General features: G+C 38.5%; 49 protein-coding genes and 2 pseudogenes (2 of these 51 cut by a window edge). 4 read left to right on the forward strand and 47 right to left on the reverse strand.

Annotated elements, in window-relative coordinates; all coding sequences use genetic code 11:
- Both LDX58_RS15620 and uxaC read right to left on the reverse strand, forming a co-directional pair.
- A protein-coding gene (locus LDX58_RS15620; protein ID WP_227937752.1) for a nickel pincer cofactor-dependent isomerase, group 22 crosses the window boundary here: on the reverse strand, nt 1-874 show its 5' portion. 395 nt of this gene lie to the left of the window's left edge; 874 of the gene's 1269 nt are visible here — the first part of the coding sequence; it begins with the start codon at nt 872-874; its stop codon lies beyond the left edge, outside the window.
- A gap of 20 nt (nt 875-894) precedes the next feature.
- Nucleotides 895-2298 carry a glucuronate isomerase gene (gene uxaC / locus LDX58_RS15625; protein WP_227937753.1) on the reverse strand — a complete coding sequence of 468 codons (1404 nt, stop codon included), beginning with the start codon at nt 2296-2298 and terminating at the stop codon, nt 895-897.
- Between the two features lie 436 nt (nt 2299-2734).
- On the opposite strand from uxaC, the gene LDX58_RS15630 reads away from it, so the two are divergent.
- Nucleotides 2735-3940: an ROK family protein gene (locus LDX58_RS15630; protein ID WP_227937754.1), complete on the forward strand. Its 1206-nt coding sequence runs from the start codon at nt 2735-2737 to the stop codon at nt 3938-3940.
- Between the two features lie 604 nt (nt 3941-4544).
- Nucleotides 4545-4665, forward strand: a pseudogene (locus tag LDX58_RS26985) (methyl-accepting chemotaxis protein); the annotation flags it as partial.
- 626 nt (nt 4666-5291) lie between these two features.
- Here LDX58_RS26985 and LDX58_RS15640 read toward each other — a convergent pair.
- Together LDX58_RS15640 and LDX58_RS15645 are read right to left on the reverse strand one after the other, a co-directional pair.
- A complete protein-coding gene (locus LDX58_RS15640; RefSeq protein WP_227937755.1) occupies nt 5292-5636 on the reverse strand; it encodes a hypothetical protein in 345 nt (114 codons plus the stop codon).
- A 795-nt stretch (nt 5637-6431) separates the two neighbouring features.
- The gene (locus LDX58_RS15645; protein ID WP_227937756.1) at nt 6432-7250 is read right to left on the reverse strand and encodes a histidinol-phosphatase; all 819 of its coding nucleotides are present in this window, start codon (nt 7248-7250) and stop codon (nt 6432-6434) included.
- A gap of 326 nt (nt 7251-7576) precedes the next feature.
- Here LDX58_RS15645 and LDX58_RS15650 point away from each other — a divergent pair, with 326 nt between their 5' ends.
- The gene (locus tag LDX58_RS15650) at nt 7577-8095 is read left to right on the forward strand and encodes an acyl-CoA thioesterase (RefSeq protein ID WP_227937757.1); all 519 of its coding nucleotides are present in this window, start codon (nt 7577-7579) and stop codon (nt 8093-8095) included.
- 219 nt (nt 8096-8314) lie between these two features.
- On the opposite strand, the gene LDX58_RS15655 is transcribed toward LDX58_RS15650, so the two are convergent.
- On the reverse strand, nt 8315-9511 hold the full coding sequence (locus LDX58_RS15655) for a S1C family serine protease (RefSeq protein ID WP_227937758.1): 1197 nt from the start codon (nt 9509-9511) through the stop codon (nt 8315-8317).
- A gap of 176 nt (nt 9512-9687) precedes the next feature.
- Here LDX58_RS15655 and LDX58_RS15660 point away from each other — a divergent pair, with 176 nt between their 5' ends.
- Nucleotides 9688-11085, forward strand: a complete 1398-nt coding sequence (locus LDX58_RS15660; protein WP_227937817.1) for a protoporphyrinogen oxidase — start codon at nt 9688-9690, stop codon at nt 11083-11085.
- Between the two features lie 359 nt (nt 11086-11444).
- Here LDX58_RS15660 and LDX58_RS15665 read toward each other — a convergent pair whose 3' ends face one another.
- The 42 genes and pseudogenes from LDX58_RS15665 to LDX58_RS15875 all read right to left on the reverse strand — a co-directional run.
- Nucleotides 11445-11792, reverse strand: coding sequence for a hypothetical protein (locus tag LDX58_RS15665; protein WP_227937759.1), 348 nt, complete (start codon nt 11790-11792; stop codon nt 11445-11447).
- Nucleotides 11737-12408 (reverse strand): annotated as a pseudogene (locus LDX58_RS15670) ((Fe-S)-binding protein); the annotation flags it as partial. The gene LDX58_RS15665 and the pseudogene LDX58_RS15670, both read right to left, overlap by 56 nt.
- 29 nt (nt 12409-12437) lie before the next feature.
- Nucleotides 12438-13409 (reverse strand): electron transfer flavoprotein subunit alpha/FixB family protein, encoded by a 972-nt coding sequence (locus LDX58_RS15675; RefSeq protein WP_227937760.1) that lies wholly within the window; start codon nt 13407-13409, stop codon nt 12438-12440.
- 14 nt (nt 13410-13423) lie between these two features.
- Nucleotides 13424-14194, reverse strand: coding sequence for an electron transfer flavoprotein subunit beta/FixA family protein (locus LDX58_RS15680; RefSeq protein WP_227937761.1), 771 nt, complete (start codon nt 14192-14194; stop codon nt 13424-13426).
- Between the two features lie 227 nt (nt 14195-14421).
- Nucleotides 14422-15150 (reverse strand): SDR family NAD(P)-dependent oxidoreductase, encoded by a 729-nt coding sequence (locus LDX58_RS15685; RefSeq protein WP_227937762.1) that lies wholly within the window; start codon nt 15148-15150, stop codon nt 14422-14424.
- 159 nt (nt 15151-15309) lie between these two features.
- On the reverse strand, nt 15310-16731 hold the full coding sequence (locus LDX58_RS15690) for an FAD-binding protein (protein ID WP_227937763.1): 1422 nt from the start codon (nt 16729-16731) through the stop codon (nt 15310-15312).
- A gap of 60 nt (nt 16732-16791) precedes the next feature.
- Nucleotides 16792-17799 (reverse strand): electron transfer flavoprotein subunit alpha/FixB family protein, encoded by a 1008-nt coding sequence (locus LDX58_RS15695; RefSeq protein ID WP_227937764.1) that lies wholly within the window; start codon nt 17797-17799, stop codon nt 16792-16794.
- Between the two features lie 13 nt (nt 17800-17812).
- Nucleotides 17813-18610: an electron transfer flavoprotein subunit beta/FixA family protein gene (locus LDX58_RS15700; RefSeq protein WP_227937765.1), complete on the reverse strand. Its 798-nt coding sequence runs from the start codon at nt 18608-18610 to the stop codon at nt 17813-17815.
- Between the two features lie 67 nt (nt 18611-18677).
- On the reverse strand, nt 18678-19538 hold the full coding sequence (locus LDX58_RS15705; protein ID WP_227937766.1) for an aspartate/glutamate racemase family protein: 861 nt from the start codon (nt 19536-19538) through the stop codon (nt 18678-18680).
- A gap of 79 nt (nt 19539-19617) precedes the next feature.
- Nucleotides 19618-21000 carry an FAD-dependent oxidoreductase gene (locus LDX58_RS15710; protein ID WP_227937767.1) on the reverse strand — a complete coding sequence of 461 codons (1383 nt, stop codon included), beginning with the start codon at nt 20998-21000 and terminating at the stop codon, nt 19618-19620.
- Between the two features lie 14 nt (nt 21001-21014).
- Nucleotides 21015-21443 (reverse strand): GlcG/HbpS family heme-binding protein, encoded by a 429-nt coding sequence (locus tag LDX58_RS15715; protein WP_227937768.1) that lies wholly within the window; start codon nt 21441-21443, stop codon nt 21015-21017.
- 18 nt (nt 21444-21461) lie between these two features.
- Nucleotides 21462-22343, reverse strand: a complete 882-nt coding sequence (locus LDX58_RS15720) for an isocitrate lyase/PEP mutase family protein (protein WP_227937769.1) — start codon at nt 22341-22343, stop codon at nt 21462-21464.
- 34 nt (nt 22344-22377) lie between these two features.
- Complete coding sequence (locus LDX58_RS15725) at nt 22378-23247, reverse strand: FAD synthetase family protein (RefSeq protein WP_227937770.1); 870 nt, start codon at nt 23245-23247, stop codon at nt 22378-22380.
- 52 nt (nt 23248-23299) lie between these two features.
- Nucleotides 23300-24256, reverse strand: coding sequence for a VOC family protein (locus LDX58_RS15730; RefSeq protein ID WP_227937771.1), 957 nt, complete (start codon nt 24254-24256; stop codon nt 23300-23302).
- A 51-nt stretch (nt 24257-24307) separates the two neighbouring features.
- Nucleotides 24308-25504, reverse strand: coding sequence for an acyl-CoA dehydrogenase family protein (locus LDX58_RS15735; protein ID WP_227937772.1), 1197 nt, complete (start codon nt 25502-25504; stop codon nt 24308-24310).
- Between the two features lie 196 nt (nt 25505-25700).
- Nucleotides 25701-26894, reverse strand: coding sequence for an acyl-CoA dehydrogenase family protein (locus tag LDX58_RS15740; RefSeq protein ID WP_227937773.1), 1194 nt, complete (start codon nt 26892-26894; stop codon nt 25701-25703).
- A gap of 359 nt (nt 26895-27253) precedes the next feature.
- A complete protein-coding gene (locus tag LDX58_RS15745) occupies nt 27254-28528 on the reverse strand; it encodes a TRAP transporter large permease (protein WP_227937774.1) in 1275 nt (424 codons plus the stop codon).
- A gap of 19 nt (nt 28529-28547) precedes the next feature.
- The gene (locus LDX58_RS15750) at nt 28548-29018 is read right to left on the reverse strand and encodes a TRAP transporter small permease (protein WP_227937775.1); all 471 of its coding nucleotides are present in this window, start codon (nt 29016-29018) and stop codon (nt 28548-28550) included.
- Between the two features lie 148 nt (nt 29019-29166).
- A complete protein-coding gene (locus LDX58_RS15755) occupies nt 29167-30045 on the reverse strand; it encodes a fumarylacetoacetate hydrolase family protein (protein ID WP_227937776.1) in 879 nt (292 codons plus the stop codon).
- Nucleotides 30046-30074: 29 nt separating this feature from the next.
- Nucleotides 30075-31082, reverse strand: coding sequence for a TRAP transporter substrate-binding protein (locus tag LDX58_RS15760; protein WP_227937777.1), 1008 nt, complete (start codon nt 31080-31082; stop codon nt 30075-30077).
- Between the two features lie 22 nt (nt 31083-31104).
- Nucleotides 31105-32625: an FAD-dependent tricarballylate dehydrogenase TcuA gene (gene tcuA, locus LDX58_RS15765; protein WP_227937778.1), complete on the reverse strand. Its 1521-nt coding sequence runs from the start codon at nt 32623-32625 to the stop codon at nt 31105-31107.
- A 386-nt stretch (nt 32626-33011) separates the two neighbouring features.
- A complete protein-coding gene (locus LDX58_RS15770; protein WP_227937779.1) occupies nt 33012-33965 on the reverse strand; it encodes a VOC family protein in 954 nt (317 codons plus the stop codon).
- A gap of 24 nt (nt 33966-33989) precedes the next feature.
- Nucleotides 33990-34829: an alpha/beta fold hydrolase gene (locus LDX58_RS15775; protein WP_227937780.1), complete on the reverse strand. Its 840-nt coding sequence runs from the start codon at nt 34827-34829 to the stop codon at nt 33990-33992.
- Nucleotides 34830-35168: 339 nt separating this feature from the next.
- On the reverse strand, nt 35169-36404 hold the full coding sequence (locus LDX58_RS15780; RefSeq protein WP_227937781.1) for a multidrug effflux MFS transporter: 1236 nt from the start codon (nt 36402-36404) through the stop codon (nt 35169-35171).
- A 48-nt stretch (nt 36405-36452) separates the two neighbouring features.
- Entirely contained in the window at nt 36453-38309 is a 1857-nt protein-coding gene (locus tag LDX58_RS15785) for a V4R domain-containing protein (RefSeq protein WP_227937782.1), read from the reverse strand.
- Nucleotides 38310-38390: 81 nt separating this feature from the next.
- On the reverse strand, nt 38391-39410 hold the full coding sequence (gene dmpG / locus LDX58_RS15790; RefSeq protein WP_227937783.1) for a 4-hydroxy-2-oxovalerate aldolase: 1020 nt from the start codon (nt 39408-39410) through the stop codon (nt 38391-38393).
- A 13-nt stretch (nt 39411-39423) separates the two neighbouring features.
- A complete protein-coding gene (locus LDX58_RS15795) occupies nt 39424-40305 on the reverse strand; it encodes an acetaldehyde dehydrogenase (acetylating) (RefSeq protein WP_227937784.1) in 882 nt (293 codons plus the stop codon).
- A 1-nt stretch (nt 40306) separates the two neighbouring features.
- A complete protein-coding gene (locus LDX58_RS15800) occupies nt 40307-41092 on the reverse strand; it encodes a 2-keto-4-pentenoate hydratase (RefSeq protein ID WP_227937785.1) in 786 nt (261 codons plus the stop codon).
- A gap of 45 nt (nt 41093-41137) precedes the next feature.
- A complete protein-coding gene (locus LDX58_RS15805) occupies nt 41138-41626 on the reverse strand; it encodes a flavin reductase family protein (protein WP_227937786.1) in 489 nt (162 codons plus the stop codon).
- 63 nt (nt 41627-41689) lie between these two features.
- Nucleotides 41690-42643, reverse strand: coding sequence for a VOC family protein (locus LDX58_RS15810; RefSeq protein WP_227937787.1), 954 nt, complete (start codon nt 42641-42643; stop codon nt 41690-41692).
- Between the two features lie 129 nt (nt 42644-42772).
- On the reverse strand, nt 42773-43966 hold the full coding sequence (locus LDX58_RS15815) for an acyl-CoA dehydrogenase family protein (protein WP_227937788.1): 1194 nt from the start codon (nt 43964-43966) through the stop codon (nt 42773-42775).
- Nucleotides 43967-44040: 74 nt separating this feature from the next.
- On the reverse strand, nt 44041-44676 hold the full coding sequence (locus LDX58_RS15820) for a GntR family transcriptional regulator (RefSeq protein WP_227937789.1): 636 nt from the start codon (nt 44674-44676) through the stop codon (nt 44041-44043).
- A gap of 118 nt (nt 44677-44794) precedes the next feature.
- Nucleotides 44795-45640 carry an alpha/beta fold hydrolase gene (locus tag LDX58_RS15825; RefSeq protein ID WP_227937790.1) on the reverse strand — a complete coding sequence of 282 codons (846 nt, stop codon included), beginning with the start codon at nt 45638-45640 and terminating at the stop codon, nt 44795-44797.
- A 537-nt stretch (nt 45641-46177) separates the two neighbouring features.
- Nucleotides 46178-48355: an arylsulfatase gene (locus LDX58_RS15830; RefSeq protein WP_227937791.1), complete on the reverse strand. Its 2178-nt coding sequence runs from the start codon at nt 48353-48355 to the stop codon at nt 46178-46180.
- A gap of 96 nt (nt 48356-48451) precedes the next feature.
- A complete protein-coding gene (locus tag LDX58_RS15835) occupies nt 48452-49696 on the reverse strand; it encodes an MFS transporter (RefSeq protein WP_227937792.1) in 1245 nt (414 codons plus the stop codon).
- Between the two features lie 184 nt (nt 49697-49880).
- Nucleotides 49881-50165, reverse strand: a complete 285-nt coding sequence (locus tag LDX58_RS26765) for an SDR family oxidoreductase (protein ID WP_372459214.1) — start codon at nt 50163-50165, stop codon at nt 49881-49883.
- 330 nt (nt 50166-50495) lie between these two features.
- Nucleotides 50496-52103 carry an ABC transporter substrate-binding protein gene (locus LDX58_RS15845; RefSeq protein ID WP_227937793.1) on the reverse strand — a complete coding sequence of 536 codons (1608 nt, stop codon included), beginning with the start codon at nt 52101-52103 and terminating at the stop codon, nt 50496-50498.
- A 136-nt stretch (nt 52104-52239) separates the two neighbouring features.
- Nucleotides 52240-52974 carry an SDR family NAD(P)-dependent oxidoreductase gene (locus LDX58_RS15850; protein ID WP_227937794.1) on the reverse strand — a complete coding sequence of 245 codons (735 nt, stop codon included), beginning with the start codon at nt 52972-52974 and terminating at the stop codon, nt 52240-52242.
- A 107-nt stretch (nt 52975-53081) separates the two neighbouring features.
- A complete protein-coding gene (locus LDX58_RS26285; protein WP_289623510.1) occupies nt 53082-55115 on the reverse strand; it encodes an ABC transporter ATP-binding protein in 2034 nt (677 codons plus the stop codon).
- Between the two features lie 59 nt (nt 55116-55174).
- Nucleotides 55175-56068, reverse strand: coding sequence for an ABC transporter permease (locus LDX58_RS15865; protein ID WP_227937795.1), 894 nt, complete (start codon nt 56066-56068; stop codon nt 55175-55177).
- Nucleotides 56069-56087: 19 nt separating this feature from the next.
- Entirely contained in the window at nt 56088-57032 is a 945-nt protein-coding gene (locus LDX58_RS15870) for an ABC transporter permease (protein ID WP_227937796.1), read from the reverse strand.
- Between the two features lie 219 nt (nt 57033-57251).
- Nucleotides 57252-57671, reverse strand: the final stretch of a protein-coding gene (locus LDX58_RS15875) for an SMP-30/gluconolactonase/LRE family protein (protein WP_227937797.1). The gene runs 531 nt beyond the window's last position; the window shows 420 of its 951 coding nt (coding positions 532-951); the start codon falls outside the window, past its right edge; its stop codon occupies nt 57252-57254.

Raw genomic sequence — 57671 nt, forward strand, 5'->3', positions numbered from 1 at the left:
CACCATGAGCGTAAGGTGTCGGGTAACGTCCTGTTATATTAGGATCCATTCCATCTCCACTGATATTTTTCCCAATTTCATTAATTACTAGTACATCCAATTGTTCAAAGAATAACTTAGGCAGGAATTCCTTCGCTAACGCTTGCAATTCCGGTTCTTTTTCTTCTATTTCTTCTGCTGCAAGCACTTCAATTCTAGCTACTTTATCAAATGCATTTTCTAAAGTAGCTACACCGAACAGAATAGGTGTCTTTTCCATCATCATATTTGCCATCGCCGGTACATTTTCCGCCATATACTTAAACCCTAATTGATGACAGGCTTCAGCACCTTTTTGCTTTCCTAGGCCAATGCTGATCATCTTCATAATTCCACTTTCTACTGGACCGCGAAAAGCAGTATGAGGTTTAATCCGATTAATCACAACAATTCCATCTGCTTGTGATGCATATTTGTCAATATATACGGGGAGACCGTTTGGTAATTCTCCAAGCTTTAATACTTCCATAGAAGAGCGAATCTCTGCTTTCACACTTTCTTCGGTTACTCCGAGGTGTGCTAGTACTTCACGCTGCCCTTCAGCCGTAGCACCGCCGTGGCTTCCCATACTCGGTACGATAAAAGGTTTGGCCCCTAATTCTTTTAAATTTTGTACGGTTAATGCTGTAATCTCTACAAGACGATCCATTCCCCGACTTCCTACTGCAATCGCAATTTCCATGCCAGGCTTTATTTTCTGAGCTATCTCTTGTCGTTGTAACTTTTCGTTTAAAACCTCATCAATGTTTTCAATTTTACGATCATCAAAATGCTGTTTCACTTTTGCCATCTTAGGCAAAGGAATATCTTTTAATAAATCTTGAAGAATACCCATGGAATTCTCTCACTCCTCTTCTAACGATTTTTAAAAAATCTTTCCGCATTATCATAGCCAATATTACGAATCATCTTTTCAAGAAGCACCTGATCATTTGGTGCTTTTCCGTCTTCGACCCACTCACCTACTAGGTTGCATAATATTCTTCGGAAATAATCATGACGTACAAAAGAAAGCAGGCTTCTAGAATCTGTTAGCATCCCAATAAAATGACTTAAAAGTCCCAGGTTGCCCAAATCCTTCAATTGTTTAACCATACCATCGATATGATCATTAAACCACCATGCAGAACCGAATTGCACTTTTGCTGGGATTCCTGCCTCATAGAAGTTTCCAGTCATTGTGGCTAACACATAATTATCACGCGGGTTTAAGTTGTATAGCACTGTTTTCGGTAGAGCGTTCTTCTGATCTAATGCATCTAAGAATTGAGCTAACCCTTCAGCTATGCTAGCATCTCCAATTGAATCAAACCCTGCATCAGCACCTAAAAGATTAAACATCTTCGTGTTATTATTTCTAGTAGCTCCAATATGCATTTGCATGACCCATTTTTTCTCTGCATACATTTTCCCTAATTCAAAAAGAAGAAATGATTGATAACTGATGATCTCATCACTTGTAAGAGTTTCATTTTGATAACGCTTATTAAAAATCTGTCCTGCTTCATCTTGCGTAACATTTTTGAAGACCATTTGAGTTAGACCATGATCTGAAGCACGACAACCTACTTCATTAAAGTAATCCACTCTTTGTCGCATTGCCACAAGCAAATCGCTGATAGAAGTTACCGCTTGATCCGATACGTTTTCAAGTTTCTTTAGCCAGTCATGGAAAGTTGGCTTTTCAAGAAAAAGTGCACCATCTGGTCTGAATGTCGGGGCTATCTCCGCCGTGAATGTTTCATCACCTTTTAATAAACTATGATATTCAAGCATTGAAGTTGGATCATCTGTTGTACCTATAAATTGTACATTTGATCTTTCTATAAACTTACGTGGTTTGAATTCTGGTTGTTGCAACTTATCATTACACTCTTCCCAAATTTCACGAGCTGTCTCAGGACTTAACCTTTTTTCGATATTAAAGAATGTTTTAAGCTCCATATGAGTCCAATGATATAAAGGATTTCCAATTAAATTAGGAACGGTTTCAGCCCATGCTTTAAATTTTTCCCAATCTTCGGAATCTCCTGTAATCAACTCTTCTTTAACACCATTCAAACGCATAGCTCTCCACTTATAATGATCCCCTGCTAACCAAACTTGGGTCATATTTTCAAATGATTTATTTTCCCAAATTTCTTGTGGGTCTAAGTGACAGTGAAAATCATGTATCGGTAATGTTTTAGCAATGTTAGTATAAAGTTGTTGAGCTGTTTTGTTACTTAAAAGAAAATCGTCACCTAAAAATTCCTTCATAAATCTTACCTCCAAGTAGTTTTCATTTGTTTTATTGATGCTTTCAATTAATTATTAAACTTCTTCATTTCGATAAGTAGCTCGTTCTAAGGAGTAAATTATTTAAATGGTCATATTATTATGAGACTGATTTACAATTATTATTAACATTTCTCTCATAGTGCAATTAATTTGTTGACCAAACAAATTATTAACTGTAGAATATCATTAAAGGGGTTTTTATGTCAATCTTTATTTCGATTTTCTCTATATTAAATGAAAAACGTTTTTATAAAACTAATTTAGCTGATATTATCTATCAAAAAAATGTATAATGGTATAATAATGAATTCCAAATAAGTATATCAAATGAATGAAGCAATTTCTAACAGTCTCCTTTTAACGAAGGAATTGTTCAACTTTGATACAGCTATTTTTATTTATAAGGAGGAGCTATATGATTACTGGTGATGCTGCCTATATTAAAAAAATTAATAGAAGCTTTTTATTAAGTAAAATTATTGAACATGGATTGATATCGCGGGCAGAATTATCAAAAACTATAGGTTTAAATAAAGCTACTGTTTCTGTCCAAGTAGCTGATCTATTAAATGAAGAATTAATTGTGGAAACTCAACAAGAACACACTTCTCTCGGGAGAAGGCCTATCATGCTTTCTCTTAATAGCAAAGCGGGATACGCATTAGGAATTGACTTAGACTACAAACAAATTACATTTACTTTGTCTGATTTATTAGGCTCTCCCCTATCTTCAGACACAATTGAACTGAATACCTCTGATTATGAGAGTGTACTTCGTATATTAATCGAAAATATAAAAAGATATCAAAACAAATACTCTAAGAGTCATTATGGAATTGTCGGAATCGTAATAGGAATTCACGGTATTGTTACAGAAGAACAAATCATTAATTTTGTCCCTCAACATAAGTGGCATAATAAAGATTTGAAAACAGACTTAGAAAAGGAGATTAGAGCTTCTCTCTATATTGAAAATAACGCTAACTTGTGTTCATTTGCTGAACAAGTCTATAAACATCATCAAAGTGTTAATTTATTATGTGTTAGCTTGTACTCAGGTATTGGACTTGGAATCATGATTAATGGCGAACTCTATAAAGGTCATCATGGTTACGCAGGTGAAATGGGACATATGATTGTTGTTCCCGATGGAAAGCCTTGTAATTGTGGAAATAAAGGTTGCTGGGAACAATATGCATCTGAATCTAGCTTTTTTAAAGATCTTTTTGAAAAACAAAATACACAAGACATAACTTATCTGGATGTTCAAAAATGGATACATGATCAAGAGTCGATCACTTGTAAACAAATGAATCAATTTATTTATTATTTATCTATTGGTCTTAATAACATCATAAATCTTTATAATCCCGAAACGATTGTGCTTAATAGTGAATTATTGAAAATGCATCCAGATGCAATAAATGAAATTAAGGCTAGTTTAAAGTCTTCAGTAAGTCATTATCAAGAACTACTTATTTCAGAATTTGGAAAAGAAGCTTGTGTAATGGGGGCATGTGCTCTAGCCATTAAAAACTTTTTAGAAATTCCTGAGTTAAGCTTTAATATCGATGAGGGAACGATTCCTAGATTTAGTGGTGAAGTACCGATTTCGAGATAATACTTTGTAGAGACATTTGTATTACTGCTAATAAAAAGAATTTGTAACCGTTTAAAGTGGAAAATAACTACCTATTTACTTAGCTTGATTTTGTTTTGTGATATTTAGAATATACTATCCTTTCCATTACTGCCCTCATACATTAAGAGCAACGCAAGAAGCATTCGGGCTTCTCACGTTGCTCCTTTTAATGAAATTGACCTGCTAAAAGCTCATTTAATACTTGACTACATGTGCTTTTATTTTACTAACTTTTACCATTTATTAATAATCCCTTTTGTAAAGTTTTCCTTTTTAGAGGTTACATATGTTCACTTTTATACAGAACAAAACCTCGCCAAACACATCCAGACTTAATCGATGCTAATTTTTTCATTTTACGTACACTAAGCATCGCATTAAGATAAACAATCGCTTCCTTTTATTCCTCAGTCATTTCTACATAACTAATATCAATGTTCCTACTTTTTTCAATAGCCCCCCTCTAAAATGAGCCTCTAAACAATTGAACCTTTAAAAGCCCTATCAAAATAAAAAAACGGTTTGAGCTTCACAAACCTGAATCAACAGAGATGTTTGGAGAAGTGTTGAGTAATAAAATACTGAAGAGAATAAACTTGCTTTGAATGCATCAATATCAATAGAAGATGCACGCGCAGGTAGTCACGGGGCCGGGTTCGCGGTTGTTGCTCAAGAAGTTCGAAAACTAGCCGAAGAATCTGGTAGAGCAACGACTGAAATTGCTTCACTCATTAGCCAAATTAAAAGTGAAACCCATGCACCCGTTTCCTAACAGAACAAGGTAGTAAATCAGTAAAAGAAGGACTGTTACTAGTAAACAATGCCAGCAACTCTTTTAAAGAAATATCCGGTTCTATTTTTGGTATTACAAGTGATATTAGCGAAGTCGACCAACTATCAAACGAAATCAATCGAAACATTCAAGAAATCGCTGCTTCAATAGATGACATAAAAACAATCTCCATTCAAAACTCTGAAAATGTTCAGCAAGTAGCAGCGTCAACAGAAACTCAATCCGGTACAATGCAGGAAATCGTCGCATCGATTAATGATCTAGTTCATACAGCTAAAAATTTACAATCGGAAGTAAGCCGATTTAAAACAAACTAAAAACAAGGAAGTGATTTTTACTTTTACGTAAAAATCCCTTCCTTTAACCTTAGTCAATTATTTTATCCCATAATCATTATTTAACCCTACCTACGTATGACAACGTCAAACATTTCCCTCTATGTAGTTTAACGGAATGGGCGAGACGTTTTTCTACGAACACTTTTTTAATACGCACAACCCACTCCTCCCTTACTTTTCCAATCACAATATCTAAACACTAATCCTTCTTTTTAATAAACGATATCGTATTTCGTTTCCTTTTTAATTTCCAACTATTTTCAATAAACCATTGTTTGTCTCTAGTGGAGAGTGATAAATCAATTAAATTAAAAAGCTCCCCTTCACTCCAATCAGATATAATCGGTTGCTTTTCTAATTCATTTTCATCTAGTTTGATGATCCTTCCTATAAGCTTTTTATTGTCACTTACTATTACCTTTACTTGCATGAGTGTATTAAAAGTTTCAATATGTTCTACATAACCGCGTAACAATTCCCCATTTCGCGTCTTACCTTTAACCCAATCTCCAACTTTTAAACTATTTTTATTATTTGTAACCATTAGATTCACCAACCTTCGTGATCCCATGTTTTATTCGCAATTCTTGATCGAAACTGGCTATTTGTGAAAAACCATCAAGCTTTTTAAAAGAGGATTCTCTTTTTTGAAAAAATACATTTTAAGTTATTAGCAGTATATTCATTTCCTTTATCCTATTCTTGGGCTTATTGGTAGTTAAAAATGTCAATCTCGGATTTAAACAGGTCAACTCCTCCAACTTAGGGAAGGTCATATCTGTAGGCAAATTAAAAACTTGTTATAAATCTTCTTTCCAAAAAACCAACATATTCAGTTGTGTTTATTTGGTGGTCATCTTTACCAAGTTATCCAAACAAAGTAAAAAAACTGTCAAGAATCGTCTCAACAGTTTCTCTCCATACTTTCTTTACTTTTTCCTATCCAAAACGTTACTGCTCTATCTCTATTCATTAAATCCCGTGCACCAACTAAACAAGAAGTAAACTGAATTAGTTTCAACCTGGTTCTTTACCTGTTAAGAATACGCCAATCAAATCATAAACATCCTTGTATTCATCTAACTCGGTAAAGCGACGTAAAAAGCCATGATTTGTTCGATTGCATCGTTAGTTTAATAGTTTAACAGCTGAAGCCGTTAAACTAATATTTTATCTAATACTAGCTAAAAGCCGATAAATTCCTTAAACAACAAAAAACTGTCAAGAATCGTCTCAACAGTTTCCCATTGCATTAAACCAATTTATTAATGCTAAATTACTGATTAATCCCCATCTTCTTTTACTTCAAATTTATGAGCCCTCAAAAACATTCCCCCACCTAAATAAGAATAGAGCGTTTCTGTTTGTTAGAGAAGTAATTTAATTCTTTAAAACCTATTTCTTTCAGCCTCTTCTGCACTTCATCAAATTCGTCGCCTACACGATCAGGGGTATGGGCATCTGAACCAAAGGTGACTCCGACATTGTGAAACAAAGCTCTTTCCAATATATCATCTGCCGGATACCAGCCACCAGAATCCTTTGTCTTTCCAGATGTGTTAATTTCAATGACTAATTCATGTTCTCCAATTACCCGCAGCGTATGATCGATTGCGTCTACTTGTATAGAAGAAAACTCCGGATAAAAGCCCTTCATTGCATCAATATGTCCAAGAATTTGAAACATACCACAACGTGCAGATTGTTCAATGAGCCTATAGTAGCTTTCTTTTGTTTTTACTTTCTCAGCAGTCGTTAATCCTTCCCAACGACCTTTTTTAAAAATACTAATATTGTCAACAAAATGGACAGAACCAATCACATAATCAAAAGGTTGCTCATCTAAAAATCGTTTGTACACTTCACAATTCTCTGGAAAAAAATCACTTTCAATCCCAAGAAGAACCTCAATTCGATCCGCATAGCGCTCTTTCAAACGTAAAACCTCTTCGATATATTGGGAAAACCCCGATTTTGCCATTGTAATCCGTGGGAAGGGATGATCCTCATCACTATGAAAATACGGCGCATGATCGGAAATTCCAATAAACTCCAACCCATTTTCTAAAGCCGCTTTAACATAATCCTCAATCGTACCAATGGCGTGCCCACACATTTCATTATGCGTATGTAAATCAAATTTTATAGGTTTCGTCATAGATGTCTCCTTTCAAATGAATGGTCTAGATTTTTACACTATCTTTAAAGTATAAACAGAGAAACCGTCACTTACAACAAGGATTGGAAAAATAAGTAGTTAATCCTTATAATTGTAAGAATGGCTATGATCATATTTAGTTTTAACATAGTAGTTCAAAACAAAACAGAAGATCGTTCAGTTAGCCTTTTGAATTGTTTAAAATAAGCAGACTACTTAATCTATGGATAGATTATTACTTATACTACTTGGCACACTAAGGAATACAACCTCTTGAATATTATCAGTGAAATACCTTAAAAATCTATTATGAACGGAGTATACAAATGGAAACAAAATTTGTGAGTGAATCAAAAGTAGTCAGAACAAGTAGGGTTTTTCCTAACGATGTCAATAATCACAACACTTTGTTTGGTGGTAAACTAATGAGTGATGTTGATATGATTGCGTCAATTTCAGCTACTAGGCACTCTAGAAAAGAATGCGTTACAGCTTCAACAGATTCAGTCGATTTCCTTTCTCCTATCACACCAGAAGACTCTGTAAACTTCATATCATTTGTCACGTATACAGGCACGAGTTCTATGGAGATATTTGTTAAAATCATCGCAGAAAACTTGTTAACAGGTAAACGAAAAATTGCAGCAACCGCTTTTCTAACATTTGTTGCTCTTGATCAGAATGGGAAACCGACAAAAATCCCTCAAGTAATCCCTCAAACCGACGAAGAATTAAAGTTGTACGAAACCGGAAAGGAAAGAGCGGTCAAACGCAAAGAACACCGAGCCCGAAGTAAAGAATTAGCGGCTTTCATTACAACGAGTAAACCGTGGAATGAATCTTAGTATAGTTAGCAGAAAGCTCATCAAAAAACAGGAACAGTCCGAAGAGTGTTCCTGTTTCCTCAACTATAACTTAAGTTAATCGTTAGCTATGAGAGATGAAGTCAGCAAGTGTTTTAATCTCTTCTTTATACACATATTACTATCATGTTCTTTCGAAGAGGAGGCTACACTTTGCTTTTCCAGCGTTTCATTTAAGGAGTTCAATAACCCTCCTCATTATTAATTTAATAACTGATTGCTAGTTAGCGAAAGATCCACCGATTTCAGTTCACCCTGTCGATAAAATTCTATTTTCACTTTGTCTCCAATTGAATATTTGGTATACAAATATTTTCGTAGATCAATAGAACGATTGATCGCTTCTCCCTCAATCGATACGAGAATGTCCTCCACTTGTAATCCCACTTCTGCTGCCGCTGAGTTAGGATCGACCGAAGTCACAATCGCTCCTTGCGTTACCAAGCTAGGGAGTTGCTGTAAATAAAATGGTGGAATCTCTTCAAGACTTGCTAACCCAACACCGACATATGGCCTAGCAACCTGACCACTTTTAATAAGTTCATTGATTATTGGCAGCACTTCATTACTTGGAATTGCAAATCCTAGCCCTTCAATGCCATTTTCTGAGATTTTCAAACTATTAATTCCAATGACTTGTCCGGCCGTATTAATAAGTGCCCCCCCACTATTACCAGGGTTAATCGCTGCATCCGTTTGAATAACATTTAGATCCCACTCCCCCGCTGAAGTTGTGAGCGCAATCGTCCGCTCGACGCCACTCACGATCCCTTGAGTCACCGTTCTTGATAAATCAAGACCAAGAGGATTTCCAATAGCTAGCACTTGGTCACCTGTACGAAGTATAGAAGAATCTCCGAACTCTAGAATAGGAGCATCTACATTTTCATGTATTTTTAAAACGGCGATGTCCGTTAATGGATCCGTGCCAATTATTTCAGCTGATACTTTTTTACCATTATGAAGAGATACCTCGATCTCATTAGCCCCTTCAATCACATGATTGTTGGTCACAATGTACGTTTCCTCATCCGCTTTCTTGAAAATCACCCCAGACCCTGTTCCGTTTTCCACCGCTTCACTACCTTGTCTAAACTGATTCTGCTGTTGCTGAAGGTTAACAATCCCTACTATCGCTTGAGAGGCATATTCGATCGTATCTGCTAGTGAAGTCGTTGTCGACATTTGTGCAACTGGCAATACCTCCCCCTCACTACTCTTTACTTCAGTATCCTGATAAAGAGCGGAAGTTTCTTGGTTAAAATAGTCTAAATGCGGCGTAACCGTTAATGTTAAAGCCGATCCAATCACCCCAGCTGACAGTGTCATTAAAAAACCTTTAAGCTTTGATTTACCTTTTTCTTGTTTCATTTCAAACCGACTCTCTTGTTCATTCATTACTTATCCCTCTTTCTAATTTATTCATTTTTTACCTTTAGCTTTAAACTGATTTGTTACAAGACATACTTTAATCGTTGAATGTGTCAGGATGATGTCAAAAGAGTTGAAAAAGAAAATTTATGACTACCATAGGTTATAATAAGATCTAAACTAGATATTTAGGAGTGAGAACGCTGAAAACCGTTGTCGTTATAGGTGGTGGAATCACAGGCCTATCCACCATGCACTATTTACACAAATTAAAAAAAGAGCTGAATATAGAGGTTGAGTTGATTCTTGTTGAACGAAATCACTATTTAGGTGGGAAGATCAATACAGTTCAAAGTGAAGAGTTCATAATGGAAACAGGGGCTGATTCGATCGTTGCAAGACATGAAAGTGTAACGCCTTTAATAAAAGATTTACAGTTACAAGAAGAGGTGGTTTATAATTCTACAGGGATTTCCTATATTTTCTCTAATAATGAGTTACATCCAATCCCTGCTGACACTGTATTTGGAATCCCAACAAGTGTCGAGTCCTTGTTCAAAAGTACATTGGTTTCGGAAAAGGGAAAACAAGAAGCACTAAAAGATTTAGAAACTAAAAACGAACACTTCACCCAAGACAGTTCAATCGGAGCCTTTCTCGAGCACTTCTTAGGAAAAGAACTGGTCGAAAAACAAATTGCACCGGTGTTATCGGGGGTGTATTCAGGAAAACTTGACAAGCTTAGCATTGCATCTACACTCCCGTACTTACTTGATTATAAAAATCACTACGGAAGCATCATCAAAGGATTAGCAGAAAACCAAAAAAAATTTAGCTCTAAATCAGATAGAAAATTCATCTCTTTTAAAAACGGACTTTCTACGCTGATTCACCGACTCGAGGAAGAATTAAAAGAATCTCAAATTTTAAAAGGGGTTCACACGACAAAAATCATAAATAATAATGAACAATATCAAATTACTTTTTCCAATTACGAAACGATACAAGCTGACTATGTTATTTTAACGACACCACATAACGTCGCCCAAACGATATTAGATCACTATGAATTAAACGATGAATTTGCTAAATTAACAAATTCGTCTCTAAAAAGTATCTACTTCGGTTTTGATATTTCAGATGATCAGCTGCCTGCTGATGGTACTGGATTTATTGTTTCAGATAAAAACGATGTACATTGTGATGCTTGTACGTGGACAAGTCGGAAATGGAAGCATACATCTGACAAGCATAACTTATTAGTTAGACTATTCTATAAAAGTTCAAACCCTACCTATCCATCTTTGCAACAGATGGGAAATCACGACCTTATTCTTACTGCTTTATCAGATGTTGAAAAGAGTATTGGGATTAAAGGGCAACCAAAAGCGATCGAAGTGACTAACTGGGATCATTTAATGCCTAACTACGATTTGAACCATAGCGAGGCGGTTCGTGCACTGAGTGAGAAAATGGCTTCTGTATTTCCTAATGTCATTCTTGCGGGTTGCTCCTACTATGGAGTGGGAATAGGAGCCTGTATAAAAAATGGGCAAATAACAGCCGAGCAAATTTCAGATTCACTTTCAAAAAATAAATAACTAATCTTATGCGGTTTAATCTTAGCTATAAATAATCGATAGATCAGCCCGAGTGGTAAGTGAAATCCGCTTGGGCCCCTTTCCAAATGACATCTATTGCACTATATTGGTCGAGAAAGAAACCGTAAAAAGCAAAGTGTGAATGATCGCACTTTTTTCTTATCTTTCTTTTGTCCATTACATTAATTAAAACGCTTGAATTTTGTATCATGTTGTTAAACTTACTTACCTTCTCATCGGCTATTCTCCAATAGGTATAATGTGTTCAATGTATTCATAATCAACGCCATATTTTTCAATCATTTTCACCTTATATTCTTCAAAGGACAAATGGAAGTTTTCTGGAGGATTCCCTAATACTATATAAAAGTCTCAGCTTCATATGTAACTAGATAGCTTTTCTCCTGATCAACATCCTTCTCTAGGAATGTTTTTTTATACTTATCAATATCATTATTAGTCAAATGATAATTCAACATCCTCATCTCTCGCTTTCCATCTTTTTTAACTAATGAAAATACGCCATGTCCTTCTTGTCTATCTTCCTCATATTCGAAAAGGTTATTAATCCCCTCTTTCATTGTTTTGGAATAGTTAAATCCGCACCGAAGACAGCTAATATATTTTTCATCGCTTTTGTAGTAATCATCTTCAAATGCAGAACGACCGCAGTAAGGGCATTTTATAGCAGAATAAATAGAAGCCATTGGATTGCGCTTCTACTTCTTTCGCTTTTGTACCATCACTTAACATCGTTAAATAATACGGACAGCCACTTCAAATTACACTCGGATTTACTTCAAGCACTTGTTCAGTACGAGCGACGTGAATACGCTCTCCTGAATTCTCTTCCATCCACATCATACCCCAGCAGCTCCACAGCACATGCCTTTTTCACGGTTATGTTCCATTTCGACAACCTTAACACCTGGAATCGCCTCTAAAATATCACGAGGTGGACTGTAGACCTCATTGTAACGTCCTAAATAAAAAGAATCATGGTAAACAACCGTTTCATCACTTCATATTTCGGTATAACTTTTCCTTCTTTTAATAACTGTGCGAGAAGTTCGGTATGTTGATATATTTCAACGCCTTCGAGTCCAAAGTCGGGGTACTCATTTTTAAATGTATTGTACGCATGAGGATCAATCGTAACGATTTTCTTACTTCATGCTTTTGGAATGTTTCAATGTTCGCTGTTGCGAGTTCTTGGAATAAAAACTCGTTACCAATACGACGTGGTGTATCGCCGCTGTTCTTTTCTTTGCTTCCAATTATCGCAAATTTGACGCCTGCTTTATTTAAGATTTTCGCAAACGATTGTACATGGGGAAAGTTGGAAACTTATTTTACTGATTTACAACTACTTTCAACTCTTCTGTTAAGATCGGTAATACTTCAAATAAATCACCAACAATACCGTAATCAGCTACCTCAAAAATAGGCGCTTCGGGGTCTTTGTTAATTGCAACAATGACTTTCGAGTTAGACATTCCAGCTAAATGCTGAATTGCTCCCGAAATCCCCACGGCAAAGTAAAGATCTGGGGTAACGACTTTCCCGGTTTGTCCAATTTGAAGGGCGTAGTCGCAGTATTCCGCGTCACATGCACCACGAGATGCACCAACTGCCCCCCCTAAAACCTCAGCAAGTTTTTCTAACGGTTTGAAGCCTTCTTTATTTTTTACGCCACGACCACCTGCAACGATCACATTGGCTTCTGTTAAATCGACTTTCCCTGTCGCCTTACGAACAATATCTTTAACCTTTGTACGAAGGTCTTTAATCTCAGCTCTTATAATGCCAATGTCTCCTGCATTTGACTCATTTTTTTCAAGTGGTGGGATATTATTTGAACGTATTGTCACGAAAATCATACCTGCCATTTTTTTCTTTTCAAACGCTTTACCCGAATGAATCGGACGGGTAAACAGAACGTCACCACTGTCGTCTGCTTCAATTTTTACAACGTCAGAGATTAGTCCTATACTTAGTTTTGCTGCAATTCGCGGCGATAAATCTTTCCCTAATGCAGTGTGTCCCATTACAACACCATTTGGTTGCTCCACATCCATTACTTGAAGTAACACTTGTTGGTACGCATCTGTTGTATATTCTGTCAAATCTCGATTTTCCACTTTCACAACTCGATCGGCTCCGTAATCAATTAATGCATTTGCTGCCTCTCCAACATTTTCACCAAAAACGGCTGCGACCACTTCCCCAGCCGTAATTAATTTTGCTGCTGCAATGGCCTCAAATGACACATTACGAAGTTCGCCATCACGTATTTCAGCTAATACCAATACTTTTTTTTCCATGTTGAACCCTCCAATTATATGACTTTCGCTTCCGACTTTAATAATGAAACAAGCTCTGTCACTTGTGTATTCACATCACCTTCAAGGATTTTACCCGCTTGCTTTTGTGGGGGTAGGAATATTTCTACCGTTTCTGTCTTCGCTACAACATGCTCTTCTTCTAAATCAAGATCATCTAATTCAAGGGTTTCTAATGGTTTTTTCTTCGCTTTCATAATCCCGGGTAGAGAAGGGTAACGCGGTTCATTCAAACCTTGTTGTGCCGTTACAAGAACAGGAAGAGATACCTCAATTGTTTCTTCGTCCCCTTCGACATCACGAACGATTGTCGCCATGTTGCCATTTATCGTCAGTTTTGTAATCGTAGTTACTTGTGGCATACCAAGTAATTCAGCAATACGAGGTCCAACTTGTCCTGACCCACCGTCAACAGCCACATTACCACTCAGGATAATATCAGCTTTTTGATCTTTTAAGTAGGTTGATATGATCGTAGCTGTAGAGAATTGGTCCATTTGCTCGACATCTTCACAATCAATAAGTACGGCTTTATCTGCACCCATTGCAAGAGCTGTCCGAAGTTCTTTTTCTGAATCTTGGGTCCCCGCTGTGACCACTGTTATCTCCCCACCATGCTCATCGCGAATAACGATTGCTTCTTCAATCGCATACTCATCATAAGGATTTATGATAAATTCTGCTCCGCTGTTATCGATTTGACCACCTTTGATTGAAATTTTTTCCTCTGTATCAAAAGTTCGCTTCATAATAACGAATATGTTCATATAACTCACTCCTTAAAGATCTTCATCTAGCAAACCCCATTTTAAATATCAATATCCCCCTATTTTGAAGCCTCTCAACACCTTAAGACACTGTTATTAAGGATTGATAATTATCATCTTAAGAAGCGAAGAACGGCTGTTAAGGTAAATAATTTGACAAGGGAGGAAGGGGGATATGTCTTTAATTTAATTAGAGTTATTGCGGCAGTAGCTTTATCAATTTAATTTTACTGATTAACTGGACGGCCATTGCCAAATGCTTCTATAGCAGTAGCAGTAACAGCAACTGATTTAGGCAAGCATAGATCAACAATGACATTTGCGATGTCTATAGGGTGTAACCAATTATCTTTGTTTACATCAGGGGCAAGGTCCTCCATCATTTTCGTATCAACAGGACCCGGGCATACTGCATTTACCCGAACTTTATATGGTTTCATCTCTTCACCTAATGCTTTTGTAAAACCAATAACTGCATATTTTGAGGTGGTATAGGCACTTCTATCTGGACCACCTTTTGTTCCCCAAATTGAAGAAAGATTGATGATTACACCATTTCTTTTCTCTATCATTTTCGGCACTACAGCTTGTGTACATAAATACACACCTCGAACATTGACATCCTGAATAAAGTCCCATTCCTTCACATCTGTTTCAACGAACGGTTTTAAACTCATAACACCAGCATTATTTACTAAAATATCAATAGACCCGAACTTTTCTTGCAATTCTTGGACTGCATTATTAACTTCCTCTTCTGAACGAACATCTCCATTTAGAGAGATCGCTTCACCACCAATTTCTTCTTGAATATATTTAGCAGTATCCTGACTTTCTGACGGGTTGTTCGAAAAAATCCCTACTTTGGCGCCTTGTTTCGCTAATAGAATACAAGTCTCTCTACCTATCCCTCTTCCACCTCCAGTTACCAATGCTACTTTGTCTTTTAATTCCAAAACGATCATCCTCTCAATAAAAATTATATTGGCTGATTCCAAATCAAAACAACTAGGAGGAACGTCGATATGAATTCATTCGTCCCCCAATTAAGCTGTGGGCACTGAGCGGAACCATTGTAGCTTCCCCGAGTATGCTTAAAGGACTTTTTCAGTGGCTTATACTTGCAGTTTTTCTAGATTGCTTACATAAGAAACGGCATGTTTACCTGCTCGGCGACCGTAAACTAGGCCACGCAAAACGGACGTTCCTCCTGGATATTTACCATAGTAAAGACCAGCTGTTTCACCAGCTGCGTACATACCTGGAATGGGATAATCATCTTGAGAAAGAACACGTCCGTTTGTATCCGTGGCTATGCCGCCATTTGTAAATACATTTGAACAGACAATTGGGTATGCGATAAATGGACCCTGGTCAATTGGAATTGCCCAGTTTGACTTTGGAGGTGTAATCCCAATAGCCTGTTTACCGTCTTTCTTATCAAAATGGAATTCACCAGGCTGGCAAGCAGCGTTGAACGATTCGACCGTTGCTACTAACTGATCAGCCGGTACCTCAATTTTAGCGGCTAATTCTTCAAGTGTATTAGCTTCAATTGCAGGCTTATCAGTTTCCAAGGCCTGCTCATAATTAGGGATATCAAACATTTTTTGATCACTTATCATATATGCAATATGGTCTGGAAGATCGTAAAAGATTTTACGTGCGACTGCTTCATACTGTTCATCGATTGTCGTTATTCCCTCATCTACAAAACGCTTACCATTTTTATCAACTAAAATGGCGTATGGATAGGTCATGACTGCAGCTTCTTCGCGCTTACTCCTAGGATCAACTGGTTCCGCATGGAAGGAATCAAACTGCCCGGCTCCTTTTGCCCCTATGTCCATTGCCAGTCGAATCGCCTCACCCTTATTAAATAATCCACCCTCGCATACCGTCCGGATTTTATGAGCGTCTCTGCCAATGTATTTTGACATCATTTCTTGATTTCCTTGGAATCCACCGGCAGCTATGATGACAGAACCCACATTTAGATGTAATGAAGATCCACCTTTCACTCGTACACTAATTCCATTCACCGCTCCATCTTCATCAAGCTTCATATCCCACACGGTAGCTTCATAAATAATTTCAACACCAAGAGCACTTGCCCGACGAGATAAAGTGTCAATGATGGCACGGCCACCACCAACAGGCAGCAAACGCGGCTTGGATGAGGTTAAGAACATGGTCGGCAAATAATCGAAATCGACCCCTTTTTCCTGTACCCACCTTAGCGTCTTACCTGCATTTGCTGCAAGTGTTTCAATGTATTTTTGGTCTGAATAGTTGTCAGAGAAAACCATCATATCTCGAACAAAATTATCTGCAACTTCATCAATATTCTTCATTCGCATGTAAGATGCTGTCCAACGTGAATTACCGCCCCTATGGTCAAAATCAGCACGCTCTAATAAGGCGATTTGAAGGTCTTTCCCTTCTTCTTTTGCTGTTTCCGCTGCAGACAATGCTGCAGCAGTCCCAGCAACACCACAACCAATTACGACAATGTCATAATCCAATTCTCTTTCCATTTTCATGTCCTCCTCGTAATCTAGTTTGATTAGACAAAAGTACAGTTAAGATGTAAGGAATCAACTGCAAGTATGACTTCTTTGGTCAGTTCCAAGTTTCTTTTTCAGCTCTTCTGTAAGGGTTGGAATGATCGTCTTATAATCTGCAACAACCCCGATATTTGCCCTTTTGAAAATAGGAGCTTCAGAATCATTATTGATTGCAATAACCGTTTTTGCATTTGTAATCCCAGAAAGATGCTGACTAGCACCAGAAATACCAACAGCAATGTATAAGTCTGGGGCTACGACTGCACCCGTCTGACCAACTTGTAAATTGGTTGGAACCCAACCTGCGTCACACGCAGCACGGGAGGCACCTACTACTCCGCCTAATACATCTGCTAAAGCCTGGAGGTCATTAAAGGCTTCTCGACCATCTATCCCTTTTCCGCCCGAAACAATGATTCTAGCATCCTCAAGTCGCATGCCCGAAAGACTTGATTCAATACTTTCTACTAGTTTTGTAACGATATTCTCTTCTGAAACTTTGTAATTGACTGGTATAATGCTACCCGTTCTTGTTTCATCAGGAACGGCTTGCTCAAAGCTCTTTGGTCTTATGCCAACAACCACCTTTCCTCGAGTAGCTGTATACTCTCCAAAAGCCTTGTTACCATAAATTGGGCGAATCCACCTCACCTGACCATCTTCATTCTTGGTATCAGTCACTTCTGTAATAGCAGAAGCATTAAGGCGTGTAGCCAGTCGACCAACAAGATCCTTGCCTTTTCTATCAAATGGAAGCATGAGAATATTGGCATCAAATTGTTGAAATGCAGCACATAAGGCATCTAAATACAATTCAACCTGATAGTCTACTAATAATGAATTTTCTATTGTATAAACTTTGCTCGCTCCACAGGCGATTGCTTCACGGGCACCCTGCTCCACTTCAGAACCAACTAGTACTGCTCCAACTTCTCCGCCGGTAGCCCTGACAAGACGACGGCTTAATGTTAATGCTTCACGAGCATTTGAACTAAGATTTCCTCCTAGCTGATTTGCATATACAAGTACATTGCTCATGTATATCTACCTCCTACAAAACCTTTAGTTCTACTAGTTTACCTGCCAAATCCCCCGCGAGCTCCGGTCCATCTTTCCCGGGCAGAACCTCACAAGCAACATCTCTACTAGAGACGAAGACCCTTTCCAGTTTTAGAGTAGGCTGACACCGCTCTACATCTAAATCGTCAATATCCTCAGTTTCCAATTCCCTTATTGGTTTACTCCTAGCAAGTCTTACATCCTTCACTTTAGGTAAGCGCGGAACATTTTTTTCAGAACTGATAATGGTAAAGACAGCAGGAGTTGGCACTTCCACTACTGCGTATCCATTTTCCGCCTCACATGAAGCCTTGATGTTTTTCCTCTCTGCCACCAATTCAGATACAAGAGTTACACTAGGAATTCCGAGTTCTTCGGCTATGACCGTTCCCACTAATCCTTCCTCAATATCGCTTGCTTGATATCCCGTTAAGACCAAATCTGCGCCACCAATCGATTTAATCGTTTGCGCTAAAATATATCCCACCGCCTGACCATCAAGATTTTCCCATTCTGCATCCCATACACGAACAGCATTATCGGCTGTAAAAGCAAGAGCTCGACGAAGAACATCCTCTGATTCCTCATCACCAAGGCAAAGCGCTGTCACCTTTGCACCTTCTATCTTGTCTCTTAGTTGAATAGCTGTTTCAAGTGCATTTTCTGCATAGGAATCCATCACCATATCAGAGCCATCCTTATCTGGTCGGTTCGTTTCGGGATCAATTTTAAAATATCGTGGTGGAATCTCTGGGTCCAAAACCTGTTTCAAACACACGACGATATGCATTTATCGCTCACCTCATAACTACACGTTTTTTATTATATTTTAAATTTTCAAAAAACTAATACTAGATTTAAGACACTGGTGAAGAGTTTTTTCTACCTCTAACAGGGAGTCCATTGTCATTTTCAGGATCTGGAACTGCCTCTAAATTATACAGTTCGCGAAGCCTTGCCACTGCTTCAGCTGGTGGTTTGGCATTGTAATATCCACGGCGGGTTATATAGACACCAGAGTTTTGACGTAGATCCACTAATGACTCACACATTTTAATTCCAGCTGCGAAAGAGTCAACCACAGGAACATCACCTATCCGGGAAATACCATGAGTAGCTAGAAAGACATTCATTGGACCTTCTCCTGGAACAATCACATCTGCACCTTCAGCAATCGCTTTTTCAGCGGCCTTCTTAAAAGAGGAAATGACAGGTTCAGGATCATTAAAGCCAGCCAGTACAGCGTCGAAGCCTACTTCCGTTTGGATGATAGGCCCTAACTTGCCTCCAAGACCATATCGCTCTGCATTTTGACGAAGTTCATCAGCTAGTGGAGCTAAGAAGTTGACTACACCGATACGATCTCCAAGCATGGAAGCCATGTGGAATGAAGCTTGACCGTATCCAACAACTGGAATATCCACAAGTGTCCTTGCCTCTAAAAGCCCCACATCCGGAATGGTTCCAATGAACATAGCGTCATATCCCGCAGCCTCAGCTATTAAAGCGCCACGGATAAATTGCTCCCTATGCAGGTTTTGTAAATAGGAATAGGTTATAAAATGTCCTGGATAATTGGTTGGATAGGTATCTTTTGACATCCCATGTAAAACAACTTCTACACCCGGGCGAGCCACACGGTCAACATGATTCATAACTGCATCCCTGTATGGTATAACCGATTCAATACTGGTCAAACTTTGATGCCAGATCTTCATATTTTTACCTCCTTTGGCCGATAACAATTGTTATTACTTACCATCTATTTAAAGGTCTCTAATCCCTCTTTTATTTATATTATTTCGCTGCTTCCGTTTCTGTCTTCAAAGCACCAAGAGCCGCTAACCGTCCAAAGACGGCACACTTGCCTAGTGAGGTTCCAGTCATATATCCCGCACCATGAAAACCACCAGTAATCTCACCAGCTGCGTATAGTCCAGGAATTGGTTCGCTATATGGATTAAGCACCTGTCCCCCTGAATTTACGGCCACACCAGCATAAGTCGCAAGCATCGCAACCGTGGACTCAAATGCATAAAATGGCGCTTTCTCAATCGGAGTTGGTTCGCCATAATTGTGTGTAAGCGACTTGCGACCAAATTCAACCTCTTCCCCATTTTGAATTCCTTTGTTATATCTAGAAATGGTTTCAGTCAACACTTCAATAGGTACGTCAATGCAGTCGGCTAGTTCATCCAATGTATCCACCTCATACAACAAACGACGACGCTTAAGTAATTCAAAATCATAAAGCGGATCATCATGGACCGCTTTTTCCATTACGGTTTGATCCCAGACCTGATAGGAAATTCCTTCAGGCTGCTCTAAAGAGGCATTCCCAAGTAACTTATAAGAGAGAGATTCATTGACAAAACGCTTTCCTAGCAGATTGACCATGATTGCTCCTTTATAAAAAGCCAACCCTTGCGATTTAACTGCACTATTTGCTGAAGGGTGAAAACCATATGTCCCACTTAAGTAAGGAAGATCAAGTACCCACGCCCCATGCTCCCATGCCATTTTTAAAGCATCACCTTGATTTCCTTCACTACCAATTCTTAGTGATCCATCAAGCTTGGGGGCAAACAGCTTAAGAAGCTCCTCGCTTTTAGCAAAACCCCCGGATGCTAGTAAAATCCCTTTTGTTGCAAGAACCGTATGACTTTCTCCGTCCGCCTCGTAGACAACACGATCGATTCGTCCTTCTTCGTTCTTTAGCAATCTCGACGCCCTGGCATTAAAAAAAATTTCTACATTTGAAAATTCCTTCACCCTTTTATACAGTGCCTGAATGCCTTGATGTGGGTCAATGGTATGGCCCCGGGGAACACTATGACCACTGACGGCTTGCAGGGTTCGAAATTCGACCCCAAGATTAATGAGCCAGTTATAGGTTTCTAATTGATGTTGACCATAGGTTTCAATTAAAGTTTTATCATTCATTCTTGCACCGACTTCAATCATGTCCTCCATAAGAGACTGAGTAGAGTCCGTAATGCCGGCCTCTACTTGCATATCCGTACCAGCAAAAGCCATATACCCTGAACTAAGTACGGTACTGCCTCCTAGTTCATCTTGTTTTTCAAGGAGCAGGACGTCAGCGCCCTGCTCACCTGCCTCAACGGCAGCACACATACCAGCTAGTCCTCCACCCAAAATAACCAAATCATAGGATTTCATCTAATAACACATCCTTACTCTAGGTTTTCTAACACTTTAAGACCAGCTTCACACACCTGCATGTCATGAGTATAATGGCCTCCACTGACTCCAATTCCACCAACAAGTTCCCCATTCACTTTGATAGGATAGCCCCCGCCAAAAATAACAAGTCTAGGCGTATGAACAATTCCATGCAACAATGGTGGATCATCCTTTAATCTGTCATACCATTCATGCGTTGCTCTGTTATAAGCGGCTGCAGAAAAGGCTTTATTTTGAGCAATATCTAGACTTAAGATAGGTGCACCATCCATCGCTTGAAAAGACTTTAAATTTCCTGGTTTATCAACGATCGCAATGCTAAATGGCATGCCAAGTTCTTTTGCCTTTACATGAGCTGCTTCTAAAATTTTGTTGGCCAGTTCTAAGCTAATATTTTTGGATTCTACATAGTTTTTCATTATAATTACCACCTTTTTTTATTTTAAATTTATGTTATATAAATACTCTTTTTCCCATTGTTTCACTTGATCTAGTTTAAAAAGTGACTGTCTTTCTTCCCATGTACAAATTAAATCCATTACATTTTCTTGGGAACCCTCTTCTTTAAGAACTTTTAACGATTCAGTAATTCCCTTAATAGCAGATCGTAGTGCTGTATTAGCGCAAAGCATAATCTTAAAGCCAATTTCTTCTGCCTCTAGTAAAGACATCAAAGGAGTTCTTCCCCCTTCTACGAGATTGATAATTTGGGGAATTCCTTTTAACGAATTTGTTATTTCCTTTAATTGGTCAATGGTCGTTGGCGCTTCAACAAAAATGATGTCAGCCCCCGCTTCTCTGTACGTATGTGCTCTTTCGATCGCATCTCCCATTCCATTTACTGCTAGGGCATCCGTACGTGCAATGACAGCCAATTTGTCATCTTGCCTTGTATCTAGTACTGCTTTGATTTTATTGACCATTTCTTCCTTTGAAATGACTTCTTTACCGCTAAAATGGCCGCATTTCTTTGGTGAAACTTGGTCTTCCATTTGAATGGCAGCCGCTCCAGCTCTTTCAAACTCGCGGACAGTTCGGATCACATTAATGGCGTTTCCAAATCCGGTATCCGCATCAACAACGATCGGTACAGACGTAACATCCGCCATTCTTGCAACAATATCAACGACTTCTTTTAAAGAAGTTAAACCGACGTCAGCCCACCCTATTTGTGCATTCGATATTCCTGCGCCAGTTGCATAAATCGCTTTGAAACCAGTTTCCTCTATTAATCTAGCTGACATTGCATCATAGGCTCCTGGTAAGATAAAGGAACCTGGTTCACGAAGTAACTCATGAAATTTCTCTGTTTTCGTCATCCTTGTAATCACCTTTTCTTTCTATATCAATCTTTTATCCGCTATGAACGGAGCGAACTAAATTCGCATAATTCCACCTATTTTCATAAAAGGGAGCAGCGTTTTTCTTACTTATCTGCCTATGCCAAGTAATCGTGAATCTCGCATTGTTATCAAGGTTTAGTTCTGATAATGGCCTAAGTGTAATAACCTCCTTCTTTTCTGAAATAATCACCTCTAAATCTTGCGATGGACATTCACCAGACATAGTAACCGCATACCTACCTGGGGCTGGCAACGTGTAATAAGGTCTTAAATTTAATGTCTCTCCATCATAAGAACATTCCACTTCATACGGTCGTCCTAGAAGATCATGTAGGTCATTTATATGCCCTTTTAACAATTTTTCACGAATACAGGTTGAACTAATTTTTTCTCCTAGGTGCTCGACTTTTGAAACCTTTGTTACTTCAAGAAGTCCCTTTGAATCACATTTGATGCGATCCATATTTCCTTCTCCTTTGAAGCCGTAAGTGTAATCAAACCCAGCTACTGCATGAACGACACCAAGATCGAGCAAATACTTTGAAACGAACTGTTCGGGGGACAGCCCTGAAAACTCTTTATCGAACTCTACAATAAAAAATGTGTCAACCCCAAGTGTTCGAAGCACCTTTTCTTTTTCAGAAAGCGGCATTAAGTAATTCACTTGCTTTTTCCCATTGGATAAAACGGTCTTCGGATGTGGAAAGAAACTCATGACCGATAGGGATAAATTCTGTTTCTTCCCAATCTCATAAGCGGTATCAATCACTTTTTGATGCCCCTTATGAAGACCATCAAAAAATCCCAATGCCATAATGCTCGGTTTTGCTTTATGCTGCCAGTAAGCCAGATTATCAGGGTTTAAATAAATCGTTTCCATGTAAATCCCCCATGTTCTAAACGTATTTTTACTCAAACTAAACGGTACTGGATTATTTTGCTTCTATTGTAATGTTATTTTGCGGCTTATCTTGGACAGAATCTCCCCAGTAGGTGTTCCCTAGAGCTCTTTCCTCCATCGTCCACTCGATTGGCTCCCAATCGGGTTCAAAGATTAAATAGCCACCACTAAATAATTCAACACGGCATCCACTACCTGGGTCCATCACGTACAAATACATGGCTTGCGAAATTCCATGTTTACCAGGACCGATAAAGTCAATTCCATTTTCTTTTAATATATCAGCTGCCCGCAGAATATCTTGCATATTATCAGACCAATAAGCAATGTGATGAAGTCTAGCCGGTGATGGTGCTTGTGGTTTTGCAAGAACTGCGACATCATGGACTAAGGCAGTAACACTCATCCAGCCAGCAACTGTGTTATCGTCATCATCTTTAAGAAATTCTCTCATTTTGAATCCCAATTGCTTCTCTAAAAACTCATAGGTTAATGATGCATCCGTTGATGTATGAATATTAACGTGGTCAAATCTTCTTGGTGAAACACCACGGTTCCATGATTTATAAGTTTGATTTTTCAATACGGACCGCCGTTTTTCTTCAACATGAGGTTTCTCAACATCATAGTAGATTTCAAAGGTATGCTGACTTGGAAGTTTAAAGCGAATAGCTCTTCCCTGTCCTGTTTCTGTACCAGCTTCTATCCACTTTACATTTGTTCCAACTTTTTCAAGCAATTGAGCAAATCCTTCGACATCTTCTCGGCGTTTTGTTCGGAGGCCAATATGATCAACATATCCACTTTCTCCAGCAGTTATAGAAAGACTATGGTGCTCAAAATCCCCCCATGCTCGTAAATAAATCGTATCTTGAACCTGCTCTGTTACTTCTAAACCAATTACATCGCGGAAAAACCAAAGCGATTTTTCAAGATCTGGAGTTACTAATGCTACATGCCCTAATTTAGCGATTTCAGGTAAAACCATTTTCATTTCCCCCACATAATTAATATTTGATTATGTTTCTAACGGTGTATGTTATATATTTTTTGTATTAGAATCCAAGCCACAAAGTGTCCGACCATAATTTTCCTTAGATGTAATTGGTGAAATGGTTCTGTGTGTATACAAAGCCATAAAGTCACGGGAAATTCGTTGAAGGGGATTTCCCTCCGCCACAATCACCGATCCGCTAGCAAGAATGACGATATCAATCGCTTCCTTACATGCTTGAACCGCATATCCAATGTTTGCTAATGCTTTTACTCTCTCTGATTTCTCCATATATTCTCCGCGTTCTGCCCATGAATCGAGGTTGTCAGCGACTTGATAAAAGTGCATGGCAGCGGTTTCAATTTGAAGTGATGCATCTGCTAGCTGATGATGTGTACTTGTTGCATCGCTTAAATCTTCAACTCCTAAATTGGCTGCTTTTCTGTAAGGTAATTTTTCTTGGAATATTTCTAACGCAGCTTGTGCCATTCCTAGTGCCGGAACACCGAGTGACATCGCAAGAGCTGGAAAGAGCGCTGTATTATACAATGGAATATTTCGTAAGTGATCGGATTGAAACTTTCCGTTAATAGCATCTGTAAACGATACAGCTCGGTGATTTGGAACAAAAACGTCTTTCATATATATGCTGTTACTTCCTGTTCCTCGTAGTCCCACTACATGCCAATCATCTGCAATCTCAACTTGATTCATTGGTACTGTAATTAAGCCTTGATCAATGACATTTCCATCTTGATCAACAAGCGGTATGCCAAAGTAACCCCAGCTTGCATGAAGAGACCCAGAACAGAATGGCCAAAAGCCCTCTTTAATCATGTAACCGCCTTCAACTTGTTGCACTTTAATTTTTCTTGGTTCGAATACACCTGCAAAAACAGCGTCTTCCTCCGAACTATAAATTTCTAGATGTGTTTTCTCCGAAAAAGATTCGGATATCATTAATTCCCTAATACAACAAAGTGCGTATACCCAACCAGTTGATCCACACCCTCGGGAAATTTCTGTCACACATTCCGTATAGGTTCTCATATTCGATTGAAAACCTCCAAATTGTTTAGAACGGAGAATGTGAAATAGCCCAGCATCTTTTAACTCCGTCATCGTTGCTTCAGGAATTTTCCGTAATTCTTCTGTTTCTTTTGCTCGTTCACGTAATTTCGGAACAAATGAGCAGGCTTTTTGAACAAGTTCCTTGTTCACGTCTGCGACGATACTTGTCATGATTACATCCCCACGCTTTCCTCAAGTGAACTTTTTTGTTTATCTCGAGCTCTATACTAATTTTAGAAAATTCCCTATTTTCTTTCTAGAGTAAAAACAATTCAAGTTTCAAAACCTTTTCACTACTTTTTATCGGTTTTTGTAATAGAAAGGACTAATTATCTTTTTTATTCAGATAAAACCTATTAAAAAAGCTTTAATACCTAACTGCATTAGATTCTAATCCAGATAAAACGCGTCCATAATTTTCTTTCGTAATCGTAGGAGAAAGCGATCTGTGGGAATACAACGTCATAAAATCACGGAAAATTCTTTGAAGGGGATGACCTTCATACACATATCCTGAACCACTGCCAAGCAACAAAAGGTCAAGTGCCTCTTTACACATCTGATTAGCATATCCTATATCCGCTAGTGCTTTTACCCTTGCCTTACGATCCATGTATTGCCCGCTTTCCGCCCAGTGATCAAGCTGCTCAGCAACGCGGTAATAATGCATGGAAGCGCTATCAATTTTTAATGAAGCATCAGCAATTAATGCATGGGTACTAGCCGCATCCTGAATGTATTCGACCCCAATATGAGCTGCTTTTCTATTTGGGAGTACTTCTTGAAAAAATTCAAGTGCGTGTTTCACCAATCCCAAACCAGGCAATCCTAGTGACAAAATTAGGGCTGGAAAAAGAGCGGTATTGTATAAAGGAATATCGCGAAGGTGCTTAGATTGAAAGTTCCCGTCCAATGCTTCCACAAACGACGTGCACCGATGATCTGGAATAAACACATTATTCATTTTAACACTGTTACTTCCTGTTCCCTTTAGTCCCATCGTATGCCAATCATCCATAATTTCCATCTCTTGAAATGGCAATGTCAGCAAGATTTGATCGACAAGCTTTCCTTCTTCATTAACTATTGGCAATCCAAAATAACCCCATGTTGCGTGCAGAGACCCCGAGCAAAACATCCAAAATCCTTCTTCAACGAGATATCCACCATCCACTTTACGAGCGATACATTTTCTTGGCTCATAAACTCCTGCAAAAAGAACATCCTCCTCATTTTCTCCAAAGATCTCTAAATGTGTTTTTTCTGAGAAGGATTCAGCCACCATTAGTTCACGGATCGCACAAAGAGCCAAAATCCACCCCGTTGAGCCACACCCCTTCGATATTTCAACAATTACATCTGTATACACTCTCATATTTATTTCAAGACCGCCGTACCTTTTTGGACGAAGCATTTTAAAAAGTTCTGTTTCTTTTAATTCCTTAATAGTCGCATCAGGAATTCGGCGAATTTCTTCTGTTTTTTTTGCCCTTTCACGTAACCTCGGAACAAGAGCTTTTGCTCTCTCAACAAATAAATCCATTTCTGCCACTTTTGTCATAAATACCTCTCCTCCTATAAATTAAAATGATTAACCTTATCTAAATATTAGAAAATTTGAAAACTAAATGTAAGGGTAAAAAAATCTCAATTTCTTAGAATTTTTAAACATTATTTATTAGTTTTTTTAAATACTCAAAAACAAGCACAGCTGATCCTTTTCGAATAAAGACTAAAAGAGCTTGTTTAAAAAGAAAAGACCGCCCTTTTTGAACCTTTAGTATCCTCTCTCCTAATGCGGCGTTGCAATGGCTTCACTCATTGCTTCGAGCTTGTTCAAAAAGAAACCCTATGAGATTTACCTAAGGTTTCCTTTGATTGGGTTCGTTTGTTAAAATTAAATCACACTATTAACCATCTTTATTTAAGCAAGTTTGCTATCCCAACGCTTAATTGAGGAACTAACAAAATGATAATAACGTCAACTATCAGTATAAAGATAAAAGGAAGAGTAGGTTTAATTAAAGACTCATACCTAATCTCACCAACTTTAGCAGCAACAAATAAATTTAAACCAACTGGAGGTGTGATTAGCCCAATAGACAGCGTAACGATCATTACTATACCAAAGTGAACAGGATCAATACCTAAAGTCGTCGTAACTGGAAGGAGAATTGGTGTTAAAATAATAATGGCTGACATCGGTTCCATAAACGTTCCTATAATAAGTAAGATAATAATAACAAGTGTCATAATCATAAATGGAGATAAACTTGTACCGTTGATATACTCCCCTAATGTGTGTGGAATTCTTTCTAGTGTTAGCCATAATCCAAAGAATGACGCTGAAGCAATAATGAGAGAAAGAACGGAAACTGTGATTACTGTACTAAGTAGAATTTCCTTCAATACGGAAAAGGTAATCTTTTTATAGATGAATTTTCCAACAACTAAACCATAAACAACGGCAATAACAGAGGCTTCAGTCGGGGTAAAGATCCCTCCATAAATCCCGCCAAGGATAATAACAGGCATAAGTAGTGCTAAAAGTGAATCTATTAAGCTTTGACCTACTTCTGATCCATTTGATTTTGCTGTTGTCTTATAGCCTTTAATGGAAGAATAAACATATGCAACTAACATCAAAGAAACCCCTACAAGGAGACCTGGGATAATCCCTCCTAAAAAGAGATCCCCTACAGAAACCCCACCAGTGACTGCAAATAAAACCATAGGAACGCTGGGAGGAATGATGATACCAGTCGTCCCCCCCGCCGCTTGGACAGCTGTTGCAAAATTTCGATCATAACCTGCTTTAACCATCGCTGGGATTAATAATCCTCCCACAGCTGCTGTTGTGGCTACTGATGATCCCGACAAGGCAGCAAAGAACATACAGGCAACAATCGAAACATGAGCGAGGCCACCTTTCATATGGCCAACTAAACTATTTGCAAACTTTACTAGCTTCTCAGATATCCCCCCATGCTCCATTATTTTCCCCGCTAAAATGAAAAATGGAGCCGCTAAAAGCGGAAAAGAATCCAAAGCATTAAACATCCTATTTGGCAATGTGGCGACTTCAAAACTCCCCGATAAAGAAACGACTAAAAACGTACCAAGGCCTAGTGCAACGGCAATTGGTACATTCAACAAAAATAATACAGCTAAAGTTAAAATAAGTGTGATAACCATGATCTCATCTCCATTGATTTCATTCTACCGTCTTGAAATAATTAAGGTTTAGATCAATGACATTAATAATTTGAAGTAGCCCACTAATTGGAATTGCTAGATATACTAAACCCATTGGAATCTTTAGACCTGGCGACGTTTGTGTCATAGATGAAGTGGCAAATTCAATTCCTGTTACAATAAGAATCACAAAAAAGAATATGCAAATACTGGTAACTATTAATTGGGTAACTTTTTTCGTTTTTTTCGAAAATGTGTCGACTAGCGCTTCGATACCAATATGCGCACCATATTGAAATGCAATTCCCCCACCTAAAAATACGACCCAAACCATCATGTAACGTGCCAATTCATTGGTCCATGAAAATGACGTGCTAAACAGGGCGCGAGAACATACTTGAAAGAACACTAAAAGAACCATTGCTAATAAAAGCGACATAGTAAAGGCTTCTGTCCATTTATTTAACGTACGTATAGCTTTACTCCACATAGTTAACCTCCATTTCGATAGCAAAGTCTCCTAGTAAATTATTATCTGTATGGTACGACCTCAATGATAAACTAGCCCCCCCCATCTCTTATTAGCTAGGAACTCCTAAATTAATGGGGGGAGTAGTGAGATGAGCTCTATATACGTATCATTCAAGATGGTTAATTAATTGCCCCAATCCATCTATCTCAATGGTTACCACGTCTCCGCTCTTTAACCAGATTTGCTTATCTTCAGGAAAACCGAGGACGACTCCCTCTGGTGTACCCGTCATGATAATATCACCTGGTTCAAGGGTCATATGTTTAGACAAATCCTCAATCAACGTTTCGCATGAAAAAATCATAGTTTCAGTATTGGAATCTTGGCGTTTTTCCCCATTTACAAACGTTCGAATATTAAGCGAATTGGGGTTCTCTATTTCATCAGTTGTTACTAAATAAGGACCAACAGGAGCGAACTGATCGCAATTCTTCCCAAGTAACCATTGGTGAGAACGGAATTGCAAGTCTCGTGCAGATACATCATTACCAATACAATAGCCAAATACATAATCAAGTGCTTGCTCTTTCATAACGTCTTTCGTCTGTTTTCCGATAACGATACATAGCTCCGCTTCATAATCTACTTTTTCCGAGTTACTTGGTATCTGGATTGTTTCACGATGTCCAGTAAGCGTATTCGCATATTTTCCAAAGACAATCGGTTCTGTCGGAAGCTCCATATTCGTCTCAGTAACATGAGGTCGATAATTAAGGCCGATACAGATAATTTTCCCAGGATTTTTTACACATGGGGCAAATTGCACTAGATGCTTTGGAATCGCAACTATACTACATCGTTCTTCATTTTCTAATAAAGTTGTTTTAAGTTTTTCAAGCAAAGTCTGGTCTGCAATGACACCGTCGGTTGATTTTGGAAACTCTATTCCAGTCATCTCCGAAAGAATTGATATAGGAACAATTCCGCCATTTACTTCAATTGCAAACTGTTCTGTTCCATCAACAATAATATTAGCTAGTTTCATTGTATTCCTCCAAAATAGTTTACTTCCGATCATTCTACATTTTTAATTCTTTCTACTAAATCTCCAAATCTACCTTCATGTTTTTCGTATACTGGCTGAACTGCTTCAACAAAAGCTTCTCGATCTACTTCACCCATTTCAATTACTTGGACTCCATTGTCTTTTATGATTTTTTTCGCGCTTTCTTCGTAATCTTTATAGACAACATCATGGTAGTAATTTATATTTTCGTTGACCACTTCCATTATATCTACCTGCATCTCTTCGCTTAGTGAGTTGAATTTATCCTTACTCATAAGCAATACCCCTGAGCGGTAATTGAGTGCTATTTCTGTGTAGTAATCGGTGACCTCATAGAGTTTTCCACCTGTCATAGCCACATTGACTGGGTCAGTACCGTCAACTACTCCTTGTTGTATCGATGAATATAATTCAGGAAACGGCATTGGAACAGGGTCTGCTCCCAATACAGTAAATGTATCCATAAAAATATCATTTTCAAGTGTTCGCATCTTTAATCCTTTTAAATCTTCTGGCATATGAATCTCTCTTTTATTATTTGCAAGATGTCCTTCACCATAATCGAAAAACCCTAATAATTGAAAACCTTCCTCAGCTGCTTGATTAACTAAATCTTCGCCCACCTCACCGCTCAACGTTTTATGAGCATGATCTAAATCACGGAAGAGAAACGGCAAATCTAATACAGCAATATCTGGTACAAAATTCGATAATGCTCCACCAGTTACAAAAGCCATATCAATTGAACCTGTTCGTAGTTGCTCAACCATTTCAACTTCTCCACCTAGTTGACTCGATGGGAAAACTTCAATGATAGCTTTACCATCCGTTTTATTCGATACATCTTCCGCTATTTTATCTGCAATGATGCCCCCTGGATCAGTAGTGGGTGCCGAATGACCGTAACGTAATGTCAGAGAGATACCACTAGAGACCGTTTCTTCATTTGAACTACCACAAGCGGCTAAGAGACTAATAATGAAAGTGGAGATACATATTAAAGTTAATTTTTTCATCATTCACCTCTTCTATATTTTTTTAATTTTCAGATAACGACGATCGCAAACTCTGTTCATCTTGACTTTTGACAAAATGAGCCGCATTTTCACCTGCAATTTTACCAAAGACTGATCCTGCCATTAAACCTGCCCCACCAGGGTAATTAAAGTAGAAAAGCCCACCAACAAGCTCACCTGCCGCATATAATCCCGGAATGGACTGTAACATTAAATCTTGAACTTCCGATTGATTGTTAATTCTCAACCCACCGAAAGTAAATGTAATACCGCAAGTGACAGCATATGCTTCAAACGGACCTTCATCAATCGTGTTGGCCCAATTCGATTTACGTACACTCAAGCCCTCTGTACAACGACCGTCTTTAATATTAGGGTTAAATGGGATGTCACTACGAATAGCTGCGTTGTATGCTTTTATTTCTTGTAAAAACGCATCAGCATCGACACCATCTAGCTTTTCTGCCAATTCTTCTAATGTGTTAGCTTTTACCTTTGTTACTTGCCTAAACTTATATTCTTCACGTAATAAATGAGAAACCTTCTGATCAAAAATTTGCCAAGCGAATTGATCAGGTTGTTCGAGGATTAATTTCCCATATTTAGCGTACGTGTAGTTGCGAAAGTCTGCTCCTTCGTCTACAAAACGCTTTCCTTCTGCATTGACCATAATCCCAAAAGGATAGCTGAGCTTTTGAAACCCTTCGGAAAAATCAGGTAAGTAGCGATCGCCGCCTACAGCATGAGCGCCTGACCAGTTTCCAAATGGCATCGCTCCGATATTTAATGCCATTTGAATTCCTTCTCCTGTGTTATAACGACTTCCACGTGCGTGAGCCAGGTCCCATTTCGTACCTAAATAGCGTGTACGCATTTCTTGGTTTGCATGAAACCCTCCAGACGCCAAAATGACGGACTTCGCACGGACTTCAGTTGTTTTACCTTCATGTTTAAAAATAACTCCTTGCATACCCTCATCATCATGTATAAGATCTGTTGCAATCGCATTGAATAACACTTTTACACCTAAGCGTTTAGCTTCTTCATGCAATGAATCTACTAAACCAGGACCTCCTCCTACTGTTTCAACGATCATCCCGCCCCAAAATTTAAACACTCCGTTTATTTTAAAAGCTTGACGACCATAAATAGGGATGAACCTCACCTTATGAGATTGTAGCCATTGCATCGTTTCAAAGCTTTTATTTGTCAAAAGTGAGGCCAATTCAGGGTCTGTTCGATAGTTGGTCACCCTACACATATCATCAAAAAATTCTTCCTCCGTGTATGTTCCAAAATCTGCAGAATCAATTTCTTCCGTTGTTAGGTCAGGCATTATTTGCTTAAGATCCTCAACACCGTTATAAGCAAAGCGAATCGATCCATGGGTAAATGTCGTATTTCCCCCTTTTTCAGTTTCAGGTGCTTTTTCAAGAACCATTACTTTGGTACCATTTTCCTGTGCCGAAATAGCAGCACACATCGCAGCATTTCCTGCTCCAACGATAACAACATCAGTTTCGTATACGAACCTATCACTCAAAGGTTTCTCCCCCTTTCCTACTTTCCATTCAAGGACAATGACGGTCTCATTCTTCTAGCAGACTCCATTTATCCTTACATCAATTATTTTTCCTAGAATAGCATCTGGTAAAAAAACCTCCTTTGAGACTTGAATTTTTTCTTCGTCTCAAAAGAGGGATCTTCTATAAAATAATTAATCTTTTAGAGCTTGTTCAAAAAGGGAAGACCGCCCTTTTTGAACCTTTAATATCCTCTTTCCTAATGCGGAGTTGCAATGGCTTCACTCACTGCGCGTCTATCCGAGAAAACCACTCGGATCGACTTAAAACATTGCAGTGGCTTCGCTCATTGCTTCGAGCTTGTTCAAAAAGGGAAGACCGCCCTTTTTGAACAAGCTCTTTTATATTAAGCGTCAATCGTCGGTCTATTCAATTCCTTATCCATTACTGAATCACCCCAGTAAGTATTCCCTATAGAATGGTCCTCTTCTGTCCATTCAACAGGTTCCCAATCCGGTTCGAAAATTAAGTAGGATCCACTAAACAATTCAACTCGACAGCCACTTCCTGGGTCGATTACATAAAGATAGAAGGCTTGAGAAATTCCGTGCTTACCAGGACCAATAAAGTTAATCCCCGCTTCTTTCAAGATATCTGCGGCTCTCAAAATATCTTGAGCATTATCAGACCAATAAGAAATATGGTGAAGTTGATTTGGTGTTTTTGCCTCCGGCCTAGAAATAACAGCAATGTCATGAACGAGAGGAGTCACACTCATCCAACCAGCTACCACATTTTCATCATTGTGTTTGACGTACTCACGAAGTTTAAATCCTAATTGTGTTCCCAAATAATCAATGATTTCGCCAACGTTCATAGATGTCGCAATATTGACGTGATCAAATCTTCTCGGCGATATACCACGATTCCATGACCTGTGTGATTGGTTCTTTAAAACGGAGCGTGTTTTTTCGTCTGCTTTTGGTTTTTCCATATCATAGTAAATTTCAAATGAGTGTTGGCTTGGTAGCTTAAATCGAATAGCTCGCCCTTGGCCTGCCTCTTCCCCGGCTTCAATCCATTTCACTTCTGTTCCAGCTTTTTCAAGTAGTTGTGCAAAACCCTCCACATCTTCTGGCCGTTTTGTTCTCCAAGCAATATGGTCAATATATCCTTTATTCCCCGCTGTTAATGAAAGGGTATGATGTTCAAAATCTCCCCACGCCCGTAAATAAACGGTCCCCTCTTTCTCTTCCGTGACTTCTAGTCCAATCACATCACGGAAAAACCAAAGCGATTTTTCAAGATCTGGTGTAACGAGTGCTACATGCCCTAATTTAGCAATCTCAGGTAAAAACATAACTTCCCCTCCTCCTCTTATGTTTTAAATAGTACTAGCAAAATAATTTTGAATGAGTTGATTAAAACTTTCGCGTTTCTCAATCTGTGTCCAATGCCCGCATTCTCCGTACACATGGAGTTGCGCTTTTGGTAAATGAGAAAGCAAATAGTAACTAGATTCAACTGAGCATACTCGGTCATCACGCCCATGTACAAGTAAGACTTCGTGCTCAATACGATTAAGTGCCGTTACTGGCACTGGAACGGCAGCCGTTGCAAAGATGGAATCATTAGAACGTTGGACTTCTGGTCGTATCGCCGTTTCAAAGCGGGATTCAGTAAGACCTTCAATCTCAGGTGCCATTGCTTCTGCATCGTATACAAACCAACCCATGATTTGCCGCAATTTTTTCTGAGAAGGATTGTCATAAAACCCTTTCGCACGTGCTAATTCAGGACTTAATTTTGTATTCGGTGTTCCTCCAGGTCCCATTAAAACAACTTTCTCAAATCGTTCAGGATGTTCAAGTAATAATTCCAAGGCAATGGAACAGCCTAATGAATTTCCGACCACATGGACTTTTTGATGACCAAGTTTATCAAGGAGTTCGATAACTTGGTTCACCCATAAGTCCATCCATCCTTGTCTGTTCTTTGGAAGTGTTTCCGGATGACTACTTTGCCCAAATCCAAAAAGATCTGGAGCTAGACAATCGTAGGTTTCACTACATGCTTGTAAAGCGTAACGCCAATTGGCTAAAGCAGTAACCCCCGGTCCTGAGCCGTGAAGGAATAAAATAACGTCGGCATTCCCTTCCCCTGCTTGATTTAAATACGTTTCAAAGTTTTCCGTTTTAATTGATCTTTGGTTAATGTTTGACATCTTTCTATCTCCTCTCTTTCATTAAATAAATCATCAATCCTAACAATAAGGAGGAATGATGTAACCCCTTACATTTTAAGTGTAAATTTTGTAATGAGGAAAAAGTCGATTAAATAAAGTCTTATTACTGAAATTTTAAATAATTACAGAGGCACTTTCTAGAGGAAAAAGCAGTTAAGTTTATTTTGTTTTCCACAAATTTTTATTGAATTTAGACTTCAAATATCTAAATCTATCTTCACAAGCACTTTCAAATTAAAATTGAAAAACATGATTGATTTATCTGCTTACATACAAAAAGTACCCCATCATAGGATACTTTGATTGGTTTTATTCTTATTACTGCCCTACCCCTGTCTGATGTTTAATAGACAAGGTGCTTTTCCGTATTATAACTAAATAAACAACCACTGCAGATACACTGCAAACTGCTACAACGATTCCAAGCGGAAGAGCTGTTTGTGTTCCGAACATTCCTACTAGTGGCGAAACCATTCCTCCAATTCCAAAAGAGATAACACCAAGAAAAGCAGAAGCACTCCCAGCATTACTGCTTTGGCCACTCATCGCCAATGACGTACAACTCGGACCAATAAAGCCGGCACTAGAAACAACTAGAAAAAAGGCGAATAATATAGATAAAAGTCCTGTTTCCATTAAAGTAAAGCTTAGCAATAGAATCCCGCCAGTAAACAAAGTAACTAGACCAATCGTTATAAAGCGGTTTTCCCCTATCCTACCTGCTAGTCTACCTGTAACTTGAGAGGCGACAACTAAGCCAATTGCATTGATCCCAAACATTACACTAAAGAGTTGTGGGCTCACTTGATAAATTTCCTGTAATACAAATGGTGATCCAGATATGTAGGCGAACATTGCGCCATATGACAGCCCCATTGCTAATGCATATCCTAAAAATAAGTGATCTCCTGCTAATTTCCGTAATGAAATGGCAGTCTGTTGAAAACCGCTAATTATTCGTTTCTCTTTTGGCAGAGTTTCGGGAAAGCGAAAAGCGATGGCAAGTAACATCATTGCCCCTAGACCAGAAAGGGTGATAAATATTCCGCGCCACGTTACAAACTGAAGAAGTGTTCCTCCTACAACAGGGGCAAGTATTGGTGCTATGCCCATAATAAGAACCAAAATTGAGAATATTTTTGTCATTTCAGAACCTGAATACAGATCACGAACACACGCCCTTGAAATGACAATTCCAGCTCCTCCAGTAAGCCCTTGAATAATACGAAGAAAGATGAATAGCTCAATTGACGGAGCCAATGCACAGAGAATAGATATAACGGTAAACAATGACAAAGATATCAACAAAAGCTTCCTCCGGCCATGTATGTCACTTAGCGGCCCAGCAATCACCTGCCCAAAAGCCAACCCTAAAAGGCCCGCTGTTAAACTAAGCTGCACGAGTGAAGCCGTCGTATCAAGGTCGCCTTTGATCATTGGAAATGCTGGTAAATACATATCGGTATTTAAGGGTCCAATTGCGGCTAAGCCCCCAAGTATTAAAATAATGATTAACCTATCTATTCTTTTGTCCAACCTCTTTTTCACCTCCATCTTCTAACTCCCTACAAACAAAAAAAGTTTAGGGTAATTTGTGTATGTTTAAATATCTAATTCTCCTAAAGCAATAAGAGAATCAAGAATGAGCAGAAGCTGATAGCTTTGGATAGGATCCCGTAAATCTTTATTTATCATTTTTTCAAGTTTATTGACTCGGTACGTAAGACCACTCATCGATAAGGAAAGATCATCCATTGTTTGATGAAGTTTTCCTCCGTTAACTAGAAAAACATAGAGTGTTTTTAATAACTCTTTTTTCTTTGTTTCTCCTAGGTTATATAAAGGTCCTAACTCTTGTTTTGCGATTTTCTTAATTCCGCTGATGTTTTTTGAGTTAATCAGAACGCCGACAATACCTAATTCTTTAAAGTTGATGATTTTCTTCCCTGTAGACATCCTTAAGGCAATTAATGCCTCCTCCAGATGTTCTAAAATACTTTCAATTTCTTCAGCTTGATCGCTGATGCCAACTCGTAATTGATAGTTTTGAAAGCTTGTTTCCATATGATTAAAGATCTTTTTAAAGGTCGACAATGTGTTCTCTGTTTCAGGTAGCAGCATAATAATATGACCTTCATATTGACCAATCAAGACTTTATATCCTTTAATATCCAAGTATTTAACGATCGTTTCTAAAAATTGATCATAATCATCTGAATTCGTTCTCTCTGCTTTTTCATTCTGACTAAAATCAATAGCTGCGATATAAAATGGATCTTCAAACTCAAACCCCATATACCTACCGCGACTTATGATTTCCTCTTTGGACGTGTATTGCCCCTTTAATATTTGCTCTAAAAAATACCCCTTCATTTTTTCGATCGCTTCGAAACTAGTTTTTTCATTTAACAAATATAAAGAAGCTGCATTGGCTGTTCGCTCGATGAACATCACATCATTTTCAGAGATACTTGATAGATCCTTATATTGAAAAAATGTACAATACCCAATGATTTTTTTCTGAACATAAATAGGTGTGATAATACGATCTTGATATCCTGTTTTTAAGCGAACAGTCTCATGGAATAGAGGGAAATGTTTGTGGTTTTTATATAAATGTTTCTTTAAATAATGTCTTATGTCTTTGTTTAACTCGATGTATTCTTCTTCTTTTATTCCTGAATACACGATTTTTTGAAAACTCAAATCTTCGACCGAAACAGGTATTTCCAATAGCTTAAATGTGATATCTGCAATATCCTGTAGGTTGCTTCCATTTGAAATACTTTCCGTTAACTTTGTATGAAATTTGGCTACTTTTTCAATGTAATTTCGTTGTTCAAGCAATTGTTCATACGTATCATTTAACTCTTCAATTATATTCGTTTCATGATAGAGCGCCATTTCATCCTCAATTTCGTTACCCCAGTCTTCGAGACGCTTCATTTCAAACCTGCATTCGCTATCCCCTTTGCCAATACACGCCGTTTCCTTTATTACGACATTCGTTTTTAGAATCGTTGTCATATAACCACTTGAATATCCGGTCAACGTATGACAAACAGGCGAATCAGCTTTACCATGATTCTTAAGGTGTTCTTGTGCCTCAAAAGAATCAATCCATTTTCCTTTTGCCATAACCGATTTGACATTTCCAAAGTCGTCCATTTCAATCATTCTTTCAGACTCGATGTCTCCGATATGCCCCGTGTTTAAATGCAGGACCGACGCTTGCTTAATCAGAAAGTCTAGTGAAGAACTTTTTTTCATCGCTTCCTCGGCTACACTTACGCCTAAGTTCCAGCCATATCGTAGAAGAAATCCTTTCGCTCTCTTATTCCCTAAATTTTCAATTAACCCCTTCCGAAGAAGTCCAAATCCAGCAGAGGTGGATAAGATTTTTTTATTGCCTTCTTTTGTGAAGCTTTCGTTTTGATTTTCATCTAAATGAGCTTCCATAACTCTCCTCCTTCATTATAATAAGGATTTCAGAAAGATTGAAAGGCTCCTTACATGAAATCTATAAGGAACCTCTTTTTTTCACACCAGTGTTTTATTCTTTTCAGCAAATCTTTGAGCAACGTCGTAAATCAGATCTTCTTGTCCACCAACTGCTTTCATTTTACCGAGTTCGACTAATATATCGCGTTCATCAACACCAAATTTTTGTGCTGCCGTCTGAGTATGAAGAAGGAAACTCGAATATACTCCGGAATATCCCATTATTAAGCTCGAACCAGTTACTTCCTGTGGTCGTTGCATATATTTAGCAACTACATCGTTTGCTACATCTAAAATTCGGTATAAATTGACCCCTGTCTCGTAGCCCATTCTTTCAAGAACAGCTACCATTACTTCAGTCTGGGTATTTCCACTTCCAGCTCCTAAACAACGAAGACTTCCATCAATGTAGGTTGCACCAGCTTCAACAGCTGCAACCGTATTAGCCACTGCCATCGATAAATTATTATGTCCATGGAAGCCAACTTCGCACGAAAGCTCATTTTTCAAGGCAGAAATCCGCTCTTTTACTTCATGCGGTAGAAGATAGCCTGCAGAATCCGTTACATAGACGACCTCAGCTCCATAGCTTTCGAATAACTTCGCTTGTTCTACAATTTTTTCAACAGATACCATATGGGCCATCATTAAAAACCCAACCGTTTTAAGTCCCAACTCACGCCCTAAAGCAATATGCTGAGCTGCAATATCAGCCTCTGTAACATGCGTTGCCACCCGCACCATTTTCGCTCCTGCCTTCACGGCATTTTGAAGATCTTCTTTAATACCGATTCCAGGTATAAGCAAAACAGATACTTTTGCACTTTTACATTCATCAGCAGCTGCTTCAATTAGTTTTAATTCATCTACAGCTGAAAATCCATATTGCAAAGACGATCCTCCAAGACCGTCTCCATGGGAAACTTCGAAAAAATTTACTCCTGCTTCGTCAAGTCCGCGGGCTGTTTTTTGTACCTGTTCAATCGAAAAACTATGCTTCATCGCATGACTTCCATCTCGGAGTGTTACGTCCAATAGTTCAAAGCTACGTTTTGCCATGGTTTTACCTCCTTTAGTTGATTACCTCAGTAGCCAGCTGTTTTGCCAACTCATCTCCTACTTTTGCCGCTGCCGCTGTCATAATATCGAGATTACCGGAATATGGCGGGAAGAAATCGCCTGCTCCCTCTACTTCGATAAAAACGGAAATCTTCTTGCCATCAAAAAGAGGTTTCCCACGTAGTCGGTAGCCTGGGACGTACGTTCTCACTTCTTCTGCCATTTGTTCAATAGAGGCAATGATTTCCTGCTCATTTCCTTCTTCTTCTACAAGGGCATGTACGGTGTCACGCATAATAATCGGTGGTTCAGCTGGATTCAAGATAATGATCGCTTTTCCTTTTTTCGCACCACCGACTTGTTCTAACGCTCTTGAAGTCGTATGTGTAAATTCATCAATATTCGCTCTTGTTCCCGGTCCAGCACTTTCGCTCGAAATCGTAGCAACGATTTCAGCATACTCGACTGGACTTACCCGATTAATCGCATGGACAATGGGAATCGTTGCCTGCCCGCCACAAGTGACCATATTGACATTTAATTGATTGAGGTTCTGATTCAAATTAACAGATGGGACAGTAAACGGTCCGATCGCTGCAGGTGTTAAATCAATCACCTTTTTTCCAATAGCTATTAATTGCTCACTATGGTACGTATGAGCTTTCGCCGTTGTTGCATCAAATACAATATCAACTAAATCTGGTTGTTTAAGGAGACCCTCGATTCCATCGGCAATGGTAACGTAGCCACGATCATGTGCTCGCTTTAACCCCTCCGATTCCGGATCAATCCCTATCATTACACTCATTTCTAAATAGCCGCAACGCTCAATCTTATACATTAGATCGGTTCCAATATTACCTGATCCGATAATCCCTACTTTATACTTAGACATGTTATCGCGCTCCTTTGTTAAATGTGGCAGATACATTCCCAATATGATCAAATTCTGCTGTGAATGTATCTCCATCTTCAATTGGAACCGCTTTTGAAAGGGCACCTGAAAGAATCACTTCTCCTGCATGAAGGGAAATATCATAACGGCTCAATGCATTGGCAAGCCAAGCAACAGCAAGTATCGGATTGCCCATCACCGCTTCACCAGTTGCTGTATCCATCAATTCTCCATTCTTAAATACGTTCATTTTAATAGTTGGAAGGTCAAGATCACTTAATTTACTAGGCTGTCTGCCAATGATTGCTCCAGCTGATGATCCGTTATCGGCAACTGTGTCTTCATATTTAAACTGCCAATCTTTTATACGACTATCGATAATTTCAATAGATGGGACAACATAATCGGTTGCTTCAATGACTTCATCCTTTGTTACTCCTGGGCCTTTTAAATCCTTTTTCAAGACAAAAGCAATTTCAAATTCGACCTTTGGCTGAATAAACCGATCAAGTGAAACCATATCACCGTTCTTATAGATCATATCATCAAGAATATGTCCGTAATCCGGTTCACTGACGTTGAACATCTCTTGCATGACTTTACTTGTAAGACCAATCTTCTTTCCAACGATGGTCGCTCCATTACCGACTTTGCGACGAATTTGCTCTAGCTGAATTTGGTAGGCATCATCAACAGAAATTGCTTCTGCTGATGATGTAAAAGGGGCGATAGGCCGCTTCGTTGTTTCCGCTTCTAACAGAGCGGACGCTGCATCTTGAATGTTCATGATAGGTACTCCTTTTTGCCTGTGATATGAAAAGACTGATTTCGATTATGACTTGAAACTGACAGCTGATTCCTCAGCTAATGAACGATAACGCCCACTATAGAAAACAAGCGGTTCAGAATCATCTTCAAGATGAATATCAGTCACATTACCAATAAATAATGTATGGTCTCCTTCCACATGTTCTGCAGACACTTCACAAGAGACTTGTGCCAAAGCACCTGGTATAACCGCTTGCCCGTCAAGACGATCAAAAGAAACTTCATCATGTTCCTTCAATTGACCGGCAAAAATCATCGAGACTTCCTGTTGATCAGCAGCCAAAGTATTGACCGTAAACTTATTACTCAGTCTAATCTTATTAAGGATACGAGCTTTTTCTCCAATTGAAACAACTACAAGCTTTGGATCAAGCGAGACGGACATGAAGGCATTTGCTGTCATCCCATGTACCTCACCATCAATTTCTGTTGTAATAACCGTTACACCTGTTGCAAACTTTCCCATTGCGTTTCGAAATTTACGATCATCCATTTAAAATACCCCTTTCTAATTCTCGAATGCTATTTAATTGATATACTTTAAATCTATCAAACATTACGCTTCAATCGTTGGATTGTTCTCAGGCTTAGTATCCATTTGATCTCCCCAAAATGTAAAACCGATATCCATTTCATCTAACGTCCACACAATTGGCTCCCAATCCGGTTCAAAGATTAAATAACCATTTGTGAACAACTCAACACGTACCCCGCTTCCAGGGTCAATGGCATAGATATACATAGCTTGAGAAATACCATGTTTTCCTGGTCCTTTAAACTCGATGCCATGTTCCGTTAGGATGTCTGCTGCCCTTAGTAAGTCTTGTGCATTGTCCAACCAGTAAGACAAATGGTGAATTTGGTGTGTACTTGGAGCGAATGGATCATGGCTAATTGCAATATCATGAACCAATGGTGTAACACTCAACCAAGCCCCGAGTAGTGATTCATCAGGTGCTTGGATACATTCACGCATTTTAAACCCTAACTTCTCTTCTAAATAACTAGAAATCTCATTTGCCTTCAGAGATGTGAGAAGGTTAACATGGTCGATTCTCCGCGGTGAAACGCCACGCGCCCAAGCTTTGTACGTTTGATTTTTCAAAACAGACCTTTTTGACGGTTCAGCCAATGGTTTTTCGATATCATAATAAAGCTCAAAGCTATGTTCACTTGGCAGTTTAAAACGAATGGCTCTTCCTTGGCCTGCTTCTTCTCCTGCTTCGACCCACTTCACTTCTGTTCCTGCTTCTTGAAGAAGTTTAGCAAATCCTTCCACATCTTCCGGCCGTTTCGTTCTCCAAGCAATATGATCCACATGAGACTTTTCTCCAGCAGTTAAAGAAAGTGTATGGTGCTCAAAATCACCCCAAGCACGTAAGTAAACGACTCCATCTACAGTTTCCGTCTCTTCTAATCCTACGATCTCCTTAAAAAACCAAAGAGATTTCTTAAGATCTGTCGTCACTAATGCAACATGCCCTAACTTAGCGATTTCTGGTAAACTCATATTTACATCCTCCTAAAATTTTCAAATTATGAATACGCTTTCAACTTGAAGAATATTATAAATAAAGTGAATAGAATTAATTTTCAGTCACATAAAACCAAACTTAAATTTTTCAATACAGTTTATTAATTATAGGAAATACGTATTTGGTTCCTGACCACAAAGTACTCTACCATAGGTTTCAATTAAACTTGAAGGTGTTATAAACCCATGCAAGTGCATCGTCAAAAAGTCTCGGTACACTAACTGGAATGCGTTCTTTTCATATGTGAAGATCGAACCTGCTCCAGCAACCATCAAATCAATCGCTTCCTTACAAAGCTGGTTAACATAACCGAAATCAGCTTTCATCTGAACAACTTCTTCCATTGTCATCTTATGACCCTGCTCAGAAAAAGCATCTAATCTATCAACCGCCCGGTAAAGATGAAGCTCTGCTGAGTCAATTTTCAATTGCGCCTGAGCCGTCTGCATATGAGTGATAGGAGCCTCATTCATTTTTGTATAATAAGTGTTACCTATACCCGCCTTTTGGACTCGTTCCATATGGAAATCCATTGCCGCCTGTGCAAGCCCTAAAGCAGGTCCGACAATTGATAACGTGAGCGAAGGAACAAAAGGTGTTTTATACAACGGGACCTCTTTAAGTGGTTCAATGATGTAATGACCTTTGCTCGCTAAGCGATCTAACGACACCCGGTGATCTGGAACGAAAAGACCTTTTGCATTCACACTGTTGCTGCCTGAACCCTTTAAGCCCATAACAAACCAGTCGTTTAATACATTCAGTTCTTCACGTGGAACAACCATAATCGCCATTTCCATTCCGCCATTTCCATCATCTATAGGAAATCCAAAATAACACCAGTCCGCATGTGGACTACCCGAAACAAATGGCCACTGAGCTTCTTCAATGTAATATCCCCCATCTACCTTTCTGATGTCACATTTGATCGGTTTGAAATTCCCTGCTAAAATGACATCTTTTCCAGGTACATAGATCTCTTCTAATGCTTTATCTCCAAATGCGTAGGAAATCATAAAATCCCTAATATTACTTAGTGACACAAACCAACCAACTGAACCATTCCCACGGGAAATTTCCGTAACAACCTCCGTATATGTTCTCATATTGGTTTGGTAGCCACCAAACATCTCAGGACGTAGGATCTTCAATAGACCTTCCTTTTGCAAGAGTTCAATGACCTCATCTGGAATTTTACTAGTTCTATCAATCTCCTCACTATACTCTCTTAGTTTAGGGATAAGATTCCTCGCTTTTGCCACTAAATCCTTATTAAGTTCCAACACACTTTGTTCCATTCATATACCTCCCTTTAGGTCATAATCATTTCTTTTCATTAACACCATCTATTGAATTATTAATCTAACACCCGCTAATTTGAGTTATTTGAAAATTTTTGATCAATAACTTCTGCGACCCTTCGCAAATGGAGTTCAATTAATTCCTTTGCTAACTTACCATCTCTGTCTTTCAAGGCAAAAAATATCAACCAATGTTCTGCTTGCGAACGCTTTCTTCTTTTAGTTTTAAATAATGCTTCTAAACTTCCTACAAAATATAAATACTCCCAAAGCTCTTTGGCTGTATTTATCGTGAAACTAAAGCCAGATGCTTCATAAATCGTCTGATGAAAAGCAACATTGAGAATAGAGTATTCTTCATTTGACAAATTAGGATCGTCCATCTCTCTTAAAGTTGCTTCTAAATAAATATAATCCTCATCCTTTAAAGTAGATGCAGCCTGTTCTGCCATTAAAGCATCTAAGCTAGCACAAACAAAAACACGTTCGAGAACTTCCTTTCGTTCAGGCTTTCTTACAAACACGCCTACTTGTGGAATGATTGTTAGAAATCCCACCTGTTCTAACTGCGTTAAAGCTTTTTGTACCGGGGTCCGGCTCATGTTTAAAAGTTCTGCAAGATCATTTACATTAATGCTTTTTTCTGGATCCCAATACCCCTCAATAATAAGATTCTTTATAAATCGATAAGCATCGTCTTTTTTCATTTGATACACCTTCAAGTCTAATATTCTAATGTTGTATAATTAGATAGCATCAAGTGAATGTCCTTCTAACAGAGCAGCACTTGATCGACCTTAAATTTTCATACACTTTCAAATTATACTATAGTTCTCGATTAAAAAAGTCTGTTGACAGTTTAATAAATCTATCTTTTTGCTCCACTTGTGCCCAGTGGCCACAGCGCTTAAATGCATGTAACTGAGCATCAGGTAAATACTTCATAACATAAAGACTACTTTCTAGCGGGACAAATCTATCCTCATGTCCATGGATTAGCAAGAAGGAATTATTCATCCGTTTAAGTGCGGAAGGTGGCACGAGCATATCCGATAAGTGAGAATTTTTAAAGTTAGCTTCATAGGATCTACGCACTTCTGGTTTATTAAAGTTTTCAAGGCGTTCTGAAACAATTTCATCTAACTTCTCTTCAAGGAATGTTTCATCAAATAAAAACCATCTTAATAAATTTTTAAAATTTGCCGGGCTTGGATCACTAGCAAAATTAGCTAGTTTGGCAAGCTCAGGTGTAGGTTCAGTTAATCCACCGCCTGCGCCCATTAATACGATACGATCAAACCGTTCTGGAGCATACATCAAGAGATTAAGTGATATCACTCCACCTAAAGAATTTCCTACTAAATGGGCCTTCTCTACTTCTAAAGCATCCATTAATGCGATAATTTGCTCCACTCTTGCCGACATCCACTTCGCTCCATTTGTTGGGTAAACTTCCGGATGATCGGTATCTCCAAATCCAAAAAGATCTGGGGCAACGACATGAAACTTCTCACTAAAATATGGTAGCACATCCTGCCAATTTGTTCTTGCACTTGCCCCTGGACCACTCCCATGCAGGAAGATTATCGTTTCCGCTGACTTTTCCCCACCTTCATAAAAGAATGTTTGGTAACTTCCCGTTTCGACCTTCTTAGCTAAAATATCCGACATACTCAAAACCTCTCTTCGCAAGAATAATAATAAAGAATAATCACAACTAAAATTTCACCCTTATACTTTCAACTGATTTTTAATTAAATTCCGCTAATGAAAACGCTTTATCTAACTAACTAAAATTTTACTCTTAACCACACCCATTTGTCAATGAATTCAGAAATTTTTTACAATTAAATTTAAATTCTTTTAAAACCGCTATTTATTAAACCTTACGCTCTTTAAAAAAGGAAAAATTTGAGAACATAAAATAACTTTCTCTTCCTTCACTTTCAATTTTAAGGATTAGTAAAATTTTAGTTGCATTTACATATCAACTATAAGTAATAAGCCCTGAATTATATATATTGTTATAGAGCTTGTTCAAAAGGGTGGTCTTCCCTTTTTGATCGCTACCTGGCCTTGTAATCGGTTGCTTATTGCGTCCAATAAATTCACTCCATTCCTTATAATGACTATTGAATTTAAAGTCTAAACCGAAAAAGGTTGACTCTTTATTGAGACTACCTTTTTCGGTTTAAGATACCTTAACTATTAACTGTTTACTTGTTCCACTTCAATATCGTAAATAACCTTTTTGATTTCTCCTGTAAAAGCAAACTCTCCTAAATCTTTATAATCTGAACTAACAGGATATCTACTATCCTTACCGATATCTAATCCTTCGAATGAGATTTTATAAGGATGCGTTTGTTTGATCTCCCCTTCTCCAACTTTACGGTTATCAAAATGAAGGGAGGCGATCCCTTTGCAATCTCCCGTACGTCGAAACCTTAATTCAACCGTTGTCTCTCCAACTGGAACAGCTTCGTCAGCCTCTACTTGGTAAATAGCAGTACCCATATTGTATTCATAAACTAAACGGTTATCTTTGATGTAGAGTGTATATCCACTTTCATTTCCACCAAGAGCAAAGAGAACGCCTTCTTCTTTATCCGTTTCTCTAACAATGGGTACACTTATTGAATAAGAACGATTAATCGTTAGCGGACAAGCCCCTTCTGGCAAATGCGCCATTCCTGGATAGAAAACAAAATGATTTCGTGCACGAAGAGTATCGTCAGCTACGAACGAAAATCCATTTGGTCCTGCATCACTCATTGGAAACACATTATATTTTAAGGCTTCTTCCTCCCACACCTTTTGTAGTTCCACTAACTTCTCTCGGTTTGTTTCAGCCAGGTTGTGATTTTCATTGAAGTCTCTCTCAGCATGATACAACTGCCATGTGTCATCTTCAAACGGTTGACCTGGAGTGCGAAGACCAAGGGCCTTCCAACCTTTGTGATAAATGGCACGCATGCCATTATGTTCGTAATATTGAGTGTCTTTAATAAATGCTTTGGGATCGCTAAATGCTTCTAGAAAGCTTTTTCCATGAAGCGGCATTTGTTTTACACCCTTCACTTCTTTTGGCAACTCAATTCCTAGTAAGTTATATACGGTTGGTGTGATATCACTTACGTGTAGATACTGATTACAGATTCCACCTTTTTCTTCAATTGCGGTTGGATGATAAATAATTAATGGATTCCTTAAACCACCTTCGAATGTTGTAGCTTTATAGAATTTAAACGGTGTGTTACTTACTTGAGCCCAACCATTTGGAAATTCAGCTTTTGAATGCTCGCTCCCTATGTCATCATAGCTTTCCATAATATATTCGAGATCTTGATCGATTCCGTTATAGGACAATGTATGGTTTACGGAACCATTCATTGTTCCTCTAGAGCTCGCTCCGTCATCCGATATGACAACGATCATCGTTTTATCCAGTTGATCTACTGTTTGTAAGTGGTCAACAAAACGTCCAATCTGCTCGTCAGTATGAGTTAAGAAACCTGCATACGCTTCTTGAAAACGTGCAAATGCTTTTTTCTGATCTGCTGTCAACTCTTCCCACGCTACAACTCCAGGGTTGCGACCAATAAATTCTGTGTCTTCCGGGATAATTCCTAACTCTTTTTGGCGTTCAAACCTTTGTCTTCGAATAACATCCCAACCGACATCATACTTGCCTTTATACATGTCAATGTATTCCTTAAAAACTTGAACGGGTTGGTGCTGTGCCCCAAAATTAAGGCTGAGAAAGAACGGTTTACTCGGATCAACCGATACGTGATCCGTGACATATTGCTTAGCTTTATTTACAAGCGCCTCTGAAACATGGTATCCTTCTTCTTCCGCATCATCTACGAACGTATTGTCATTAACCATTTCTGGCTTATACTGGTCAGAAGAATCTTCAAGAAATCCATAAAATCGGTCGAAACCTTTTCCAAGTGGCCAATTTTCATAAGGTCCAGCAGGTGTCGCTTGATGCGATGGCGATAAATGCCATTTTCCTAATGCATAATTGTTATATCCATTTTCCTTTAATACTTCCGCAACCGTTGCCGCTTCTGGTACTATTCGTCCCCGCTTATTTGGATAATCAGGACCAAAATCAAAATTTGCCACAGTCGCCATGCCAACTGCGTGATGATTACGTCCTGTTAATAAAGACGATCTAGTTGGTGAACATGTAGGAGGAGAATGATAATTATTAAACCTCAATCCATTTTCTGCTAACCAATCCATATTAGGTGTTTGTATTTCTGAGCCAAAACACGCGAAGTCCGAAAAACCTGAATCATCTAAAACGACATAAACAATATTCGTTTTATCTAGCTTTTCTGTTGACTTTTTCATTGTTTCATTGAGATTAGCCATTGATTATTTGTACCTCCTATTCAATAGTTGAGATCTTTTTTCCTATTTATAAAAAATCATTATTGTAATAATACAATTCTTCTTAACATCAAGTTCCTAGGACACATTGACTGATGGTTGTTCCTTTAGTTTTGCTTTTCCTTTCAACGTTTCCATTAAAGCAAAGGAAATTAAGAATGCAATTAGATAAGAAATGGAGATGACTAACATTACAGCCGTTAAGCTATACTTATCTGCCATTACTCCGGAAAAACCAATTGAGAATGCACCGATTAACTCACCAGTTCCCATAATGAGTGCATTTGCTGTTGCCATGACCGTTACAGGCACACTCTCAACTGGGATTATGCTTTGGTACAACGTATTCATTGCAAGAATAATTCCGCCAATCATTACAAAAATCACTAGACTTGCTACTGATTGTGGGAAGAAGAAAAGGACGAGCGGTGTCACTATTGCCATAGCAAGATATCCTGTCATTGCAGGTTTTCTTCCAATTTTGTCAGATGAATACGGAATAAACACTTGCCACGCTATTGTAAACAATCCGAATATTGAAAATACGATTCCCATATTAGTAACAGATAACATACTAACTTGTGTTAAATATAATGGAAGAAACGAGTTAAATGTCCACATTGCGCCCATACAAAATATACTTAAAAGAACACATGTTAAAATGTTTCTATTTTTCAAACTACTGAGAATACTATTTATACTGAAGTTAATATTTTCTTGACCATCTTCCTTAGCAGACAAATCCGATTCCTTCACAAAACGTAAGATTAGCAGTGCAGCAATAAAACTTGGGATACTGACAAATAAAAAGGCATATCTCCAATCAAACAATTCTCCTAACTGCGTAACAACAACCGGGCCGATTGCAACACCGATCACTGCCGCCCCTGCGTAAACCAACCCCATATTTCTTCCTAACTTGGTAGGTCTTGATACTGCCGCTAAAAGCGATATCGAAATAGGGAGAATGACCCCTTCACTTGCTCCAAGTAGTGTTCTTACTATTAATAAATAACCGTATGAATCAGCGAACATCGTAAGAAACGCTAATACTGACGTAACAAAAGTAGCCCAAAATACGATTTTCTTTTTATGCCCTAGACGATCAGAAACAATTGCAAATATCGGTGCTGAAATCGCAAATCCGATCGTTTGCCACATGTTTATTTGACCTATCTTCGTATTAGTAAGGGCAATATCCTCAATGATCAATGGCATTAACATCGATACCGCTTGCCTATCTAGATAGAGAAAACCCCAAGCTAAGAAAAAAATCATGACCAATGTAGTTTCATATTTAATCTCTTTTGTCCCTTTTAACATTTTGCCATCTCCCTTATTATTCAGTTATCTTTGCCCCATACAGCATTTACCCGAATGTTTTCTTCTAAATATTCGATAGCTACTGTACTTGATAACGAACAAACTCCACCTTTTCAAGCGCTATAATGAGCAAAACTTCCTCCCTTCTAGCGGCAATCGAAGCAATATTAACAATGGATCTCCTCTATTTTCTTTCATTAGAGGAACAACAGCTTGGATACCTAAAAACGTCCCTGTCATTAATATTGATGATTTTTTTCCATTCTTCTAAAGAAATATCAGACATTCTCGTATCAAAATGAGTTCCAGCATTATTGATAAGAATATCTACTTTTCCAAATTTCTCAACAGTCTTTGTTGTGACAGCCTTCCAAGCATTCTCTTTAAGAAATATCATGATGAAGTGCGAGTACTTTCCCATTACTTTCTTTAATTTCTTCAGCAGTACTGAGAACGCTTTCAAAATCAATATCTGTTACATTCAGCAAATAATTTAGCTTCAAATTTCCCTTGACCACTTCCTGCCCCTGTGATGATCGCTACTTTTCCACTCAATCTATTCATTTCATTCCCCCCTTTTAAATAACTATTGATGCTAAAGTGATAGGTAAAAATGCTAGACTGAATTTTCATAGGTGCTAACGTATCATTCGGTTTAGAAACTCTTTCTAAGCTAAGGATATTTAGTCGTTCGATTAGAACAGTCCAATTTCCATATAAGAAACTACCTTTTGCTAAGACATAGGGAGGTGACCCATTTAAATCTATTAAATTAGTCACCTCTTTATATTTTATTTCTTTACTTCTCAACCCATAGTTTCTCAGGAGTGAAATAGTCAGAACGAAGTGTCCAATACCCGTCATCATGAACATTGTTTTGTCTCAAATACGGGACTCGAGAAATGAAAAATGGTGTGATCATATGATGTTCTTCCATCACTGTTGATTGCAGTTCATGAGCTAGCTTTTCACGAGCTCCTTCCTCCAATTCAGTATCAAATGCGACAATTAAATCTACGACATCGTCTGGTAATTCTGTTATATTACCCCACAACACTGGGTCCGGTCCGAAGAACGGTCTCATTAATGTCCCTAGTTCATCACCAGCTGTTGTATAAATAAACTCAGTGAAACCTTCCCAACCTTCTTCATAGATCATCGACATTAAACGAGTTTGTTCAACGACATCAACTTCTACTTCAATTCCCACTTCAGCTAAATATCCTTGAACTGCTTGCATTAAGAAGTTTCTCTGGTTTTGGGTTGTGATTTTTGTTTTAAATCCATCTGGGTAGCCTGCTTCTGCTAACAGCTGCTTCGCCTTTTCAGGATTGTATTCAAACGGATCCAAATCAGGGTTATAGCTCCACTCTCCAGGTAATGTAAACTGATTTGAAGTCGTCGCATACCCACGGAAAACCGTTTCTGCAATCTGCTCTCGATCGATCGCATAAGTGATCGCCTTTCTCACTCGAACATCGGATAACGGTGAATTAGGATCACTTGTATTCGGAATCATACCAATTCCAACTAAACCTGAATTTGTTGATGGATGCACAACCTTAAAATCGGATGAACCTTCGAATTCAGATATCGTGTCAGCCCCTAACATTAAAGCAACATCTACTTCTTTTGCTAAAAAGGCATTTTTAGCAGTTGTTTCATTAGCAATGATTTTAAATTCAAGGCTATCTAAATAAGGCAACCCTTCTTTCCAATAATCCTCATTTCGAACAAACTTGATATAATCGTTATTTTCCATGCTTTCAAATTTGAATGGTCCTGTTCCTACCGGATGGTTCCAGTTTCCTTCTTCCCCTAGCTCCTCGTACGCAGTTGGTGATCCAATTGGAACAACTGTAAACATGTTGATATGAGCACCAGAAACCCATTCGTCAAAATGGAAGACAAGTGTATGATCATCTATTATTTCCACACTACCAATTACAGTCAAAGAAGGCTGAGTTTTGATAACCTCGTCAAACACCCACTTTACAGCTTCTGCATTAAAATCTGTGCCATCATGAAACTTAATTCCTTCTTCTAAATAAACTGTCACTGTTTTTGCATCAGGATCCATTTCCCACTCTTTTGCTAACCACGGTCCAACCGTACCATCTAAATTATAGCGTCCCAATGTTTCAAGTGCAGGTTGTGCAACAGGAAGCGATGGTGTAGGGTTATTTGCGATTGCCAAAGGATAACCAAAACTTCTTGGTTGTTGAGCGATTCTTATTTTCACTGAACCACCATACTTATCTTCTTCACTAACTTCTTTCACTGTCTCATCAATATTCTCTTGTCTTTCTTCAACAACTTCAGTGCTGCTATCGTTAGAACATGCAGCAAGTACGAACATAATTGACATGATAAAAAAGAATACGATTGTTATTTGTTTTCCTTTCAAATCAGAACGCCCCCTAGAATTTTAATGTTTCACTAAATTGCATAGCTTGAACGCATAAGTACTGTTTACAGCATGTTTACACCACTAGTAAACGAAGTTTTTCCGAATATTTAATGTTGTACTAAACTCCTCCTTCCTACATTAACATTCCGCCGTCAATCGCTATATTTTGTCCAGTAACAAAACTAGCGTTGGCAATGAATGAGTATGCCACCTCTGCAACATCTTCTGGTGTAGCAGCTCTACCGAGAGGGGCATTTTCTGCAAAACGTTTAATCGGTTCATCCTTCCCTTCCGTCCAGCGTGTTAGGACCATACCAGGCGAAAGACTATTTACCCTTACCTCAGGTGCAAGAGCTCGTGCCAATGATTTTGTTAAACTAATCACAGCAGCCTTTGACGCAGCATAGGCAATGGAACTTCCCTGTCCCGTCATCCCCGCTACAGATGCAGTATTTAAGATACACCCGTTGTTTACTTTTAGTTGTTCAGAGGCTGCACGGGAACAGAAGAATACCCCTTTCACATTAATAGCCATCGCCCGATCCCAGTACTCTTCTTTCAAACCTTCTAAATCTTCTAACGGGACTATATTCGTTACTCCTGCATTGTTGACCAAAATATCTAATCGTCCAAAACTATTAATTGTGTCATTCATCATCTTGCGTACTTCCTGATCATTCGAAACATCAGCTTTGTATACCATTGCTTTAACTCCAAGCTGTTCACATTCACTTTTCGTTTCTAGTGCCTCTTGCTCTGAGCGAGAGTAATTAATGATCACGTTCAGACCAGCTTTGGCAAGACGAAGCGCAATCGCACGACCAATACCTGTTCCTCCACCTGTAATTAAACATACTTTTCCTTCCACAAAACCCCCCCTGACATCACAAAATATGAAAGCGTGGCCAAAAATACAATCAGTTGAAAGAAATGATACCTTAATCTCGAACAAGTTATACTCATCATGTTGACAGGTTATACTTTAATGCACGCGACTTCATGACCCTTTTCACTTTCCTTTAATGGGGGTTCTATTTCACGACATGCATCAGTTGCAATCTGACAACGATTAGAGAAAACACACCCTTTAGGTCTCGATAATAGACTCGGAACTTCACCTTTTAGTACTTGGTATTCACGTTGCTCCTCAACAAACGGATCTGGTATTGGCACAGCTGATAATAAAGCTTTCGTATACGGATGTTTTGGGTTATCATATAACGATTTCCAATCTCCAATTTCAACTATTTTCCCTAAATACATGACGGCTATTCGGTCTGCGATGTGACGAACGACAGACAAATCATGAGCTATAAACAAGTAAGTTAACCCGAGTTTTTCTTGCAATTCTTCTAATAGATTAATAATTTGCGCTTGTATCGATACATCCAAAGCTGAAATTGCTTCATCACATACAATTAACGAAGGATTGCTTGCTAGTGCACGGGCAATGGCAATACGTTGTCGTTGTCCACCACTAAACTCATGTGACACACGGTCTTTTAAGTTAGGATCCAATCCAACTAGACGCATTAACTTATCAACGCGATTATTATAACTCTCTTTACTAGACTCTAGTTTATTAATGATTAAAGGTTCTCCTATAATATTTCCTATCTTTTGTCTTGGATCTAGTGAGCTACTTGGATCTTGAAAAACAAGTGACATCTTTTTTCTAATATCCTTAAGCTTGCTTTTAGGCAATTTCCCAATATCTGTACCATTAAAGATGATCTCTCCGTCTGTCGGATCATACATCCGCATAATACTTCTTGCAACGGTTGTTTTTCCACAGCCACTTTCCCCTACAAGACCAAGAGTTTCACCTTTGTAAACTTTAAAAGAAACATCATCAACCGCTTTTACATCTGCTATCTTCTTATTCAATAATCCCTTAGTAAAAGGAAAATACGTTTTTAAATTTTTAACGTCTAAAACGACATCGTTATTTTCCTTAGACGTCCATTCACGCTTCATTAATGTTTGTTCACTAGCACTAGCGAATTCTGCTTCATACTTCAGATTTCCCTTGTCATTGATTTCTTCATAACAAGATACATAATGGCCACTTTCTAGTTCAACTAACTTCGGGGCTGGTGAAGATTTACATATTTCTGTTTGAAACGGACATCTTTCAAGGAAAGAACAGGTTGTGGGTTTATTTGCTAAGTTAGGCGGTAACCCTTCAATAGGAATTAATTTACGGTCTTTAGGATCATCGAGTCTTGGCACTGAGTTCAATAAACCAATCGTATAAGGGTGCTTGGGCTTACTAAAAATATCTTTATTATTTCCTGATTCTACAACTCCCCCTGCATACATGACATAGATGCGGTCGGCATAGCGTGCAACAATGCCTAAATTATGTGTGACTAATACGATGGACGTATTGGTTTTTTTTACAATATCCTTTAAAAGCTCTAGTAATTGTGCTTGAGTTGTAACATCTAAAGCTGTTGTTGCTTCATCTGCTATTAATAATTTAGGATCACAAGACATGGCCATTGCGATCATAATACGCTGGCGCATACCGCCACTAAATTGAAAAGGGTAATAACTCACCCGTTCCTCTACATCAGGGATTCCGACCATGGTTAACAGTTCCATTGCACGCTTCTTCGCTTGTTTTCGAGATACTTTCTTATGCAATATGACAGATTCAATAATTTGTTCACCAACAGTCAAAACGGGATTTAGCGAAGTCATAGGTTCTTGGAAAATCACTCCTATTTTGCCACCACGAACTTGACGCATTTCCTCACTATTCGTATCATATTTCAATAAATCTTCACCCTCGAATAGGACTTCACCACCGACGATTTCTCCAGATTGTGGGATTAATTTAATACTAGAGTATTGGGTAACAGACTTTCCTGAACCACTTTCTCCAACAACCGCAACAATTTCTCCCTCATCAACGTAATAGGAAACATCATCCACCGCTTTTACCGTTTGGTCATTTAATTTGAAATAGGTTTTTAAATGGTTCACTTCTAATAAATGACTCATTTTTGTTACTCACCTACACTTTCTGTATAGAAATGTTATATTTATAGTCTTTCAAAAGACTATAATGAACCTCTAAGCTTCGGATCCAAAGCATCCCGTAAAGCATCACCTACAATGTTAAATGCCATAACTACAAACACTATACAGAGCCCTGGAGCAAACGATAACACAGGTAATCTTGAAAGGTGTTGATACCCATCATTTACCATTGACCCCCATGCAGCTTGCGGTGGATTTACACCTAGCCCTAGAAAACTAAGTCCTGCTTCAGCTAAAATCGCTACACCTAAATTTAATGTAACTAATACAATAATAGGTGATAGACAATTGGGAAGTACATGAACTAGGATATTACGTAGATTACTAATACCGCTTATTTCACCTGCTTTAATATAATCCATTTCTCGCACAGACATCACTTGTCCCCGCATTAACCGTGCATAAGTAGGAATTAACGCTATTCCTAAAGCAACAACTACTCCTACTAATCCACCTCCCATTGCTGCACCTAGGGAAAGTGCCAAAACAATCGCTGGAATCGCTAGTAATGCATCCATTATTCGCATAATTAAAGTATCAAGAATGCCCCCAAAAAAACCAGCAATCAAACCAAGAGAAGTTCCAATAACACCAGCTAAAGCTACAGAGGCAAAACCTACAATCAGTGAAGCTCGGGAACCATAAATAATTCGGCTTAAGACATCTCGACCTAATTGATCTGTACCTAAAAGATGTTCCTGACTAGTAGATTGCAGTGAGTTTGCTATATTTTGACTATAAGGATCATAAGGAGCAATCCAAGGGGCGAAAATTGAAACAACCAATAATAAGAAAAGAATGCTTAAACTAACTACTACTATTTTCCGGGCGAGCAATACTTTTAAAAACTTTTGAAACTCATTTTTCCTATGCGGAATTGCAGTAGCTACTTTTTGCGATGCTTCCAGTGCCATTTCTTCACACCCTTTCTAATTATTTATATTTAATTCGCGGATCAATAAACCGGTATGCTAAATCCACCGATAAGTTCGCAAAAACGACCATAATCGCGATAACTAGTACACATGCTTGAACCACTATGAAATCTTTCATAAAAACAGAGCTTACTAATAGCGATCCCATCCCTGGTATATTAAAAACTTGTTCAATTAAAACCGTACCACCAATAATATTTCCAAGTTGTAATCCAAGTAATGTAATTACAGGGATAAGTGCATTACGCAAACCGTGTTTAATGATTACGAACCTCTCTTTTAGTCCCTTTGATCTTGCTGTCCGAATAAAGTCTTGATGAATAATTTCAAGCATCGATGATCTGGTTTGTCTCATTATCGATGCGATCGTCACAGTTGCTAAAACAAAAACAGGCATAATAATCGTTTTTAAACCTTCACTAAAGTCTGTAAAAGGAGAAACATACCCTTGGACTGGCAGCCAACCTAACTTGAGACTTAAAAAATAAACGCCCAAAATTCCTAACCAAAAGTTTGGTGTAGCAATCCCAATATTTGATAGAACGACGATAAAAGAATCCATTTTCCCTCCACGGTTAACCGCTGCAATGACTCCAAGTGGTATACCAATAAGCACCGTTACAATTAACGCAGAAATCCCTATCGTCAACGTAACTGGAAAGCGTGTGCTCATGATGTTCGAAACGGCTTCTTTATAATAAATTGAATGACCTAAGTCTCCTGTTAAAACTCCAGTAGCCCAGTTGAAATATTGAATAAGAAGTGGGTCATTCAACCCTAACTCTTCTTGTAATTTCTGAATTTCTTCTGTACTTGCATCCGCTCCTAGCATCGCTTGCGCCGGATCCCCAGGAAGTAATTGAATAATCATAAAGACAATCAATGTTACGAAAAACAATACGACAATCGTTTGTAATAACCTTCGAAGAATAAATGCTCCCATCCTTGAGCCTCCTTTACTTTTATCAGGAAATTCAAATACCTATTTGTGAAACAGTATTTCTCATGAGGAAGTCCATAAGGTTTCCTGTTAAAATTTTCTCGCGTTCACCTTTCTCTCAGGTATCGTTTTAACGTTAAACCTTGAATTTAAGCAGTATTGTACAATTACAACAATCCCATAAAAGCGCTTTCAAATTAATTCGTAAAGGGTAAGATAACTCTAACTCGTTCCTGCTGTTTCTCGAAATGCAACTGGTGCATACCCACCCACTTTGAGATCTACTGCAAATAATCGACCAGCTAATGGCTGTTTCGCTCGTTCCTCTTCTGGCAATAGCTCAAGTGCCGTTGTAATAAACAATGTATTTAAATTCTCACCACCAAACGTACATGATGTTACATGAGTTGTTGGCAGAGTAATCGTATCAATCCACTGCTTTTTAAACGGATCGATTTTTGCTACCATTCCACCTGTAGGATTCTGTTTGCCGACTTTACCACTCTTAAATAGAGCCACCCATAGCATGCCTTCTCGATCAATCGTCATGCCATCTGGAAACCCTTCTAACTGTTCAAATGTATAAACATTCTCTTCGTTTTCTATTTTCCCAGTATCAGGATCATAGTCAAAGCGAGCAAT

Source organism: Alkalihalobacillus deserti, assembly GCF_020734105.1.
Lineage (GTDB): Bacteria > Bacillota > Bacilli > Bacillales > Bacillaceae_D > Halalkalibacter > Halalkalibacter deserti.

Bases quoted from the DNA above. Each gene is read 5' to 3' on its own strand.
- uxaC (WP_227937753.1), bottom strand. From the start codon at position 2,298: ATGAAGGAATTTTTAGGTGACGATTTTCTTTTAAGTAACAAAACAGCT.
- LDX58_RS15630 (WP_227937754.1), top strand. From the start codon at position 2,735: ATGATTACTGGTGATGCTGCCTATATTAAAAAAATTAATAGAAGCTTT.
- LDX58_RS15640 (WP_227937755.1), bottom strand. From the start codon at position 5,636: ATGGTTACAAATAATAAAAATAGTTTAAAAGTTGGAGATTGGGTTAAA.
- LDX58_RS15645 (WP_227937756.1), bottom strand. From the start codon at position 7,250: ATGACGAAACCTATAAAATTTGATTTACATACGCATAATGAAATGTGT.
- LDX58_RS15650 (WP_227937757.1), top strand. From the start codon at position 7,577: ATGGAAACAAAATTTGTGAGTGAATCAAAAGTAGTCAGAACAAGTAGG.
- LDX58_RS15655 (WP_227937758.1), bottom strand. From the start codon at position 9,511: ATGAATGAACAAGAGAGTCGGTTTGAAATGAAACAAGAAAAAGGTAAA.
- LDX58_RS15665 (WP_227937759.1), bottom strand. From the start codon at position 11,792: ATGGCTTCTATTTATTCTGCTATAAAATGCCCTTACTGCGGTCGTTCT.
- LDX58_RS15675 (WP_227937760.1), bottom strand. From the start codon at position 13,409: ATGGAAAAAAAAGTATTGGTATTAGCTGAAATACGTGATGGCGAACTT.
- LDX58_RS15680 (WP_227937761.1), bottom strand. From the start codon at position 14,194: ATGAACATATTCGTTATTATGAAGCGAACTTTTGATACAGAGGAAAAA.
- LDX58_RS15690 (WP_227937763.1), bottom strand. From the start codon at position 16,731: ATGGAAAGAGAATTGGATTATGACATTGTCGTAATTGGTTGTGGTGTT.
- LDX58_RS15695 (WP_227937764.1), bottom strand. From the start codon at position 17,799: ATGAGCAATGTACTTGTATATGCAAATCAGCTAGGAGGAAATCTTAGT.
- LDX58_RS15700 (WP_227937765.1), bottom strand. From the start codon at position 18,610: ATGCATATCGTCGTGTGTTTGAAACAGGTTTTGGACCCAGAGATTCCA.
- LDX58_RS15705 (WP_227937766.1), bottom strand. From the start codon at position 19,538: ATGAAGATCTGGCATCAAAGTTTGACCAGTATTGAATCGGTTATACCA.
- LDX58_RS15710 (WP_227937767.1), bottom strand. From the start codon at position 21,000: ATGAAATCCTATGATTTGGTTATTTTGGGTGGAGGACTAGCTGGTATG.
- LDX58_RS15715 (WP_227937768.1), bottom strand. From the start codon at position 21,443: ATGAAAAACTATGTAGAATCCAAAAATATTAGCTTAGAACTGGCCAAC.
- LDX58_RS15720 (WP_227937769.1), bottom strand. From the start codon at position 22,343: ATGACGAAAACAGAGAAATTTCATGAGTTACTTCGTGAACCAGGTTCC.
- LDX58_RS15725 (WP_227937770.1), bottom strand. From the start codon at position 23,247: ATGGAAACGATTTATTTAAACCCTGATAATCTGGCTTACTGGCAGCAT.
- LDX58_RS15730 (WP_227937771.1), bottom strand. From the start codon at position 24,256: ATGGTTTTACCTGAAATCGCTAAATTAGGGCATGTAGCATTAGTAACT.
- LDX58_RS15735 (WP_227937772.1), bottom strand. From the start codon at position 25,504: ATGACAAGTATCGTCGCAGACGTGAACAAGGAACTTGTTCAAAAAGCC.
- LDX58_RS15740 (WP_227937773.1), bottom strand. From the start codon at position 26,894: ATGACAAAAGTGGCAGAAATGGATTTATTTGTTGAGAGAGCAAAAGCT.
- LDX58_RS15745 (WP_227937774.1), bottom strand. From the start codon at position 28,528: ATGGTTATCACACTTATTTTAACTTTAGCTGTATTATTTTTGTTGAAT.
- LDX58_RS15750 (WP_227937775.1), bottom strand. From the start codon at position 29,018: ATGTGGAGTAAAGCTATACGTACGTTAAATAAATGGACAGAAGCCTTT.
- LDX58_RS15755 (WP_227937776.1), bottom strand. From the start codon at position 30,045: ATGAAACTAGCTAATATTATTGTTGATGGAACAGAACAGTTTGCAATT.
- LDX58_RS15760 (WP_227937777.1), bottom strand. From the start codon at position 31,082: ATGAAAAAATTAACTTTAATATGTATCTCCACTTTCATTATTAGTCTC.
- LDX58_RS15770 (WP_227937779.1), bottom strand. From the start codon at position 33,965: ATGTTTTTACCTGAGATTGCTAAATTAGGGCATGTAGCACTCGTTACA.
- LDX58_RS15775 (WP_227937780.1), bottom strand. From the start codon at position 34,829: ATGTCAAACATTAACCAAAGATCAATTAAAACGGAAAACTTTGAAACG.
- LDX58_RS15780 (WP_227937781.1), bottom strand. From the start codon at position 36,404: ATGGAGGTGAAAAAGAGGTTGGACAAAAGAATAGATAGGTTAATCATT.
- LDX58_RS15785 (WP_227937782.1), bottom strand. From the start codon at position 38,309: ATGGAAGCTCATTTAGATGAAAATCAAAACGAAAGCTTCACAAAAGAA.
- dmpG (WP_227937783.1), bottom strand. From the start codon at position 39,410: ATGGCAAAACGTAGCTTTGAACTATTGGACGTAACACTCCGAGATGGA.
- LDX58_RS15795 (WP_227937784.1), bottom strand. From the start codon at position 40,305: ATGTCTAAGTATAAAGTAGGGATTATCGGATCAGGTAATATTGGAACC.
- LDX58_RS15800 (WP_227937785.1), bottom strand. From the start codon at position 41,092: ATGAACATTCAAGATGCAGCGTCCGCTCTGTTAGAAGCGGAAACAACG.
- LDX58_RS15805 (WP_227937786.1), bottom strand. From the start codon at position 41,626: ATGGATGATCGTAAATTTCGAAACGCAATGGGAAAGTTTGCAACAGGT.
- LDX58_RS15810 (WP_227937787.1), bottom strand. From the start codon at position 42,643: ATGAGTTTACCAGAAATCGCTAAGTTAGGGCATGTTGCATTAGTGACG.
- LDX58_RS15815 (WP_227937788.1), bottom strand. From the start codon at position 43,966: ATGGAACAAAGTGTGTTGGAACTTAATAAGGATTTAGTGGCAAAAGCG.
- LDX58_RS15820 (WP_227937789.1), bottom strand. From the start codon at position 44,676: ATGAAAAAAGACGATGCTTATCGATTTATAAAGAATCTTATTATTGAG.
- LDX58_RS15825 (WP_227937790.1), bottom strand. From the start codon at position 45,640: ATGTCGGATATTTTAGCTAAGAAGGTCGAAACGGGAAGTTACCAAACA.
- LDX58_RS15830 (WP_227937791.1), bottom strand. From the start codon at position 48,355: ATGGCTAATCTCAATGAAACAATGAAAAAGTCAACAGAAAAGCTAGAT.
- LDX58_RS15835 (WP_227937792.1), bottom strand. From the start codon at position 49,696: ATGTTAAAAGGGACAAAAGAGATTAAATATGAAACTACATTGGTCATG.
- LDX58_RS26285 (WP_289623510.1), bottom strand. From the start codon at position 55,115: ATGAGTCATTTATTAGAAGTGAACCATTTAAAAACCTATTTCAAATTA.
- LDX58_RS15865 (WP_227937795.1), bottom strand. From the start codon at position 56,068: ATGGCACTGGAAGCATCGCAAAAAGTAGCTACTGCAATTCCGCATAGG.
- LDX58_RS15870 (WP_227937796.1), bottom strand. From the start codon at position 57,032: ATGGGAGCATTTATTCTTCGAAGGTTATTACAAACGATTGTCGTATTG.